This is a genomic window from Polaromonas sp. P1_A2, assembly GCF_056406895.1.
Genome location: NZ_JBFTZI010000001.1, coordinates 1058635 through 1115527, shown reverse-complemented (window position 1 = coordinate 1115527; position 56893 = coordinate 1058635). Strand labels below are relative to the sequence as shown.

The following is a 56893-nucleotide window of genomic DNA, read 5'->3' as shown; positions in this document are numbered from 1 at the left end:
CGAGCAGCACAAGGGCCGCATGGCCAGCGTCGCCTTCCACCAGTTCAACCAGTTCCAGGCCGAGGGCAAGGTCAAGCTCTTCGGCGAATACGGCGGCTACGGCGCCGGCGGCCAGATGCGCGACTTCATCTTCATCGACGACGTGGTGGCCGTGAACCTCTGGTTCTTCGACAACCCCGGCAAGTCCGGCATCTTCAACCTCGGCACCGGCCGGGCGCAGCCTTTCAATGACGTGGCCCTGGCCGTCGTCAACACCTTGCGCAAAGGCCAGAATGCCGCGGCCCTGAGCCTGGAAGAAGCCGTGCGCGGCGGCCTGATCGAATACATCGCCTTTCCGCCCGCGCTGGTCGGCAAATACCAGAGCTACACCCAGGCCGACCCGCGCGCGCTGCGCGCGGCCGGCTGCACCCATGCCTTCGCCGATGTGCAGACAGGTGTGGCCGCTTACATGCAGGCCTTGAGCGCCGCCGCGGGCTGAATCCGAGACGGCCTCTCACTAGGGTTTTCCTGGCCCCAAAGCCGGGGCCGGTAGTCAACGCGGCCCTGGGCGGGCCGTTATGAAGAAGACATCCTTCTTCACAAGGATGGATCACGTGCCTTCACTTCAATCCAATCTTTGAGGAGATTCCTTATGTTCAAAAAAATACTGGCCTTCGTCGCCGCCATGTACATGGCCGTTTCGTTCGCCGCCGTTGACGTCAACAAAGCCACCGCGGCTGAGCTCGACGGCATCAAGGGCATAGGCCCCGGCATCTCGGGCAAGATCATCGACGAGCGCAAGAAAGGCAGCTTCAAGGACTGGAACGACTTCATCGAACGCGTCAAAGGCGTGGGCGAAGGCAATGCCGCCAAGTTTTCCGCCGAAGGCCTGACGGTGGGCGGCACCAGCTTCAAGGGCGCGGCCCCTGCCGCCAAAAAGGACGAAAAACCCGCAGCTGCCGCGAAGAAGGATGACAAGCCTGCCGCCAAGGCCGAAGAGAAAAAGGCCGAAGCCAAGCCGGCCGCGCCGGTAGCCGCCGCACCGGCCCCCGCAGCCGCCGCGGAGAAGAAGGACCCCAAGGCCGAGGCCAAAGCCAAGGCTGACGAAGCCAAGGCCAAAAAAGAAGCCGACAAGAAGGCCAAGGCTGACGAGAAGAAAAAGAAGGCTGACGAAGCCAAAGCCAAGGCCGACGCAGAAAAAGCCGCCAAGGCCGATGCCAAGAAGGCCAAGGACGCCAAGCCTGCCGCCAAGGATGAAAAGAAAGACGCCAAGGCCGACACCGCCAAGCCAGCCGCCAGCGCTGCCAGCGCCGCCAAGAAATAAGGGCCAGCCTCTTCACCCGAAAAACCCGCCTATGGCGGTTTTTTTTTATGCCTACGGGGTCTTCACACCAACGCGATCAGGTCCGTCACACCGACCGTGCCGCCCGCCTGCGTGACCAGCGTGCTGGCCTGGCCCCGATGATGCGTCTGGTGGTTGAAAAAATGCGTGATCGCCATCCAGGCCGCATGTTCGCGCCGCACACCTTTTGAGTTGCCGTAGCGCATGGTGAGCTGCGGGTAGTTGTCCGGCATGTCGGCCACCCACTGCTCGATGGCCGCGTCCAGCTGTGCGCGTTTGGCCTTCAGTTCCGCCCAGCCTTCAAACAGCACCATGTCCAGGGTATAGGTCTCGGGCATGTCCAGCACATCCGGGCCCAGCGAGGCGAAGGCAATCCCGTTGTCCGCCCCACATTGCGCAAAGCGCCTGAGCCAGACCTGGTCGGCCAGCACCAGGTGGCCCAGCGTGCGGTGTATCGACCCGAAAAAAGCACTGCGCTCCTGCTTGCGCGCCTCGTCCGTCAAGGCCTCGCAGGCCGCGTAGAGCCGCTCGTTGATCCAGCGGTTGTAGCGGGCCAGAAAACGATAGTTGTCGCAGAACTCGCGGGTCATGGAAAACGCTCCAAAAAAGGGATTGCCGGTGCGTCGTCACCAGGCTCACCGTATTTTGCATCTGCCGCCCGCTCCGCCCTCTTGAGGGGGAACAGATTGCCCGCAGTGAGCCCCGGCGGGGATCGTTCACTTCACCAGCAGGGGCCGCGGAACCGGCTTTGCCGGGCCGCAGGCGCCGCCCCCTGCAAGGGGGGAACAGGCTACACGAAGTGAGCCTGGACGGGGGTGAGCCAATTCCACCCGGACGGGGGTGGTCTACAGCTTGCCGAATCCCCCGCCGCCCGGCGTATGGATTTCAAACACGTCACCCGGCTGCATGTCGGCCTGGCCGATATGGTCCAGCGCCTCGACCTGACCCTGGGCCCGCACCACGAGGTTGCGCCCGACCTGGCCAGGCTCGCCGCCGGCCATGCCAAAGGCACCGTGCTTGCGGCCGTTGGACAGAATGCTGGCCGTCATGGCCTCCAGAAAGCGCACGCGGCGCACACCCCCGTTGCCACCGCGCCAGCGGCCCGCGCCGCCGGAGTTTTCGCGGATTTCATAACTCTCCAGCCGCACCGGGAAGCGGAACTCCAGCACTTCGGGATCGGTCAGCCGCGAATTGGTCATGTGCGTCTGGACCACGCTGGTGCCGTCAAAGCCCGACACCAGCTTGCCCGCCTCGTCGAGCTTGCCGCCCGCGCCCGAGCCGCCCGAAATGGTTTCGTAATACTGGTGGCGCGCATTGCCGAAGGTGAAGTTGTTCATGGTGCACTGGCCGGCCGCCATCACGCCCAGCGCGCCGTACAGCGCATTGGTGATGCAGGTGGAGGTCTCCACATTGCCCGCCACCACCGAGGCCGGCGGATTCGGGTTGAGCATGGAGCCCGCCGGGATGATGACCTTGAGCGGCTTGAGGCAGCCCGCGTTCAGCGGGATGTCGTCGTCCACCAGCGTGCGGAACACATACAGTACCGCCGCCATGCACACCGCCGTCGGCGCGTTGAAGTTGTTGGTCTGCTGCGGCGAGGTACCGGTGAAGTCGATCTCGGCGCTACGGCCCTTGGCGTCGACGCGGATCGCCACCTTGATCTGCGCGCCGTTGTCCAGCGGCAGCGTGAACTCGCCGTCTTTGAGGCGCGTGATCACGCGGCGCACCGACTCCTCGGCGTTGTCCTGCACGTGGCGCATATAGGCCAGCACCACCTCCAGGCTGAAGCTGTCGACCATCTTGCGCAGTTCCTGCACGCCTTTTTCGTTGGCAGCGATCTGCGCCTTGAGGTCGGCCATGTTCTGCTGCGGGTTGCGGCTGGGGTATTTGCCGCTTTTGAGCAGCGCGATCATCTCTGCTTCGCGCAGCACGCCTCGCTCCACCAGCTTGACGTTGTTGATCTGCACGCCCTCCTCCTCGATCAGCGTCGAGAAAGGCGGCATGGAGCCTGGCGTCGTGCCGCCAATATCCGCATGGTGTCCGCGCGAGCCTACATAAAACGTCGGCTGCGCGGCGCTGCCCAGGTAGACCGGCGTGATCACCGTGATGTCGGGCAAATGCGTTCCGCCGTGGTAGGGGTCGTTCAGCACATAGACGTCGCCCGGCTGCATGCTGCCGGCGTTTTCGCGGATCACCGTCTTGATGCTTTCGCCCATGGAGCCCAGGTGCACCGGCATGTGCGGCGCGTTGGCGATCAGGTTGCCTTCGGTGTCGAACAGCGCGCAGCTGAAGTCCAGGCGCTCCTTGATGTTGACCGAGTAGGCGGTGTTCTGCAGCTGCAGGCCCATCTGCTCCGCGATGTTCATGAAGAGGTTGTTGAACACCTCCAGCAGCACCGGGTCCACCGTGGTGCCGGCCGCGAAGGTCACGGCGCGTTCGGCGCGGCGGTCCAGCACCAGGTGGTCCAGCGCCGTGAGCGCCGCTTCCCAGCCGGGTTCGACCACCGTGGTCGCGTTCTTCTCGGCAATGATGGCCGGGCCCGAGATGATGTCGCCCGGCCGCAAATCCTCGCGCACCACCAGGGCCGCATCATGCCACTGGCCGCCCGAATACATGCGCACGGTTTCACGGCGCGGCACTTCGCGCGGCTCGTGCGTGGCGTGGCGCGGCTCGGCCGGCGCGTCGCCGGCGACCACGGCTTCCACCGACACCGCCTCCACCACCAGGCCCTTGCCCTGCATCAAAAAGGCGAAGCGCTGGCGGTAGGCAGCCTCAAAACCGGCCTCGATCTGGTCCAGCGTGCCGAAAGGAACTATCAGCGCGGAATCGCTGCCCTCATAACGCACATGCACGCGCCTGTGCGTGCTGATGCCCCCCATGCTGACCTGCTGGCGCTGCAGCTCGGCCTCGGCATGGGCGGCGAGCTCCTCAAGCTTGCCGGAAATCTCGGGCAGCGCGGCCTCGGATAGCTTGAGCTCCACCGCCTGCTCGCGGATCACGTTCTGGTCGGCCAGGCCCATGCCGTAAGCGCTCAGCACGCCGGCCAGTGGATGCACAAACACCTTGGTCATGCCCAGCGCATCGGCCACCAGGCAGGCATGCTGGCCGCCCGCACCGCCAAAGCATTGCAGGGTGTAGCGCGTCACGTCGTAGCCGCGCGCCACCGAGATTTTCTTGATGGCATTGGCCATCTGCTGCACCGCGATGTTGATAAAACCTTCCGCCACCACCTCTGCGCTGCGGCCGGTCTGGCCGGCCAGCTCGTTGAACTGGGCCTCGACAGCCTCGTAACTCAGCGGCTCGTCGGCATTCGGGCCGAACACCTTGGGAAAGTAGCGCGGCTGGACCTTGCCGACCATCACATTGGCATCCGTCACCGCCAGGCGCCCGCCGCGCCGGTAGCTGGCCGGGCCGGGGTTGGCACCCGCGCTCTGCGGACCCACGCGAAAACGCTCGCCATCGAACTTGAGGATGGAGCCGCCGCCGGCCGCCACCGTGTGGATGCTCATCATCGGCGCGCGCATGCGCACGCCGGCCACCTGGGTCTCGAACTCGCGCTCGAACTCCCCGGCGTAATGCGAGACGTCGGTGGAGGTGCCGCCCATATCAAAACCTATGACCTTGGCATGGCCGGCAATCGCCGCCGTGCGGGCCATGCCCACAATACCGCCGGCCGGGCCGCTCAGGATGGCGTCCTTGCCCTGGAACACATGGGCATCGGTCAGGCCGCCCGAGGACTGCATGAAAAACAGCCGCACGCCCGGCATCTCGCTGGCGACCTGCTCCACATAGCGGCGCAATATGGGCGAGAGGTAGGCGTCGACCACGGTGGTGTCGCCGCGGCTCACGAACTTCATCATCGGGCTGGTTTCATGCGAGGTGCTGATCTGCGTGAAACCGATTTCGGCCGCGATGCGCTTGGCGGCTTTTTCATGCTCGGTAAAGCGGTAGCCGTGCATGAACACAATGGCCAGGCTGCGCAAGCCCTTCTGGTAGTGGGCCCGCAGTTCTTTTTTCAGCAGCGCCTCGTCCAGCGCCTGCAGCACCTCGCCCTGCGCGCCCACGCGCTCCTGGGCCTCGACCACGGCGCTGTACAGCAGCTCTGGCAGCACGATGTGGCGGTCGAACAGGCGCGGGCGGTTCTGGTAGGCGATGCGCAGCGCGTCGCGAAAACCGCGCGTGGTGACCAGCAGCGTGGGTTCGCCCTTGCGCTCCAGCAGCGCATTGGTGGCCACCGTCGTTCCCATCTTCACGCAGTCGACCACGTCGGCGCGAATCGGCTCGCCGGCCTTCAGGCCCAGCAGGTGGCGTATGCCGGCCACGGCCGCATCGCGGTACTGCTCGGGGTTTTCGGACAGCAGCTTGTGCGTCACCAGTGAACCGTCGGGCTTTTTTGCCACGATGTCGGTGAAAGTTCCGCCGCGGTCTATCCAGAATTGCCAACGGTCGCCGCCCGGTTTGGATGTGGTGTCTTGCATGATTTTTTGATTTCAGAGTTAACGTGTTTTTTGATGATCTTCAGGGTCTGTGTGTCGCCAGGCCAGGCCCGGCCTGGCACTGCGGGCTGGGGCCGCCCGGCCAAAACCAGCCATACGCTCCCTGCCAATGTACCCAAGTACCGGTGCCAGCAGCTGAATGTCCGGCGCACCTGGCAGGGCAACCGCCGCCGGGCACCAGGGATAGGGTAGGCCGGCCGCCCAATCCATGACCTTCTCCGCCTGCGAAGCCGGCAATGTCTGCATGGTCTCTATGGTGATCGAAAGGCTTTCCGCCAGGTATGAAGGCGGTGAAAAGCACCAATCGTAGCGGCCGCATCCGACACGCACGGCACGGCTGTCCTTTTCGGTCATGGCGACCAGCCAATCGCAGACAAACACCTCGGCATCGCCCTCAGGCGGCGAGGACAGGCAAAAAGTGTAGACATTCTCGTAAGACTGGCCGAACCGGCGCACCAGCACCTCGGCGATGGCATCTCGCCCCTGGCATACCGGCGGAAATGAAATCGCCGCGGTATGAACAACCATCTCCAGCAGGGCATCGTCCGTGAATGCCTGCGCCAGCAGATGGGGGCGGTTGCCGTCCTTGGCGTGAAGGTAGGCTGTGACGGCTGCGGAAGGTGTTTTCATACGATGTGGCGTCCTGTTTTCGCCCGCCTCATTGCGGCATGTAGTAAGGCACAAAAATGTCGTTCGCCTCATTGCCCACGGAGCGTATCCACTCGCGCGAGAACTTCTCGCCCATGCGCTTGATCTCCTGGTCCAGCTCGGGCGAAATCCGCTCTATCTTCACGCCGTTGGCGCGCAGCTCCTCGGTGGCGCTGGCGGCCAGTGCCTGGCTGGCCTGCCAGCCGCGCACTTCCGCCTCGGCGGCCACCTTGAGCACGGCGGCGCGCGCCTCGGGCTTGAGCGCCTCAAATGCCTTGTTGCTCACAAACACCGCATTTTTCGGGAACCAGGCGTTGATCTCGTAGTAGTACTTGATCGGCCCCCACACCTTGTTCTCCACGCCGGTCAGCGCCGACGTGATCATGTTGTCCATGCGGCCCTCGGCCAATGCCTTGCCCACGTCGACCATGGCCACATCCACCGGCTTGGCGCCCAGCATCTCGGCGATGCGCAGGGTAGTCTGGTTGTAGGTCCGCATCTGGGTGCCGCGAAAGTCCGACGGCCCGCGCACCGGCTTGTTCGAATGCAGGCCTTGCGGCGGCCAGGGCACGGCATAAAGAAGCTTCAGGCCGCGCTCGGAAAAATGCTTTTCAAGGCCTGGCCGTTGCAGCTTCCAGAGGCGTTGCGCGTCCTTGTACGAGGTGACGACAAAAGGAATGGAATCCGCGCCGGCCAGCGGCATCTCCTTGACCATGCTGGTCATGATGGTCTCGCCGGCCTCGGCCTTTCCTTGCTGCACGGCCGCGCTGATGTCGGCCAGCTTGGCCAGCGTGTTGTTGGGGTACACCTGTATCTGCAGCTCGCCGCGCGTGGCCGTTTCCACATCGCGGCCGAACTGCAGGATGTTTTGTGTGTGGAAGGACTCCACCCGGTAGCCGGTGGCCAGCTTCCAGCTTGTCTGGGCGTGCGCTGCCCCCGCCGCGACCAGCGCGGCTATCAGAATTGCTTTCATGAGGAACTCCTTGGGAGTAGAGGATCAGCCCGGCGCAGGGTGCATGGAACTCACCCTTTCAGGTCGGTCACAAACATCTTGCCCGGCGCATGGGTGATGCACATCGACAAACGGCTTTTCTGGGCTACCCATTGCGGCGTGACGCCGCAACCCCAGAACACCGGGACTTCATCGTCCTTGATGTCGACCGCATCGCCGTAGTCCGGGCGCGACAGGTCGGTAATGCCTATCGCCTCCGGATTGCCGATGTGAACGGGCGCACCGTGCGCCACGTCAAACCGGCCAGAAATCTCCACCACTTTCGCGACGTCCCGGCTCTTGATGGGCCGCATGGTGACCACCATTTCGCCGCTGAACACGCCGGCGGGCTGGCACTGGAGACTGGTACGGAACATCGAGACATTGCGGCCCTGCTCGACATGCCTGAGCGGAATGCCGGCCTGCGTGACCGCGGCCTCGAAGGAAAAACTGCAGCCGATCAGGAAGGCCACGTAGTCGTCCTTCCAGATCGAGCGGATCTCGCCGCGCTCCTCGACAAACTCACCGTCGCGGTAGACGCGGTAGCCCGGAATGTCGGTCGTGATGTCGGCCCCCGGCGCGCACAAAGGTTCGGTGGCGCCCGGCTGGAGCACCTCCACCAGCGGGCAGGGTTTGGGGTTGCGCTGGCAAAACAGCAGGAAATCAAAGGCCTGCGCCTGCGGCACGATCATGAGGTTGGCCTGGATGTGGCCGTTGGCGTGCCCAGCGGTGGGCAGGGAAAACTCGCCGCAGCGGCTGGCCATGCGAAGGTCGGCGGGGCGATCAAAAATCTTGTTCATGGTGTTGGAAAAACGGATGGGTAAAAAATGGTGCTGGGGACTTGCTCTCAAAGGCCCAGGTAGGCTTTTTTGATCCGGTCGTCATTGAGCAGCTCATGCCCCTTGCCCTGCATCACGATGCGGCCGGTCTGGATGACATAACCGTAGTGCGCGATGTTCAGGGCTTTTTGCAGGTTCTGCTCCACCAGCAAGATCGACACACCGGTGGCATTGACCTGCTGGATCACCTCCAGCACCTTGGTCACGAACTTGGGGGCGATACCCCAGGAGGGCTCGTCCAGCATCAGCAGCTTGGGCCGGGCCATCAGCCCGCGGGCAATGGCCAGCATCTGCTGCTCACCGCCGCTCATGGTGCCGGCCAGCTGCGTGGCGCGTTCCTTGAGGATGGGAAACAGCTGCAGCATCTCTTCAATGCCCCGGGCCACCTCGTGCCTGTCCATGCGCGTGAAGGCGCCCAGCTCCAGGTTGCGCAGCACCGTGAGCCGGGGAAACAGGCGCCGGCCTTCCGGCACCAGCGACAGGCCCAGCGGAACACGCTTGTGCGCCGGCATGCGGTGAACCGGCTCACCGTTGAAGCTGATGCTGCCGGCCGCGGCGGCATTGAGGCCCGCCACGGCACGCAAGGTGGTGGACTTGCCGTTGCCGTTGCCGCCCACCAGCGCCACGATCTTTCCGGGTTCGACCTGCAGGCTGACGTCGGAGACGGCCAGCACCTCGTCGTAGCAAACCTTGAGGTTCTTGATTTCGAGCATCTTCAGTCCCCCAGGTAGGCGGTGATCACGGCGGCGTCGTTGGACACCTGCTGCGGCGTGCCTTCGGCGATCTTCACGCCGCGGTCCAGCACGACGATCTTGTCGGCGATGGGCATGATGCCTTCGAGCACATGCTCGACGATCAGGCAGGCGATGCCTTTGTCCCGGATCTTCAGGACCACGTCGACCGCTTCGCGCACTTCCGACGGGTTGAGGCCCGCCATCACTTCGTCCATCAGCAGGATGCGCGGCTGCGTGGCCAGCGCACGCGCCACAGCCAGGCGCCGCTGCTCGCTGATGGTCATGCTGGCGGCGGGCCTGTCGGCAAAGCGTTCAAGCCCGGCAAACGCCAGCCAGTCCATGGCCGCCTTGCGCGCTTTCGCGACGTTGTGCTGCAGCAGCATGGCCGCCGTCATCACGTTCTCGCAGGCCGTCATGCTGGTGAAGGTGCGCGCGATCTGGAAGGTCCGCGCCACACCGGCGCGGGCGCAGGCCTCGGGCGGCAGGCCGGCGATGTCGCGGCCGCCCAGCAGGATGCTGCCCGAGGTGGGTGCGAAATAGCCCGCGACACAATTGAACATGGTGGTCTTGCCGGCGCCGTTGGGGCCTATCAGGCCCACCACCTGCCCGGTGTCCACACCGAAGGAAACATCCTGGTTGGCGACCAGCCCGCCGAAGCGTTTGCTGACCTGCTTGACTTCCAGCAACTTCATACGGCCTCCTTGCCGGCGTTCTGCACGGCGGCGGCGGGCAGCGCCATCTGCCGCGATGCGTGGCCGCGCGCCAGCCGGCGCTCCCGGAAGCTGCGCAGCCAGCCGAGCAGGCCCGTGGGGTAAAAGACCGCGATCACGATGATGAGGCTCGCATAAATGATGACGTCGGTGCCGCGGCCCGTGCCGCCGAAGGCGATGCGGGTGAGCTCCTCGATGCTGGTCAGCACCACGGCGCCTACGACAGGCCCGAACAGGGTACCCACGCCGCCGAGGATGGACACCAGCGCCATCTTGATGGAAAGCGCCGTCGACAGCACCGAGTTCGGGTCTATGTAAAGCTCTTTCTGCGCGTACAGGCTGCCGCCAACCGCGGTCAGGAAGGCGCTGACCGACAGCGCGACCTGCTTGTAGCGCGCGATGTTCACGCCTATGCTGCGGGCCGCATCGGGTTCGTCCTTGATGGCCCTGAAGTAGTAGCCCAGGTAGCTGCGCTCTATCCACCAGTTCACGCCCAGCGTGATGAGCAGCAGGCCCAGCGCCAGCCAGTAATAAGGCAGCTTGGTGGCGAAGTTCAGCCACAGCCAGCCCTGGCGGTCCATGGGCACATACAGGCCCACCGCCGCGCCGCCGTAGTCCCACTCGGTGAAGAAGATCTGCACCAGCTCGGCCACCGCGATGGTGGCCATCGCGAAGTAGTGGCCCTTGAGCCGGAAGCACGACCAGCCAAAGCCCAGGCTCAGCAAGGCCGCCAGCAGGCCGCCGGCCAGCACGCCTATCCAGGGATTGACGCCGAACTTGACCAGCAGCAGCGTCGAGGCATAAGCGCCCAGGCCGTAGAAGGCCGCGTGGCCCAAGGACACCTGGCCGGCATAACCGCCCACGATGTTCCAGGCCACGCCCACTTGGGCCGCCATGAGGATCAGGATGGCCATGTTCAGGTGCGAGGCATCCGTGAAGGCGGGGACGGCCAAGGCAAACACCAAGGCGGCGACAGCAAAAATAATCTGTTTCATGGTATGCATTCGAATACCTTCGTGCTCCGCACTGCGGTGCGAGCTTGCTTGGGGACGGCCCGGCGCGGCGCTCATGCCTTACCCATCAGGCCCTGGGGCCGGAACATCAATACGCCAAGGAACAGCACCAGCACGATGGCGGTCTTGTACTGCGGCCCGAGCAGCAGGCCGCCCATGACCTCGATCACCCCGACCAGGATGCCGGCCCAGAAGGCACCCGAGACGCTGCCGAAGCCGCCCAGGTTGACCACCACAAAGGCCAGCAGGATGAAGCTCGCGCCTACGTCCGGAAAGATCGGGAAAAAGGTCGACAGCAGCACCCCGGCCGCACCGGCGCAGGCCGCGCCTATGCCCCAGGCCAGCGAGAACATCTTGTGCGAATCAATGCCCATGAGGCGCGCGGCTTCCTTGTCGGAGGCGGTGGCTTCCAGCGCCGCGCCCAGCCGGGTCTTGTTCAGGAAGAAATAAATCAGGCCGGTCACCACGATGGCCCCCACGCCGGCCACCAGCTGCGGCTTGCCCAGCTGTATGCCCAGCAGCTTGACGGTGCCGCTGACCGCGGAGTTCTCGATGGAGCGGAAGTCCGGCTTCCAGAGGAACTGGGCCACGCCGCGCAGCAAGATCATGATGCCGAAGGTCGTGAAGATCTGCGACAGCATGGGTGCGTTGATGATGCGCACGATCACCAGCTTGTACAGCAGCACACCGAAGCCGAACAGCATGAGGACCGTCAGCGGCAGGGTGATCATGGGGTCCAGCGCATACAGGGCGAACAGCCAGAAAGCCGAGTACATGCCGAGCATGAGGAACTCCCCGTGCGCGAAATTCACGATGTCCATGACGCCGAAAATCATGGTCAGGCCGATAGCCACCAGCGCGTAAATCAGCCCGATCAGCACGCCGGAGGCCAGCGTCTGAAGCAATATTTCCGTGGTCATGGTTGTCTCTTAGGCAGGTGAGTCAAGGCCGGCGGCTTATTTGCGCTGGTCCCACTTGGGCATGGGCCAGGTCACTTCACGCGAGGCCATGTCGAAAGGCCAGACCGTGTTGTACTTGCCGCCCATGATCTGCACCAGGATGCCCTGGCCCAGGGTGTTCTGGCCGGTGGCGTCGAACTTCACGCCCTTCCACGGCATGATGAGTTTGCTACCGGGCATGTCGGTCGCGGCCAGCGCCTTGCGGATGGCCTCGGGCTCGGTCGAGCCCGCGCGGTTGATGGCGTCGGCCATCACCATCAGGCCGGTGAAGGTGCGCGAGGAGTTACCGGTGAAGTTGATCTTGTAGCGGCTGTTGAACAGGTCGTTGACCTGCTTGATCAGCGGGTTGCGGTTGGCCAGGTCCAGCGCCCAGACTTCACGCGTGATGATGTAGTCGGCGTCCTTGCCCAGGGTCTTGATGAAGTCCGTGTCGGTAAAGCCCGCGTTGTTCGCCAGGATCATGTCCGGCGAGAAACCCAGTTCCTTGTAAGTCTTGATCGACAGGATGGCATCGGCCGTATAGGACGACTGCAGCACCAGGTTGGGATTGGCCGCCTTGAGGGTCTGCACTTCGGAGGTCAGCTGCGTGGTCTTGGCCGGGTACATCACCTGCTTGGCCAGGTTCTGCTTGAACTCGGGCGCAAGCTTGCTTTGCAGCTTGGTGGTTTCCGTGCCCCACAGGCCGTTCTCGTTGAGGCTGGCCACCACGCCCGCCTTGATGCCTTTTTTGGCCTCGAGCTCCTTGAGGAAATCAAAGGCGTTGTGCACAAACAGGTCGTCGTGCGGCGTGGTGCGGAAGAACCACTTGAAATTGCGCTGCGTGAGCGAGGCCGAGGACGACTCCGGATTCAAAAAGGGGATGCCGGCACGCTCGGCGATCTGGCTGGCCGTGGCGGTGACGGCGCTGTTGTAGGCGCCAACCAGTGCCACCACTTTTTCCTGCGTGATCAGGCGTTCGGCTTCGGTCGCGCCGGTTTGCGGGTTGGCCTGGTGGTCGGCGAAGACCAGCTTGATCTTCGCGCCCTTGAGGTTGGGCAGGCCCTTGCCGGCGGACAGCGGCAGTTCGGACACGCCGGGTGCGCCGTTGTTGATGATGTCGGCGGCGAGCTCCAGCGCGCTGCGCAGTTCGGCGCCCACCGAGGCGGCGGGACCGGTCAGCGGATACAGCACGCCTATCCTGACCTCTTGCTGCGCATGCGCGCACAGGCTCAAACCAGCGCCGGCCAGTACCGCGGCCACTCGGGCCCACCATGACTTCTTCATTTCGCACTCCTCGTAAAAACATGACAGTTGGATGACATGGGGCGAAGTGTGCGATTAGCAAATGACGAAATCAAACAAGAAATATTTTGCTTTCGTCATCGATTTTTTCGATGACTAGGATTTACCCTGATGCACCTTTTTTGGCGGTTTTCAGCGTTTTGGCGGCCGGGTTGCGGGCCGTTTTGGTGCCGCCCCCGCCTTCCCCGGCGAACTCCACGGCCGACCGGACCACCGTTTCCACGATGGACGAGGTCGGGTCGGTGCGGTAGCTGGCATGGATGGGCAAAGCCTTGAGCTTCTTGTCGCAGGTCAGCAATTTGAGGCTGGCAAAGCCCGTCAGCCGCTGCACCGCCGCGCGCGGCAGCAAGGCCACGCCGAAGCCGCCCTGCACCAGCTGGACCATGGCCGAGATCGATGAAATCGCGTGCACCTTTTTGGGCTCCATCCGGTTCTGCTTGAAGAGGTCCAGCAGGGTGACATGCGGCTGCGAGCCTTTCTGGAAGGTCAGCAATTCCATTTCGGCCAGCTCATCGAGCCGGTAATTTCTTTTTTTATGCAGTGCCGGATTGCCCACAAACGCCATGTCCATGGGCGGCAAGGCCTGGTTGCGCAAGCCGTCGGCCGAGGCGGGCAGCGCCGCGAACACCAGGTCCAGCGTGCCGCGCTGCACCTGGTCCATCAGGATGGGGGTGGTTTCCACCGTGAGCTCCAGCTCCAGCCCCGGATGGTCCACCCGCAGTTTTTCGAGCCAGGGAATCAGCCAGGAATGCAGCACCGACTCGATCGCGCCTATGCGCATGGAAACCGCCATGGGCGCGCCCGATCCCATCTCCTGCTTGACCTCGCGCTGCAGCTCCAGCAGTTTTTGCGCGTAGACAAAAAAGCGCGCGCCGGCCACCGTGAGCTTGAACTGCTTGTCGCGCCGGTCCAGCAGCAGGATGCCGAGTTCTTCCTCCAACGTGGCGATGCGGCTGGACATGGCCGACTGCGTGAGGTAGAGCTTGTCGGCGGCGCGCGAGATGCTTTTGAGCGAGGCCACCCAATAAAAGGCTTCAACAAAACGCAGGTTCATGGCGGGGCCCCAGGGTCGCGTAAACAGGTGGGCGCAGTATTTCGGGGTATGCCCGATGAACTGGCGCGGGATTTGCGTCTATCCTATTACTACTTATCAATTCCTTGTCCTGGAGCCTCTCATGAATTTCAAGATCACCGTGGCGGCCGCCGCTCTCGCGTTGGGCGCCAACGCCTTTGCCCAGACCAAGTGGGACCTCCCCGCCGCCTACCCGGCCAGCAACTTCCACACGGAAAACCTGACGCAATTTGCGGCCGACGTCGACAAGGCCAGCGGCGGCAAGCTCAAGATCACGGTGCACGCCAATGCCTCGCTGTTCAAGGCCAACGAGATCAAGCGCGCGGTGCAGGGCGGCCAGGCCCAGATCGGCGAAGTACTGCTGGTCAACTTCGAAAACGAAAACCCGATTTACGGCGCCGATGGCATTCCCTTCCTGGCGACCTCTTACGCCGACTCCAAAAAACTCTACGAAGCGCAAAAGCCCGTGCTCGACAAGCTGCTGGGCACGCAGGGCATGAAACTGCTCTACACCGTGGCCTGGCCGCCGCAAGGCATTTACAGCAAGAAGGAACTGGCCTCGGTGGCCGACCTGCGCGGCATCAAATGGCGCGCCTACAGCCCCGCCACCGCCAAGATCGCCGAGCTGATTGGCGCGCAGCCCGTCACCATCCAGGCGGCCGAGCTCTCGCAGGCCCTGGCCACGGGCGTGGTGGAAAGTTATATGAGCTCGGGCTCGACCGGCTACGACTCCAAGACCTATGAAAGCCTCAAGTACTGGTACGACACCCAGGCCTGGCTGCCCAAGAACGCCATCATCGTGAACAAAAAGGCCTTTGACGCGCTGGACCCGGCCACGCAAGCCGCGCTGACCAAGGCCGCCGCCGACGCCGAGGCCCGCGGCTGGAAGCTCAGCGAGGAAAAGAACGAGTGGTACAAAAAAGCCCTGACCGAAAAAGGCATGAAGATCGTCACGCCGCCGGCCAAGCTGGTGTCCGACATGAAACAGGTCGGCACCATCATGCAGGCCGACTGGGTGAAAAAAGCCGGCCCTGACGGCGAAGCCATCATCGCCAACTTCAACAAGCTCAAGGCCGCGAAGAAGTAAGGCAGCCCGTGCGCAAATTCCTGGACAAACTCTACTTGGCGGGCGGCGCCCTCGGCGCCGTTTTTGTGGCCCTGATCGCGGTGCTCATGATCGGGCAAAGCATTCTGCGCGAGTTTCGCGTCAACACCGGTGCCGTCAACGACGTGGTGGCCTGGTTTTGCGCGGCCGCCGCCTTTTTTGCCATGGCCCATGCCTTCAAGCATGGCGACTTTGTGCGGGTGACGCTGCTGCTGGAAAAGGTCAATGCCAGAACCCGCCGCGTGCTGGAGCTGACGTCGCTGTTTATCGGCAGCGTGGCGGTGGCCTACCTGGCCTGGTCCGCCTGCCTGTTCACCTACGAAAGCTGGGAGTTCAACGACATCTCGCAAGGCCTGCTGCCCATGCCCATGTGGATTCCGCAGCTGAGCTTTGCGCTGGGCTCCATCCTGCTGCTGGTCGCCGTGGTCGATGAGTTCATCATCGTCATACGCGGCGGTGTTCCGACCTTTGTGCGCGAAGTCGAGGAGCGCCACGCGCGCGGCGATTTCTCGTCCGAAGTTTGACCTTCAGCCCGCGCGAATCACTCCCGTTTATTTTCCAGACTACAAAGACAACAACATGGATATCTTGATGGTGGGCGGCATTTTGCTGCTGCTCATGATGCTGCTGCTCTCGGGCGGCGTGTGGATTGCGATGACCCTGGCGATTTGCGGCTGGGTCGGGCAGGCCTTTTTTGCGACGACACAACCGGGCAAAAACCTCTTCAGCGCTTTCTGGGAAAGCAATGCGAGCTGGGAGCTCGCGGCCCTGCCCCTCTTTATCTGGATGGGCGAGATCCTGTTTCGCACCAAACTCAGCGAGGAAATGTTCGAGGGCCTGAGCCCCTGGCTGAACCGCATTCCGGGCCGGCTGATGCACACCACCATCCTCGGTTGCGGAATTTTCGGCTCGGTATCGGGTTCGTCCGCGGCGACCTGTGCCACCATCTCCCAGGTGGCCTTGCCCGAGCTGGTCAAACGCGGCTACAGTGAAAAAATCGCGCTGGGCTCTCTCGCCACCGCCGGCACGCTGGGCATCCTGATCCCGCCGTCCATCACCATGGTGGTCTACGCCGTCGCCGCCGACGCCTCCATCATCCGCATCTTCCTGGCCGGTTTTTTGCCCGGTTTCCTGCTGATGGCGCTTTTCTCGGGCTACATCATCTGGTGGGCCCTGCGCAACCCCAAGCTGCAGCCCGCGCCCGACCAGCCCACGACCTTCATGCAGAAGCTGCACAAGTCGCGCAACCTGATTCCCTGCGGTGTGCTGATCGTCTTCATCTGCTGGGTGCTGATCGCCGGTTATGCCACCGCGACGGAGTGCGCGGCCTACGGTGTGGCGGGTTCGCTGGGCCTGGCGGTGTGGAGCCGCTCGCTGACCTGGCAGAACTTCAAGGACGGGCTGATGGGCACGACGCGCACCAGCTGCATGATCATGTTCATCCTGGCCGGCGCATCCTTCCTGACCAAGACCATGGCCTTCACCGGCATCCCGCGCGAGCTGGCCGAGTGGGTGGACCACATGCACCTCTCGCCTTATGCGCTGATTTTTGTTCTGACCATCGTCTACCTGATCCTGGGCACGGCGCTGGACGGCATCTCCATGATCGTGCTGACCAGCGCCGTGGTGCTGCCCATGATCCAGAAGGCCGGCTTCGACCTGATCTGGTTCGGCATCTTCATCATCCTGCTGGTCGAGATCGCCGAGGTCACGCCGCCCGTGGGCTTTAACCTCTTTGTGCTGCAGAACATGACCGGCAAGGACAGCAACACGATTGCCCGCGCCGCGATTCCCTTCTTCGCCTGCCTGGTGGTGTGCATTGTGCTGATCACGGTGTTCCCGCAGATCGTGACCATATTGCCCGACCTCGTCATGGGCAAAGAGAAGTAAGCAGGGGCGGCCCCCTCAACGCCAAGGAGCCAGCAGCCTCTCATCATCGGTCAGCGCCCAGGTCTTCAGGCCTGTGGCCGCTTCGACAGCCTGCCGGTAGGGCGGCAAGTTGGTGCATTCCAGCACCACCGCTTGCAGCGAAGGTTCGCGCCGCTTGAGTGCCACCGCCGCATCCACCACCTCGCGGCGGGCTCTGTCCATGTCCAGGGTATCGCGGTTGCCCAATATGGCCGTTGCGAATTCCCCGGCCGGATCCACGCCCTGCACCACCACGTCGGCCAGCCGGCCAGCTGGCACGCCCGCCGCCAGCAAATGCTCGGGGCCCAGCGCGGCCGCGCTGATGGTCAGCACACCGACCCTCGCCTGGCGCGCCAGCAGCCCCGGCAATTGCAGCAGGCTGGAAGTGATCACAGGCACCCGCGCGGCGGCCTGCAGCTCGGCCTGCAGCAGCACCAGGAAGCCGCAGCTCGTGGTGACGGCGCGCGCGCCCTCGGCTTCCAGCGCCTGCACAGCCTCCACAAAGGCCGGTGCTACGCCCGCGGTGCGCAAGCCGGCCGCCGTCTGCACAATCTTGCCGGGCCAGGCGCCGCGCACCACATGCCGGCGCACCGGCACGCCAAACGCATCGGGATGGCCCACGTCGCCGGGTGGGCGCGGAAAGCGGGTGTCCAGCATCACCACGCCCAGGAAGCCGGGCGCTTCGCCGAAAGCGGGCGCAGCGGTTAAAGTCATGACTGCATTGTCCCGCCAAACCCAGCTCCTTTCCTCCCCACACACACACCATGCTGACCGTGCTTGCCATCTCCATCGGCGCCTCGCTGGGCGCGCTGGCCCGCTGGGGCCTGAGCCTGTGGCTCACGCCGGGCGGCATCATCCCCTGGGGAACGCTGGCGGCCAACCTGATAGGCGGCTACCTGATAGGCATCTGCATCGCGGTGTTCCAGGCCATGCCCCAGCTGGACCCGGTCTGGCGCCTGGCGCTGGTGACCGGCTTCCTGGGCGGGCTGACCACCTTTTCCTCGTTTTCAGCCGAGGTGGTGATCTTCCTGATGGACGCGCGCTACGGCCTGGCGGCGCTGACAGCCACGGTGCACGTGCTGGGTTCGCTGTTGATGACGGTGGCGGGGCTGAAGTCCGCCATGCTGCTGATCGCCACCCACGCGCGCTGATACCGTCCCGGGGCGCTTGCCGCAGCGGCGCACCCGGGCAAAAACCCCCTCTGCGCAAACCGGCGAAATTCGCCACAATGGGCCATGGCATCCATGACCCCCTTTCATCCCGCCCAGGCCGCGGGCGGCCAGGACAGGCTGGCGCGCATAGGGCGCGCGCGCCAGGCCGTCCTGTATGGCGAAGCCCGGCCCGCCGACGCGGCGCCGGCCCTGGAAGGCTGGATAGAGCGCTCCTGGCGGCGCTGCCTGGCCGGCGGGCAGCACCCTGAACAAGCCCCCTCCTTCGACACCGTGCCGGCCGCCGAGATGCGGCGCCACCAGGAAGCCAACCAGCACCTGGTACAGGCCGCCAAACCCACGCTTGAGCGGCTGGGCCGCGCGATTGCCGACACCCGCTACTTCGCCATCCTGACCAACCAGGCCGGCGTGGTGGTCGACGTCAACGGCCGCATAGACCGCAGCGACAGCCGCGCCGATGTGATCACGCGCATAGGCACCGACCTCTCGGAAGCCCGGGTAGGCACCACCGCCATAGGCGCGGCGCTGGGCGAGCTGCAGCCGGTCTGGCTGCACCGGGGCGAGCATTTTTTCGACGCGACCTCGGTCTACAGCTGCGCCGGCGCGCCGCTGTTCGGCCCCGACGGGCACTGCGCCGGCATGCTGGACCTGACGGGCATAGAAGCGGCCGAGCGGCCCGAACTCAAGCACCTGGTCACCCAGTGCGCGCGCAGCATTGAAAACGCACTCACGCTGGGTCGGCCCCATGCCCTCTTGGTCAGGCTCAACTGGCCGGGCCGGGTGCTGGGCGACGACAGTGACGGCCTGCTCTGCGTGGACGCCGACGGCTGCGTCACCGGCGCCAACCCGGCGGCCCGGCAAATGCTCTCGCGCCTGGACGCCGCGGCCGGCGGCATGCCGCACTGCAGCGAGCTGTTCGCCATGCCTTTTGAAATGCTGTTTGACGCGGCGCAGCGCCGCGGCAATGCGCAGGGCGGCGTGCTGGAGGCGCCGCTGTGGTCGGGCCTGCGCCTGCACGCGATGCCGCTGCCGGCCGGCCGCGATGCCGCGCCGGCCGCGCTGCAGCTGCCGCCTTCGGCCGACGCGGGCCGGCCGCTCAAGGAACTTGAAACCGCGCTGATCCGCAAGGCCGTCAGCGACGCGCGCGGCAATGTGCTGCAGGCCGCCAGGGCGCTGGGTGTGAGCCGCGCCACGGTGTACCGGCGGCTGGGCCCGGGCAAGCGCGGCTAGAGCCCGGCTACCCGCGGCTGGACCCTTAGTGCTTGTGCTCCGCCGCGGCGCCGGCCGCACCCGGCGCCGCCGTGGCCACCGGCAGTTTCAGCTCCAGCTTGCTTTCCACGCCCTTGGCGTCCTTGAACAGCAGGGTCAGGGGAATCGTGCTGTCCTTGGCCAGCGGCGCCTTGAGGTCCATCAGCATCACGTGGTAACCGCCGGGCTTGAACTCCACTTTTTTGCCGGCGGGCAACTCCAGCGAGGGCAGCGCGCGCATTTTCATGACGTCGCCTTCCATCTTCATTTCGTGCACTTCGGCCACGCCGGCCACCGGTGAGGACACGCCCACCAGCCGGGTCGCCTCACTGGCCGTGAGACTCATAAAAGCCCCCGAGCCCCTTTGCCCCTGCACGGTGGCGCGCGCCCAGGCGCCATCGACCTTGACGGCGGCGCCCTGCGCCAGGGCGGCCGTACCGCCCAGCGCGAGCAACAACAGCAGCGCGGCTTGTGAAAATTTGGAGAATGTCGGGAATTTTCCGGATGTCATGCAAATGCTCCTTGAAACAATGGGTGGACTTTAAAACGAGGCGCAGCCGGCGCCGTTCAGTGGTTGTGCTCGCCGCCGCCGCCCGCGGGCATCAGTTCCAGTGCGGCGGCGGGATTTTTCAGGTCGGAGAGTGACTGGCCCGGCTTGGGCACTTCGTTCCAATCCACCTTGCCTTCCTCGCACACCTGCATGACGGGCCAGTACAGCATGCCGGCCTTGGCCGGCAGCTTGGCCTGCAGCACGAACTCGTCATACCAGTCGTTCTGCAAATAATCGGCCGGGGTTTTGGCCGTCCAGCTGATGCGGGACACGTCTTCGGTGACGGCTTTTCCGTGGTCCTGCCGCGGCTGGGCCAGTTTCTCGCGCGTGACTTCCAGCGCCCAGCCGGCCTTGGGCATGGGTTTGGCGCCCTGCACGCCCGCGGGAATCGTGACCACGATCTGCTTGACGGGCGAGTTGCCGCAGCCATGGCCGACCTTGAAGCTCCCCTTGTAATAGCTGCCCGCATTGGCCACCTGGTATTCCAGGGTGACGTGGGCGGCGGCGGGCAGGGAGGCGGCCAAAAGCAGCATGCCGGCGGCAATGGTTTTAAGGGCGATAGGTTTCATGGTTCATCCTTGGTCTTGGTAATAGGGTGGCTTGGTAAAAAAGATAGCGCGGATCACAGGCTGAAGTTCAGTTCGGCCATGAAGGTGCGCTGCGGATAGGGGTGGAAATTCCAGTATTGGTAGTTGTTCAGGTTGTCGATGCCGACCGCCGCGCTCCATTGCTTGTTCACCTGGTAGCGCAGGCGCACGTCGGTGGTGAAGTACTTGCTGGTGCCCTGGTAGGCAAAGCCGTTCACATCGGCGTTGTCCAAACTCGAATACTGCCTGCCGCTGTAGCGTGCGGCAAAGCTGCCCGACAGCTGCGGCGTAAAGCGGTAGTTGGCCACGGCCGTGGCGCGCCACACCGGCACACGCGGCTGGTACTTGCCCAGCGTGTCGCCCGCCACCGCGACAAAACCGCCGTTCTCCTTGATGCGGGAATCAGCGTAGGTGATGCTGCCGCTCAGGTCCAGCCCTTTTTTGAGCACGTCGTTGCCGCTGAAGGCCAGCTCCACGCCCTGGGTCTTGATGCGCCCGACGTTCTGCACACGGCTGATGTTGGCATTGGCGGCGGGGTCGAAAGTGGTTTGCGAATACAGCGCGTCGCGGGTGTCCTCGGTAAAAAAGGTCAGGCGCAGCAAGGCATTGCCCAGGTCTTTTTCCGCCGTGAGCTCCGTGGTCCAGGATTTCTCGGGCTTGAGATGGGGGTCGTTGATGTACTGGGAATTGACCGTCGCCGTCGCGCCATACAGCTCCCCGACCGTCGGAAAGCGGACCGCGCGGCCCACCGAGGCCTTGAGCACCGTATCCGACGACCATTGGTAGGACAGCGCGCCCTTGGGCGATACCGCGTTGTCGCTGCGCGAGGCATAGCCCGTGTTGGCCGGGCTGCCGGCCCCGAAGCTGGTGAAACCGCCGGAGGCCGTCCAGTTTTCCAGGCGTGCGCCCAGCACGGTTTTCCACCTGGGCGCAAAGGCCCAGGCGTCTTGCGCATACAGGCTGCGCAAACGGGTCTTGCCGCCCACGTCGCTCACCACGGCGCCCGGCCCGCTGGTAAGCCAGTTGGCCGCCGCGGACTTGAGGATGCGCAGCTGGTAGCTGTCCTGCTGGAAGCCAAAATCCACGATGTGCGCGCCCTGGACGCCTTCGGGCCGCCAGATGCCCTTGAAGGCCAGCGTGTTCCAGCCGGTGCCGTCCTGGTCCTGCAACGTGCCGGCGCCGCCGTTCAGGGCGCCCGGCTGTGCGCTGGTGGCCGCGCGAACCTGGTCCTTCTGGTAGTCGTACAGGCTGGCCGCGACCTCCCAGTCCCAGGTGCCTTGCGTGTTCGACTTGACGGACAAGCCGTGCATCACATGCGTCAAGGCTTCGTTGCTCACGCCAAAATCGCTGGCCGCCAGCGTGTAGCCCCGGCCGTTGATGCTGACGTTGCCGCTGTAGACCGGCGTACCCGCCGCATCACGCAAATAGCTCTGCGAACGGTTCTCGGCTGTGTTCTTCCAGTAGCCCAGGGTGTAGCTGGCGCGCACCGTGGATGAAAAATCGTAGGCAAGCTTGAACTTGAGGTGGTCCTGCCGCGTCTCGTACTGCGTGGCGCCGCCCAGCAGCAGCCAGGGGACATTGCGTGTGTTCAGCCCGGGTACCGCGCCGCTCACCACGGTGGCGCCGGCCGCGGGGGCCGCAGTGCTCAGCGTGCGCGTGGCGAAGGTCAGGGGCTGGCCCGCGCTTTCGGTGCGGTTGGCATTGATGAACCAGGACCAGTCGCCGCTGCGGTTGCCCAGCGAGGCGCTGGCCTGGCTGCCGCTGAAGCGGCTGTCGCTGCCGTAGAGCTTGAAGTTTTGCGTGAAGCCGTTGAGCTTGGCATGCGCCTCGAACTGCGTGGGCATGCGCGTGATGTAGTCCACCACCGCGCCCACCGAGTTGCCCGGGTAAGCGGCGGAGAACGGGCCGTAGAGCACGTCGACCCGCTCGATTTCCTCCGGCGTCACCAGGCCCCAGCGCGGCGCGTAATTGGTGCCGTTGGCAATCCCGTTGCCCAGGTAGTTGGACAGCAAAATGCCGTCGGCATACACCGCCGAGCGCGCGCTGTTGCCCGTGCCCGAGGCACGGCTCGAGAGGATGGCGTGGTTGTAGTCGCCGATGTAGCGCTTGCGCACCAGCAGGCTGGGAAAGTACTTGAGCGCGTCTTCGCTGTCGGTGGCGTTGATGGTCTGCGCGATCTGCTCGCGCGTGATGCCTTCAATCGTGGTCGGAATCTGCGTGGGCAGGGAGGTCGGCTGGCCGCTGTTGACCGTGACCACGCCCAGAGATCTGGCCGGTGCCTCGGCAGGCTGGGCCTGCGCGAACGCCGCCAGGGGAATGGCTGCCAAGGGGAAAGCCAGCGCCGTGGCGCCGCGCCAGGCAAGCGCGCACGGTGTGCGGGAAAGGTTCATGAAAACTCACACTCTGAAATGAACGGACGCACAGGCCGCCAGGCCCGCGCGCGGGAATGCCTCAGGCGAGGCGGTTCACATCAAACGGAGGGAGGCCCGCGGCTGAAGGGCAGCCCGGGGACGGCGGCACCGGTGGCCGCAGAGAGGTCCGATGCGGCAACATCGGTGCCGGAAAAACAGGGGGTGGCTGGCAGCGGCAAGGGCGGCAGCACCAGGCCCGGCGAAGCGCACAAGTCGCAGCGCAGGCCCGTGGACCCCGCATCGCCGCCGGCGGCATCACCGCCGGCATTGGAAGAAACCGTGTTGACACTGCAAATACCGCCCAGCTTGCCGGTTTTGACATCCTGAGCCAGCATGGACACCGGCGCCCACAGCGCCGACAGCACGGCCAGGAAAGCCAGCCAGGCGGCAAGGCGTTCCCATACAGGGAGGGTCAGACGGTTGGCGGGATGGTGAGGCACAGGGCGATTATAAGTACACCCCCCAATCCACCCATCCCTCTTCAAGGCGCGCCGAAGCCGAAACGGCGGAACACCTCCTGCGCTTCGGGTGTCCGCAGGTAAGCGGCGAATTGCGCAGCGGCAGCATCGCCGCTTCGCGCGGTCAGCCCGTAGAAGGCGCTCACCTGCAATTCCAGCGGCATCTGCACCACATTCATGCGCGGCACTTCCTTGCGCACTGCCACCGCATTGGTGCAATAGGTCAGGAACAGGTCGGCGCGGCCTTCGGTGATCAGCCATTCGTAGGTGCTGCGGCCGGCCGGCGGCTGGGGTGCCTCGGGCGAACCGGTGAGCTTGAGCGCCTTGGCATCCAGTGCCGCATAGGCGCCGGGTTTCAGTGCCTCGGCTTTTCGGAATACCTCCCAGGCATAGTCGCCCGAGGGATCCGCTTTGGGCGTGGAAGTGCCCAGCTTGACGGCCGGGTCCAGCATCAGGTCCAGCAGCTTGCCGGACTCTGCATTGAGCTGCGGCACGGCCAGCGCGCACAGCTGGTTGCGCACAAACAGCGTGGGTGGCGCCCATGCGCCGCCCGCCATGGCATGCAGGCGCTGGGGATGTTGTGTGTCGGCCGATGCGAACACCTGCGCCGGCTCACCCTTTTCAATGCGCTCGCGCAGCAGGCCGGAGGCGCCAAAGGTCAGCTGGGTTTTAAGGCCTGTACGAGATTCATAAACCCGGGCAACTTCGGTGAGGGCTTCGCGCAGGCTGCCCGCGGCGTAAACGCGCAGCGGCTCGGCATTGCCGGGAGTGGCCGGGGACGGCTGGGCATGCGCCATGTTCAGGCCTCCTAAAAAAACAAGTGCCGCAGCAGCCCATACCAGCAGGCGCCGCGGAACCGGCTTTGCCGGGCCGCAGGCGCCGTCCCCTGGAGGGGAGAACAAGCTACACGCAGTGAGCTTGGACAGGGGGGAGCTCATTTTGCGTTGGGGAAAAACAGCTGCTCGCCACCTATCTTGTAGCTGGCAACCACCGCCTGGCCCGCGGGCGAGATCACCCAGTCGACAAACTTCTGCGCTTCGGCCGCCTTGACCTGCGGGTGTTTAACGGGGTTGACTACCATCACGCCGTACTGGTTGAACAGCCGCGTGTCACCTTCGACCAGCACGGCCAGGTCGCCGCGGTTCTTGAAGGACAGCCAGGTGCCGCGGTCGGCCAGCACATAACCGCCGCTGCTGGCCGCGATATTGAGCGCCGGACCCATGCCGCAGCCGCAGGCCTTGTAGTTGGCGAAGGCCGGCTTGTCGGCCGGCGTGTCGATGCCGGCGCTTTTCCAGTAGCGCAGTTCGGCGGCATGGGTGCCGCTCTTGTCGCCGCGCGAGACAAAGTTGGCGTTCGCGGCGCTGAGTTTTTTGAGCGCCTCGACGATGTCCTTGCCTTTGGCCTTGGCCGGGTCGGCCGCGGGGCCCACCAGCACGAAGTCGTTGTACATGACCGGGAAGCGTTTCACGGCAAAGCCTTCGGCGACGACCTTCTCTTCGGCGACCTGGTCGTGCACAAACAGCACGTCGGCGTCGCCGCGGCGGCCCATGTCTATGGCCTGGCCGGTGCCCACGGCCACCACCTTGACGTCTATGCCCGTGGCTTTCTTGAACTCGGGCAGCAAGTGCGAAAACAGGCCCGACTGCTCGGTCGAGGTGGTGGACGCCATCACGATGGTGCTGGTTTGCGCCATGGCCAGCGCGGCCGACAAGGCCAGCGGGGCGACCAGCAGCGCCCTGAGAGTTTTCAGGTGGATCATGCAAGTTCTCCTTTTAAAAATGCTTCCGCCGCGGCGGGAACCGGCCCGCCAAAAAATGCCGCCGTGGGCAGGTCGGCGACCAGCCGGCCCTGCTCCAGGTAAATCACGCGCTGCGCCAGGCGCTTGACCTGGCCCAGGTTGTGGCTGCTGAAGATCAATGTCATGCCGGCATCGGCGAACTCGGCCATCAGGCGCTCGACCTCGCGCTTGGCAGAGGGGTCCAGGCTGGCGGTGGGCTCGTCGAGCAGCAGCACCTGCGGCTTGAGCGCCCAGGCCCGCGCCAGCGCCACGCGCTGCTGCTGGCCGCCCGACAAGGCCTTGGCATTGCGCGTGGCCAGGTGCTCCAGGCCCACGCGTTCCAGCGCCACCAGCGCCTGCGCCTTGGCTTCGCGCCAGGGCACACCGGCCAGCCACAGGCCCAGCGCCACATTGCGCAGCACACTGGCGCGCAGCATGTAAGGCCGCTGGAATAGCATGGCCTGGCAGGCCCGCGTGTCATGCTGCAGGCTGCCGGCCGCGGGCTTGACGAGGCCGTTGAGGGTTCGCAGCAAAGTGCTTTTGCCGCTGCCGTTGGCGCCCACCAGCGCCAGCCTTTCGCCGGCCTGGATGCGCAGCGTGCAGCCGCTGAGCGCCTGGACACGGCCGTAGCGTACATCCACGGCCTGCAGCTGGAAGAGCTCGGTCATGGCGTCCCCCCATGCGCGGCCAGGCCGGCGGCCGGGTCGGGCAGGCGGTCGTCGAGCTGTTCGCGCCAGCGCCGCAGGCCCGCGATCAGGATGTTGAGCAGCAGCACCACACCCAGCAGCACCATGCCCAGGGCCAGAGCCAGCGGCAGATCACCCTTGCTGGTTTCCAGCGCGATCGCGGTGGTCATCACGCGCGTGAAGCCGTCGATGTTGCCGCCCACGACCATGACCGCACCGACTTCCGAGATGGCCCGCCCGAATGCGGCGATCAGCACCGTGAGCAGCGCATAACGTTCATCCCACAGCAGGATCAGGCCGCGCACAAAGCGGCCCGCGCCCAGCGACTGGAACTGCTCGCCGTGGCTGCGGTCGGCATCCTCTATCGCCTGGCGCACCAGTGCGGTGACCACGGGCAGCACCAGCACGGCCTGCGCCAGCACCATGGCCTTGAAGGAAAACAGCCAGCCCAGGAAACCCAGCGGCCCGCTGCGCGACAGCAGCAAATAGACCACCAGCCCGACCACCACCGAGGGCAGCGCCAGCGCGGTATTGAGCACGGCCAGCACCGCGCCACGGCCGCGAAAGCGCGACACGCCCAGCCAGGCGCCCAGCAGCAGGCCGCCGCTGCAGGCGATCACGCAGGCGGACGCGCTCACGGCCAGCGAGCGGGCAACGATGCCGGCCAGCACGGGATCAAGCGAGGTGATGAGGGAAAAGGCCGTGGCGGCGCTGTCGGAGAAGGTGTTCATTAAATAGGCTGGGGAGCACTCTAGCGTAGGGGCTAAGTCCTTGAATCACATCAGGAATCATCGCTATGAAGCCGTTTGCATAGGTTGAGGCGCCTGCCCGCCCTGCCCCGCCGGCGCATGCACTCATAATCGAAGCCACCCCGCCCGCCATGCACAAAGTCGAACTCTCCTACCTGCTCACGCCGCAGCGCGGCAAAAGCGCGCTGATACGCAACCCGCTGATGGACCTGCTGCATGCGGTGCGCGAGCAAGGCTCCATCTCCAAGGCGTCCAAGGCGCTGGACCTGTCCTACCGCCACGTGTGGGGCGCGCTCAAGGACTGGGAGCAGACGCTGGGGCGCGAGCTCATCGTCTGGGACAAGGGCCAGCGCGCGCGGCTTACCGAGTTCGGCGAAAAGCTGCTGTGGGCCGAGCGCCAGGCGCAGGCACGGCTGGCGCCGCAGATCGAAGCCCTGACCAGCGACATCGAGCGCGCGTTCTCCACCGCCTTCGATGACGAGGCCCATGTGCTCACGCTGTACGCCAGCCACGACGCGGCGCTGTCGGCGCTGCGCGAGCAGGCTGGCGCGCGCGGCCTGCACCTGGACATCCGCTTCATGGGCAGCGTGGACGCGATCGCGGCGCTGAACGCGGGGCGCTGCATGATGGCGGGTTTCCACACGCTGGAGCAGCCGGGCAGCCAGTCCCTCACCGCGCGCAGCTACCGCAACCTGCTCAAGCCCGGGCTTCACAAGCTGATCGGCTTCGCCCACCGCACGCAGGGCCTGATGGTGGCCAAAAACAACCCGCTGCGCATCACCGGCGCCGCCGACCTGGCACAGCCCGGCCTGCGCTATGTCAACCGCGCCGAGGGCACGGGCACGCGCGTGCTGCTCGATGAATTGCTGGCCAAGGCCGGCGTGGCCTCATCCGCAATCCAGGGCTACCAAAGCCAGGAGCCTTCGCACACGGCCGTGGCCCAGGCCATCGCCAGCGATGCGGCCGACGCGGGCCTGGGAATTGAAGCGGCGGCGCGCGAAAAAGGCCTGGGCTTCGTGCCGCTGGCGCAGGAGCGCTACCACCTGGTCTGCCTGAAGTCGGAGCTGCCCACGCCGCAGGTGCAGGCGCTGCTCAAGGAACTGCAAAGCCGCGACTGGCAAGCCACCCTGGAGCACCTGCCCGGCTACAGCGGCAAGCTGGCCCAGAGCGGCAAGGTGCTGTCGCTGCGCGCCACCCTGCCCTGGTGGACTTACCGCAAGGAAAAGCCCGGCAAGGCCAAGGCCTGACTCTTTTCAGAGAGCGCAGGAACGAAAGCCGCAGAACACGTCATCCCGGCCCGGCAGGGCAAAGCCGCGGTGCCTGGGGTTTTTCATGCGCGCACGCGTCGCGAAAGAGGCGCCGCGCAGCACCTTGTGCGTGCCGAATCGCGGCTGCGAATAAGCCTGCCAGGGGCCGGGCGCAAAACCCGGGTAGGGCCTGAAGCTGCTGCCCACCCACTCCCAGACATCACCCCATTTAAAACCGCGCCGCGCCGCCGTGTGCGCGGCCAGTTCCCACTCCACTTCGGCCGGCAGCCTGCGTCCGGCCCAGCGGCACCAGGCGTCGGCCTCCCACCAGCTCATGTGCATGGCCGGCTGGTTGCCTTGCATGCGGCGCGGCACGCCGAATCGGTTCTGTATCACCGCGCCGCTGGAGACGCCGATCTGGTCCACATAACGCGGGCCGCGCCGGCCTTCGCCCGCGGCCAGCCCCTGCAGCCAGCGCCAGCCGTCCGGTTGCCAGAGTTCCTCGCGGTCGTAGCCGCCGTCGCCGACGAATTCCACATACTGCGCCCAGCTCACGGGCTGGGCGTCGATCTCGAATTCGGGCACGCTGACCGCATGCGCCGCCAACTCATTGTCAAAGGCAAAACCCACGCCACCCGCGCCGCCATCGCTGCCCATCCGCCACACCGTGGCCGGAACCAGCAGGGGCTCGCGCAGCGCCATGGGCACCGGCGTGAAAGCGTCCGCCAGGGTTTTGTCCAGCGCCAGGCCCAGGGTTTGCGCGCTGCGCACCAGGGCCTCGCCGCGCATGTCTTCAAAGAACAGGCTGAGCCGGTAGAAGTACAGCGCGTCGTCGCTGCCCGCGGTACCTTGGCCGGCAGGCCCGGCTTTCTCCAGCAGGTCCAGCGTGCCTTCCAGCGTGTCCAGCAGATAGGCGCGGCAGTGCGCCATGCCCGGCAGGTCCAGCGTCCAGCGCGCGCTGTGCGGCACAAGCTGCGCATTCCACCAGCGGTCGGCATTCGGCTCTATGGAAGCGAGCCGGGTGCGCGCGGGCTCGCAGCGCGTGCCCAGGGCGCGCTGCGTGTTGCGGGCTATCCACCACTCCTGGAACCAGCCCACATGGCCGAGCTCCCACAGCGGCGGGTTGACGTTGGGCAGGCAAGGCACGGCGAAATTCCCGGCCTCCAGCGCCTGCTGGTATTGCGCGAACAAATGCAGGGTGTTGTTGCGCGCATCCATCAGTGCCAGCGACAGCGGGCCACGGCCCGCGCCGCGCATCGCGGGAGAGTCCACCAGGACGCCTGCCGCGGCAGGCGGTGAGGAGGGTAATGAATTAGGTGTAGCGTCTGAAGCCAAGGGAGTTGTCCTCGCAGGCCCGGCCGCGGTGGACGCCACCAAGGCGCCATCACAGCCGTGCACGCGTTAAGGCCAGAATAGCAGAGACAGGACCAGCCGGCGGGCTATAAGTCAATAGCGTGCATCAGGTGTTTTCCCTCGGCCGGCGGCTGTCCATCGCGCCTGCGCAACCGCCGGTCGGCCCGCGCGGCGCATGCGTATTTTCCACTTTTGATTCGGCAAAGACGCGGATAGACTGCGGCCAGTTCTCCTTCAATTGGGGGAGACACCCCGGGGCACAGCGTTTGCCTCCGGACTCACCGCGACCTCAAAAAATCGATTCTTACCGGCCCGACCCCACATGCAATTACATGACCTCAACTCACAGCCCGCCGAACTCGACCTGACCTTGCTGGATCTCGGGCCCCTGGCCTGGGTGCTGGAGGAATTGCGCAAATCGCTGGAGGGCTCAACCAAGGCGCTCAAACGCTTCATTCGCGAGACCGAGGCCGGGCGCAACTCCGAGATCGGCGCGCTGGACGCGGGCCAGCTGCGCATCGCGCGCCAGCAATTGCACCAGGCCGTGGGCGCGCTGGAGATGGTGGGCATGAGCGCCCCGGCGCTGGTGCTGCGGGCGATGGAAACCGCGGTGCAGAAATTCATACAGTCGCCGGTGCAGTGCAACCAGGATGCCATAGGCAAGATTGAACTGGCGGGCTTTTCCATCGTCCACTACCTCGAAGACGTGCTGGCGGGCAAGCCGGCTTCTGCGGTCTCGCTCTTCCCCCAGTACCGCGACATCCAGGGCCTGGTCGGCGCCGACCGCGTCCACCCCGCGGACCTCTGGGTCTTCGAGTGGCGCTGGATAGAGCCGGTGCTGGACATCACCGTCCCCGACTGCGAATACGGCGATGAAACCCGGCAACTGCTGGACCGGCTGATGCTGACCCTGATACGCACCGGCGACGCCGAGGCCGCGCGCAGCCTTCGCGACACCTGCCTGGGCTTTGCAAAAACGCAGACCGGCATTGAATCCCGAACCTTCTGGAAAATTGCCGCCGGTTTTTTCGAGGCGCTGGCACAGGGCCTGTTGAACGTCGACCTCTATGTGAAGCGGGCCACCCTGCGCGTGCTGCTGCAATACGTGTGGCTGGCCAAGGGCACGGAAGCCTCTGCCAGGCTCGCCGAAGACCTGCTCTTCCTGTGCTCCCAGGCGAAAGTCCAGCGCGCCAGCGATTCGCCGGTGCTGTCGGCGGTGCGCTCGGCCTATGGCCTCAAACGCTTCAAGCCGGTGGACTATGAGTCGGTCCAGTTCGGCCGCTTCGCGCCGGCCCTGATCGCCCAGGCCCGCAAGCGCATCGCCTCGGCCAAGGAAACCTGGTCGGCCGCGACCGCGGGCGACCTCGGCAAATTCAAGATGCTGACCGACCAGTTCAGCCTGGTGACGGATTCGCTGGTCAAGCTGCACCCGCCCAGCGAAGTGCTGGCGCGCGCCATGAGTCGCGTGATTGAAAGCACGGTCACATCCGGCCAGGCGCCCAGGCCCGAACTGGCACTGGAATTCGCCACCGCCGTGCTCTTTCTGGAGGCTGTGTTCGACGACTTCGATCCCAACGACCCCCAGTTGTGGGCGCGCACGGCGCGCCTGGCCGAGCGTCTGCAGAGCGCGCGCGATGGCGGCCCCGCGCAGCCCCTGGAGTCGTGGATGGAGCAGCTCTACCAGCGCGTCAACGACAAGCAGACCATGGGAAGCGTGGTCGGCGAGCTGCAAACCTCCCTGGCCGCGCTCGAAAAATCGCTGGACCTGTTTTTCCGCACGCCCGAAGACACCCAGCTGCTGGCCGTGGTGCCGGGGCAGCTGGCGCAGATGCAGGGCGTGCTGTCCGTGCTGGACCTGGACCAGGCCGCGCTCGCGGTGACGCACATGCGCGAACTGGTCGAGCGCATGCTCAAGCCCGGCGCCGACGAACAAAAAGCCCACGCGGACGGCATCTTCGACCGGCTGGGCAACAACCTGGGCGCGCTGAGCTTTCTGATCGACATGCTCAACTACCAGCCCGCGCTGGCCAAGCGGCTGTTTGTCTACGATGCCGCCAAAGGCGAACTCAAGGCCGACAAAGAGGCCTAAAACCTGCTTACGGCCTGAACGGCCTCTTACTCCCAGACCGTGTACGGCGGTGGATTGTTGTACTGCGTGCTGAACTCAAAGGCATTGCCCTCGAAGTCAAAGCCCGGCACATGGATGTTGCACCACAGCCCCCAGTTGTAGGGCGCGCCGACAGCCATGAGCTTCATATCGATGGTCTCCGCCGCGCTTTGCAGCGCCACCGGCGGGACATAGCCGTTGCCGCTGAACTGGCCTCCCTGGATGGTGATCTGCATCGTGGTGTACACGCCGCTGGTGTCGTAGTACAGCAGGAAGGTAAAGCAATAGTCTTCGCTGGCCTGCCAGACCAGCCGTACCGGCAACTTGTCGCCGCCCACGACGGCCGGCCTGTCGGCCCCGGGCGCCCAGGGGCCCAGCGTCACCAGCACGCTGGCCGGGCTGGTGACCGAGGTCGCGGCGTTCAGGTCAGAGCTGAAGCCACCCTGGTCGTCAAAGGGCAAGGCATAGGCGCGCCCGCCTATGGTGACGGCCGGGTTGTGCAGGAAATTGGCGAAAGCGCTCCAGGTGCCGCCCGCGGGATAAAACTGCGAAAAGGTCAGCAGGTCCGGCGTGGTGGGCAGTATGTCCAGCGGCGAGCTCACGCTGAAACGGCTCACCGGTGCGCCGGCCGGAAGGGACACCGTCATCGGGATATTGGCGATCTGGAAGGAGGCCATGTCCATCTGGTCCACCAGGCCCGCCGTGGTGGCGCCGCCGCCCAGGCTGACGGTCGCGGTGGTGGCCGGGTTGCCGGGGCTGATGCCGCCCCGCAGGAATTTCCAGGTGGTCGCGTAGCCGCGCCCCAGCGCGGTGACGATGACGTTCTCGATGGCGCCCAGCACCGCGCTGCTGTTGGGTGCGGTGAGCGGCTGCTGGGTGTTGTCGGCAAACACGCCGCTGGCCCCGAACACCATCATCGAAGGCGGCGCGTAATACATCAGGCCCTTGGTCGGCGTCCACCAGGCGGGCGGCGGCGGCACGGCCGCGCCGAAAGGCGTGGTCTTGCCGGCGGGGGAATTGGTGCTGAAGAAGGGGTAGTAGAGGTTGTAGGTCTCACTGTTGCCGCCGGTGAACTGCAGCACGGTATAGGTGTTGCTGTTGCCGTCGATGTCTATGATGCCGCCCACCTGCACCACGTTGCCGGTGTAGATGTGGTTGCCGTTGTTGTTCTGCTCGACCTGCAACAGGCCGGGGTTCTTTTTGTACCAGGCAAAAAAATTGTCGATGGCCGCGTCGAAGTAAGTTGCCAGCGCGGTGGCAGGCGGCGTGAGGAAGAACAGCTCCACCGGGCTGGTGCTGGCGGTGAAGGGGTTGCTGGCGGCGGTGCTCGCGCTGCTGATCACCACGGTGCTGCCCGAGGGCGCGCCGGGCAGGCTGCCCACGGTGGCGCCGGCCGGCATGAAGGGGCCGCTGACCGGCATGCCCACGCTCAGGCCGCCATTGGTGGGGGCCGGGCTGCCCGGGCCGGTGATGCTGAAGCTGGCCTGCCATGCGCCGGGAGTGCCCGAGACGGCCAGGGTTCCCTGCAAGCTGGCAGCCAGCAACTGGCCGTTGATCAGGTCGTTGGGATTGAGCAAGCGGTAAGGCGTGGCCGCGTCGCTGCCCTCGGGGTACACGCAGTCGGCGAAGGGCACGAGCGGGCCCACCGCCATGGCCTTGAAGTTGCTCACCAGGGTCTGCCGGTCCAGCGTGGGCACGATGCCCGAGCCGGCGCTGAAATTGGGGTCTTGGGGCGTGACCTGGACCGTGAACGGAATGCCCAGCTGGTCCACCTGGGTGATGTCCAGGTTAAGGGTGTCCGGGGGGGCATGCCTGGGCGCGTTGGCGGCGGTGCAGCTGAGCGTGACTTCCACGAAGTCATAGAAAAAATCCGCCGTGGCCGCGGTCGGGCCACTGATCTTGTTGTTCGGTGCGGTCACCGCGTCCGGCGAGTTGCTGAAGTAAAGCCGCGCCGAAGGAAACTGTTTGCCGGCATCCAACCGGATGGCGCCGCCGGCCTTCTTCAGGTCGGCCAGCGTGAACAGGGGCGCCAGCGTTCCCGGTTCGGCCACGGGCGTGGCGACGCCGGTGGCCGGGTCCATGCTCCAAGCCTGGTTCAGGGTTTCCTGCGTGAGGAACAGATAGATTGCCTCATCGGCCAGGCCCGAAGCCCCGCCGTGTTGCTGGCTGTTGTTGACGATGCTGAGGGTGACGTAATTTGTCATGGGAGTCCTTGGCCGAAAGGGGTTGGGGGTGTGGTCAGCGCTTGAAAGTCGGCCGGCTCGAACCAGTCCTGGTCCACGTCGCCGGCCACGCCGTCTATGCGCGTTCCGCCATTGACGGCGCCATCGCTGTATTGCCAGCAAGACCATGCCTGCCAGGGCGCGGGAATGGACGGATGCTCCGCATAGTCAGCCAGCCACAGCTTTCGTTTGCCCAGTGGCTCGCAACCCGGCAGGGGCGCGAGGTGTTTCCAGAAGCCGTTGCTGGTGTAAATCATGGTCTGCCGCCCGAACAAGGCATCGGCCGCGGCGGTGAAGTCCAGCACCCACTTCAGCACAGCAGGGGGCTTGCACCCGTCCAGGGTTTCGATATCCAGCACCGGCGGCAAATCATTGCGTCCCAGCGCGCCAACGGTTGCGAAAAATTTCTGGGCCTGGTCTTCGGCGAGGCTGACGGCGCGTCCGAAGTGGTAAGCCCCGCGCGTCAAACCGGCGGCCGCGCATCCCGCCCAGTTGTCCTTGAAAAAGGGATCCACGACGTAAGCCCCCTCGGTGGCTTTGACAAAAGAAAAAGCCACGCCATTGCGGGCCACCTGGGGCCACCGCACGGCACCCTGGTAGTGGCTGACGTCTATGCCGCGCACCCACATGCCCGGCCCCTCAGACGACGTTGTTGAGCATGTTGACCTGCGCCTGCAGCTGGCCGTCTATCCTGAGCACCGTCTCCAGCGGCAGGTCTTCATCCCACATCACGCCGCAGTTGTATTGCAGCGGCTCCGGGCTGGCCACGCTGCCGCTGACCTTTTGCCGGAAGGTGGTGGTCACGCCGTCCGTGGCCTGCACGCCAAGCCCCCAGTGGTCACAGCCGTACCAGCTGCCGGATTTCATGACCATGGTGTAAACGGCCGAGCCATCCGCTGCCGGCACCGTGTGGCCGTTGAGCTGGGCGGTGCCGGTCATCAGGGCCACGCGGCAGACATCCTGCTCGGCCTGGGGGTTGTCGGCCAGCACCTGGTGAAAGGGCACGGTCCGCGGAAAGATGATGTCGGTGGTGTTGAAGAAGTCGTCGTTCAGGCCGGTCGGCACGCGCCCGTTGTTGAACACAAAAGCGCCCCCGTCGGAGTTGTGGATGGTGGGCGCGGTGTAGGCGTTGTCGGCGCTTTCATATTCGCCGGTCAAGGCCCAGCCCCAGCAGGCGGTATAGATGAAGGGCGCCTGCTCCGAGGTCGGCACGGTTTCACCATCGCGCGGATGGTCTTCACCGGCGGGCGCCAGCAGGTTGCGTTGGGCATTGCTGAGACAAGGCATGGGCTTCTCCGTGCTACGAGGATCGCTGCGAATGGCAGTTGCCACCTCGCTGGATAAATTGTCGGCATGAATCCATGCGTTGGCGATTACACGGCATTACAGGCGATGGGCCTCGCGCACGGCGCGCGCTAACACTTTGAGATTCAAACAGGCTTGCGCATTTTTTTCGACGCAACGTTTTGACTTAAAGGCGCATACGCGCTGCCGCCGGCAACTGCCGGCAGGTGGCAATGCGCCAGCGATACAAGCGCAAGTCCCGATTGAACTGCGCCGGGATTTACGTCATGCTCTGCGTGAGTACAAGGCGCATGGCATGCGCCCGCCCCTGCAGGGATTGCGCACCCGGGCAAGGGAAAATTTCCGATGAATGCGCAAGCCTTGTGAGATTTAAATCAAGGCAATTAATGCCCAAACGGCGCGCTTGTGTAAATACGCGCCGCGGCGCTTGACGACGATCGAACGTCTCGCAGATACTGCGGCCGACCGATACGGTTTTTCAACACGGGCAGGATGCACAGCGCCACAGAGCGATGGCTCTTCCCATGAGGCTTGATGGCAAGGAGGGAGAAGGCAAGTGGCTATTTTGAGAAACCGCGTCACGCAGCGCAAGATTTACCTGCGCACGCACCATGTCTTCGGGCGGGGCCGTTCCGCCGACACCCTGCTTGAAAACCTGGATGCCTCGCAGCTGCACGCCTCGGTGCGCTGGACCGGCAAGGCCTGGGAACTGCGCGACCACAGCCGCAACGGCACCCTGCTTGACGGCACCCGGCTCTCCAGCACCAAAGGCCTGGAATTGTGCGTGGGCGCCACCATCAGCTTCGGGCACGAAGACGGAGCCGCGTGGCAGGTGGAAGACCTGTCGCCGCCGCGCAACCTGCTGTGGCCGCTGGGCCATGACGAGCCCTACATTCCCCTGGGCCGATCCAACCTGCTGCCGCAGGGGGTGGCCGCGGAGCTCTCCATCCATCACAGTGAAAAAGGCCAGTGGGTGTGCACCACCCCTGAAGGCAGCTGGGTCCTGGAAGACGGCGACGAGGTCCGCTTCGCCGGCAAGGTCTGGTGTTTTCTGCTGGCGGCCGAAGTGGTCTCCACCATGGACTGCATGGCCGGACACAAGGCGCAGATGAGGCGCTCGCAGCCGGCGCTTTTCTTCAAGGTGAGCCAGGACGAGGAACATGCATGGCTGGAGCTGCATGACGCCGGCCTTCACCTCAACCTCGGTGAACGCTCGCACCACTACGCGCTGCTGATCCTGGCGCGCCTGCGGCTGGCCGATGCGCAGCGCCAGCTCGCGCCCCACGCGCAGGGCTGGGTCGAGCTTGACCGCCTTGCCAAGATGCTGGGCCTGGACCCCGGTCACCTGAACATCCAGATCTTTCGCATGAGGAAGCAGCTTGCGCTCGCGCTGCCGCCCGGCGCGCATGTGCCCGAACTGATAGAGCGCCGCCGCGGCTCGCTGCGTTTCGGCAACCTGCGCTTTCGCATCACGCGCGGCGCGGCGCTGGAGGCCGACTTCGATCCGCTGGCCGGCGACCAGAGCTTCCCTGAAGAGTCGCTCGTGGCCTGATCTCTCTGCGCCATGACACGGGTGCCCTCACGCGGCTTCCCCGTGGGTGTGCCGGGGTACCAGTCGCTGGGTTTGCTGGGGCAAGGCGCGTCAGGCCAGGTGTTCAAGGCCAGGCAGCGCAGCACGGGGCAGTTCGTCGCCATCAAGATTCCCCATCCGGCTTCGGCGGACAATCCCGCGGCGAGGCGACGCGTGCAGCAGCGCCTGCACCAGGAGACCCGCGTGCTGGCCATGCTGCAGCATGCCCATGTGGTGCGGCTCATCGACAAGGGCCTGGCGGAGGGCGGGCTGATCTTCGCGGTGCTTGAGTTCATCCCGGGAGAAACGCTAAGGGACTTTTTGCAGCGAAACGGCGGCCTTCCCCTGCCGGACACCATGGCCTTGATGGCGCAGCTGCTGGACGCCCTGACCTTTTTGCACCAGCACCAGGTGGTGCACCGCGACCTCAAGCCCGAAAACCTCATGGTCGTCTCCACCGGGACGGCCCTGCACCTCAAGCTGCTGGACTTCGGGCTGGCCAGCCACCGGGGTGAGCCGCGCTTCGTGACGGGCGCCGAGGGCACGCCCGCCTACTGCGCGCCGGAGCAGCTGCGGGGAGAGCCTTGCACGCCCGCGACGGACCTCTACGCATGGGCCCTGATCTTCCTCGAGTGCCTGAGCGCCAGGCCCTGCGTGCAGGGCGCGGACATGGGCGAGGTGCTGCAGCGCCAGCTCGGCGCGGAACCCGTGGCCCTGCCCGAGGAACTGGCCGACCACCCGGTGGCGCCGCTGCTGCGGCAGGCGCTGCACAAAGACCTGCGGCAGCGCGCGTCCGATGCGGCCGGCCTCTACCTTGACCTCGTGCAATGCCTGGCGCAGCTGCGCGGTGCGCGCCAGGCCTGGCCGGCGCCAGGCGCCCCCGCGGACGGCGGCGCCCGGCAGCTGACGCTGGACAGCATGGACATTCCCGCGGCCGAGCCCGCCGACGCGGAGCATGCGCTGGGCATACTCTGCGTGGGCCTGCGCCTGTACCCGGCCCGCAATTCCTCGCTGGCCCTGCCCTACCTGCAGGAGATGCGCGAGCAGCAAATGCGCTGGTGCGCCAATGCCGTGCAAGGCGGCCAGGGCCAGAGCGCCGGGGTGCTGGGCGACTGCATGCTGTTCCATTTTGAACAGGGCGCGAGCAGCGCGCAGAACCTGCAGCAGGCGGCCGTCGCCGCCATGGACCTGTGCACCCGCGTGCAGCGCAGAAGCCGCCTGCTGGAAGTCCAGCACGGCGTGCGCCTGGAAATATCGGGCGGCATCCACAGCGTGCGGCCGGCCTCGCGCCACGACGCCTCCAGCCGCAACCACGGCGCCAACGTCGCGCTGCACCTGAACAGCGTGGCCGAGCCGGGCGCCATTGTGGCCAGCCAGCATGCCCGCCGCGAACTGGCGGCCAATATGCAGTTTGAGGAATACCTGGGCACGGCGGCCGCGCGGCATGCGGGGGAAGAAAGGGTGTTCCGGCTGATGGCCGACCTTCAGGGATAGGAGCCGTCTGGCCGCCCGGCCGCGCGGCCTCAGAGCATCAGCCGCTCCACCTGCTCGACCGGGTAGCCGCGCCAGCGCCGGTTCAGGGTCTCCTTGGGGCTGGTGTTGCGGGCGTGCACGCGGGCCACATAGAGGTGCTGCTCGGGATTGACCGCGATGCGCTTGTGCCGCGGGGCCCAGACGAAGGCGTTGTCTTCGCCCACATTGATGTCTGCGAAGGGCGCATCGCGCCAGAACTCCCGGCGGTAGCACAGGGTCCCGCCGTAGACCCAGGGCGAGCGCCCGTCGTAGACATACTGCCAGGCGCGCCTGCCCTCGGGCGCATAAAAGAACACCCTGTCCAGGCCGCAGATGTCCGCCCCCTGCTCCAGCAAGGCCTTGACCTGCGAGCTGAGCCAGCCCGGCGCCATCCAGTCGTCGTCGTCCCAGTGCGCGATCAGCTCGCCGCGGGCCATCTCGCAGGCGACGTTGCGTTTGGCGCCCAGGCTCAGCTTGCGCTCCAGCCGCATGTAGTGGATGGATTCGTGCGAGGGGATCAGGTCGGCCACGCTGTCGCGGCCGTCGTCCAGCACGATGAGCTCGCGCGGGCCGTAGTCCTGCGCCAGGAAGTTGCGGATGGCCTGCGGCACGAAGTCGCGCCGGTCGGCGGTGGGCATGATGCAGGACACCAGCGGCCATGCGGCCGCCGCGGGTGCCGGCGCGGCGGCGGCCGGTGGAAAATAAAAATCGCGGTCGCGCTCCAGGCAGGGCGGCTGCGGCACACGCGCCCAGGCGTTTTGCTGCAGGTAATGGCCTTCCTTGAATTTCCAGGTGTTGTTGTCGTGGCGCACATAGATGTGCAGCTCGCGCCCGGGCACACGGCACAGGCGCGCACCGCCGGCCAGGACCTTGAGCAGGAAGTCGGCATCCTCGCGCAGCGAGGTGGCGGGATAGCGGCCGTGGATTTCCCACAGGCTGCGCCGGAACAGCAGGGAGCCGCCGCTGACGTTTTCCACGAACATGCGGCGAAACAGCGCACGGCTGGGCGCCCAGAACTCGGCCTGCGCCCGCGCCATGAACAGCATGTCGTTCAGCCCCGTGATGTCGGCGATGTTGTGCAGGATGGGCGCGGCCTGGCGGCTCAGGCGCTGCTCGCCGTACCAGTCATCGTCGTCCCAGTGCGCGACCAGCTCGCCCCGGGCCAGGCGCACCGCCTCGTTGCGTTTGGCGCCTATGCTGGCCCCGGGGGCCATGCGCACGCAGCGTATGCGCGCGTCGCTGATGCCGGCGGGCAGGTCGCTGCCCTCCTCGTAAACGATGATGAGCTCCAGCGCCGGGTAATCCTGGCGCTGGAAATAGCGTATCGATTGTTCGACGAAGGCGGGCCGGGCGCGTGTAGGCATGATGCAGCTGAGCAGCGGCGCCTCGGCAAGCGGCTCCGGCACCTGTTGCGGCGGGGCCAGGGCCGCGGCCGGCGGCACAAAGATGCGCATGCGCTCGGGCATGGCGAAGTAGCGGCACTGCTCGCCGGCGCAATGCGCATGGTAAGGCGCGGGCGGGTGTTGGGCCTCGCCGCGCCAGGCGCAAAAGCGGTCCTGGTACAGCCGCTTGCTGGTGTCCAGCAGGCTGTCCTCCAGCCGGGATCGCCGCGGGCAAGGCGGCGCCCTGTGCACAAAAGCGCCCTGGGCCCAGACCCCGCGAAAGCCGGACCGCGCGGCGCGTATGTTGTAGTCCATCTCCCAGCACGGGCCCTGGGCATAGGCCGTGTCGGCCGCGCCTATGGCGGCCACCACCTCGTTCCTCACCACATAACAAAAGTCGGACAGGCTGTGCAGCGGCTCCAGCGTGACGCAGGCATGGCCGAACCTGGCCGCCAGCGCATCGGCCTGGTTCCACAGGGCGTCCTGCGCCTCGCCGCAAGCCGGCGCCACGGCCTGCTCGTTCCAGCAGCGGTTGGTCGAGGGGCCGGCCAGGCCGTGGCTGGGATCCGCGTCCAGCGCGGCCAGCAGCAGTTCCAGCCATCCCGGCGTGACCCGCGCGCCGTTTTCCAGGAAGACATAGATGTCGGCCGGCACGCCCACCAGCCGGTTAAAGCATTCGGCCGCGCCTTCATGCACGGGCCCGCGCAGCTGCTCCAGGCCCGGCAGGGCCTCAAAGCGCGCCTGCAGCGCGACGGCCTCGGCCTCGTCGGCCGGGTCCGGCAGCAGCCGCAGGCCGAAAGGCATGGGTGTGTTTTCGAACAGGCTGGCCAGCGTGGCCGCCAGCGCATCGGCATGCGCGGCCACATACACGCCGATCAGGATCTGGCGCTCTGGCGCGGCCGGCATCTACCACTCCTCGCGGCTTGCCAGCAGGCCCGCGCCCAGCAGCGCCTCCAGCGTGCGCCAGGGGCTGCCCGGCGTTTCGTCGCCCCAGTCGCAGACCGCGTCCAGCAATTGCTCCAGCGCCACGGCCTGGGCATTCACCGAGCGGTAAAAGCGCGGATAGCACAGCAGCAACTCCTCCGCGCAGGCGCGGATCAGCGCCTCGCGGCGCGCCGGTTCGGGGGCGTGAAAAGAAACATACAGCGTGGGCAGGCCCAGCTGCGGCAGGCGCCGCCACAGGCCGGGGATCAGCGTGTATTCGCCGCCCTCGATGTCCATTTTGATGAAGTTGCAGTCGTCTATGCCATTGAGCGCCAGGAAGCTCTCCAGGTCCAGGCCATGGACTTCGCGGCAGGGCTGGCCGACGGCACCCGGCGCGGCCAGCATGCCCGACATGCTGTCGCCGAAGCGGCTTTGTTCGCCGAAATAAAGCCCTCCCGCGTAAAGCCGCAGCGGCCCGCTTTCGGGGCTGATACCGTAGGGGTAGAGCCTGATTTTGGGCCGCAGCGCGGGATTCGCCTCGACATTGGCCGCCAGTTCGGCAAAAGCCACCGGGTCCGGCTCCAGGGCATGGGCGCGGCGCGAAAACATGGCGCCGTAAAGCACCGTGGGCCCTATCCAGGCGCCCATGTCGATGTAGGACTTGTCGGGCCGCAGGAAACGCCGGAACACCTCGAAGGTCTGGGGCTCCCACCAGCCCTCGCCCACGCGGCGCCAGAAGTCCCCGCGCGCAGCACTGGCACGGACCCGGAAAGCGTGGTGATGGACGAATACGCTGAGTTCCCGCGGCGCGTCGTCCGCGGGCGGGCCGGCTTGCAGGAGCTTGGCTTGTTGCATGGGCGGTCTCCCTTGCCGCTTACCAGACCGTCATGGGGGCCGGACCCGAGATGTTGGCGCTGAACTCGAAGGCATTGCCCTCGAAGACAAAGCCCGGCACGTTGATCTTGCACCAGACGGCGCCGGCATAGGGGCTGCTGCCGGCGGCCAGGCGCATCTGGATGCTCACGCCCTGCTTGAGCGAATCCTGCGTCTGCAGCGACAGCGGCAAATAGTAGTTGTTGCCGTAGAAGTTGGTTTTCTTGCTGCGCGGCTCGCAAACCATGGTCACATAGTTGCCGGTATCGTCATAGACCAGCAGGAAGACGAACTGGTAGTCGGCGCTGGCCTGCCAGAACAGCCGCACGGTTTTTCCCGGAACGGTCTGCTGCGCCGGCACGGCGCGCACCGGGTAGAAGTTCAGCACGCCGGGACCGTGGGGATAGAGGTCGCTGACGTCCACCGTGGTCCCGTTGTTCAGCGGAATCTCGGTATCGGGGACCGGCGTGCTGGACGACATCGGCACATCCGTCAGCGGCGGCACCTGCTCGGCCAGCGTGGAATGGCGCGCGGCGCCGAAGCCGTCGCAGTTGAACACATAACCGCCGAACTGCGTGACCACGCTGGGGACCTGCACGCCCATGCCGCAGGAAGGCACGAGCTGCAACTGGATCAGGTTTTCGCCCGGCAGCTGCGGCGACTTCTGCAGGCGGCGCACGGTATCACGATGGTCCAGGCAGACCTCCAGCCCCCAGGTGATGCCGGCCAGCGAGAACACGCCCGCGCCGTCGTAGTTGAGCACCTGCTGCTCGCGTCCCGGGCCGCCCGTGGTCGAGGGCGCCAGGTGGTCGACCTCACCGAGCAGCAGGCTGTTGGGGCCGGCCGCGGTGGCGAGGAAGTCCACGCCCGACATGAGTTCCTTCATCACCACGACCGCGCCCGCGTCGCCCTGCGCCGCCACGCCGCCCAGTTGCACCAGCGCGAAGTTGTAGACCTCCTTGTTGGCCAGCGGGTCGATGTCGTAGGGCGGCGTCTTGAGCGTGGGCGAGGACACGCCCAGGATGGTGCCGAAAGCGAACATCCAGTCGGCCCAGTCCGCGAGGGCGGCGTAGCCCTGCAGCCTGGTGATGATCTGCTGCACGTCCTCCATCCCGTAGGCGCCGTTCGGGCCCCGGAAAAAGAACTCGGGCGCCATGAAGACATTGAGGGTGTCGCTGGGCACGGGCGGCGACGAGGGCGGCGACGCGGACTGCTGCAGCACGTCGTACGCGGTGTCCATGGCGCGGAACATCAGCGAGCAGCGCGCCTCGAGGTCAAGCTCCGGATTGTCCAGCCCGAGGTAGCTGTTCGAGCCATCGGGATTCAAGCCGGGCGCCGTGTCGAGCACGTAGCCTATGAATCGGACATTGTTGTAAGCCATGCTGTTTCTCCTGTTAAAAATGCTCGGGGGTCATCGGATGAGCGGCGCCAGACCGTAGGTGAACTTGATGATGTGGTTGACGTACACGTTGATCGGGCGCGTTTCGTACAGGCTCACCTGCACCGCGGCCTGGCCCTGCTCGGTCACCGGCCCGGTGGTCGGCGTGGAGGTGCTGCTGGACGCGCCGGCCGCCGTGCCGCTGGACGAGGAAGTGGCCGGCGCGGGCGCGCTGTTGTAGTCATGCGCATGGGTTTGCAGCGCGAAGGACTGGGTCGATCCCACGCCGCTGCTTTGCCCCTGGCCGCCGGGCGGCACCTGGCGCGTGCCGATATCGGGATCGTTCTGGGTGCCCGTGCCGACACCGCGCAGGAAATACCCGCGGTAGTCGGGAATCAGGAACTGGTTGCCGCTGCCGCCGTAGACATAACCCAGCACCGCGAACAGCTCGGGATAGTCATAGGTGGGCAAGGAGCGGCCGTCGCAGAACATCCAGCCCCAGGCTTCCAGCGGGTCGGTGACGTAGTCCTGCGCTGCCACGGGACTGGCCGTATCGGCGCTGTCGGGCACGCCCAGGGAACCGGCGAAGGCCGTGACGGAGCCGACCGGCAGCTCGCCGAAGCCCGGGCGCACAAAAAAGGGAAGGCTCATGCCGGGCGCCATCATGGGCCAGCACTCCCCGGACTCTCCGACCTGCCCAAACTCGCCATGGCCGCACCGGGTACCAGGCCGGCACAGGTCTCGTCCAGCACCTGCATGGCCGTGGGCACCAGCACTTCCCAGCACGGGCCTATGGGCCGCACCGGATGGCGCGCCGGCCCGGGCTGCTTGAGGTCGTTGACCAGCGGGACATCGACCGGGTTGGCCGGCGCCAGCCGGTCAGCCGAGGCCCACAACATGCCGGACGAATAGAAATACAAAAACGCCATCACATGCGCGGGCTGCACCGGCAGCAGCACACGCGCCTGGTCGGCCTGTACAAAGCTCGCGAACAGCGCGTCATCGTCGGCGGCCAGGCTGCCCAGTTCCACGCCACCACCGGAGCCGCCGGCTGGGCCGGGGCTGGCATAAAAGCTGTAGACCATTTCATTCCACTCCAGCACCTCGTCGAAGAACTGCAGGTAGCGCGGCTCGTAGACCGCGAACTCCGAGGGCGGCGACTGCCCGAAACCCCGCTCGTTCATGCCGGTCAGCGTGAGCATGCGTTCGAGCAGCAGGCGCAGGCAGGCATTCCTCAGTTCGCGCTGCTCGATCTGCCGGTTCGCCAGCGGCGAGCGCGTGGCCGCGCGGCCTTGCGGGCCGCCCTCGACGCGGACCTGGTAGGCGGCCAGCCGCTCCTGGTAGGCGCGCATGACAGCGGCGTAAACACGGATGCGCCACTCGTCCATGCAGCGCTCCGAGGGCGCGCACTGGATCTCGACGTTGACCTGCACCTGCGCGTCGCTGGGCGGGGAAATGCCGGGCGGGTAATCGAGCACCGACACCGGCACGCTGTCGTCCTCGCCGGACAGCGCCGTTCCGTCCGGGGGGCCGGGCGGAGTGATGGCCTGCCGCCCCACCAGCACCACGGGCGCCGGCAGGCCGGTGGGCGCGCTGAGGTAAGCGACAAAGGCCCTGGTGGCGCAGTAGCCGGCGGGAACCGCGATCTGCTTTTCCTCGCCGTCGCGCAGGGTGGCCGAGGCAAAACGCTGCGCCTGCGGCGGCGGCGCCAGGTCCAGCACGCCGTAGTAAGCGCCCAGGCCGGCGTAGTTGCCCGGCTGGATGTCCTTGAAGGTGGCGATGCGCAGCCGCAGCGGCGGCAAGGGCTTGACGAAGTCCTGCCCGGCCAGGGCCTGCTCGCCCGCGATGAAAGCGGCGGCGGGCTTGCACACCATGAACTCCATCATGAGGCGCTGGCCGTAGTTGACGACGCAGGCCTCGTACACCTTGTTGAGCCAGCGGTAGACGCCGCGCAGGCTGTGCGTGCCGGCCGTGTTGTCGACCAGGCTGACCACCGAGTCCTCGGTCTGGCTCATGGTGCTGCTGGCGCGCGTCAGGCTCACGCTGCGGCTGATGCGGTTGACGGTCTTGTTGAGGATGTCGCGCGCAAAACGTGTGGTGTCGTCCAGCCCCGGCGTGGCGCCCGGCTGCACCGTCTTGCTCCACGACCCGTCCAGCGTGGCCTGCGTGGGCGGGCCGTAGCTGCTGGTGAAATTGTTGTACTGATTGGTTTCCACCACCCCGGCCACGGTTTTGCGCGCCTCTTCCTGCAGGTTGCTGCGTTCGTCCGCGGCGTCGTTTTGCAGCAGTTGCTTTTCGCCGCTGCTCTGGCGCAGCTCGTCGAGCTGGCGATGCGTCCGCTTGTTGGTGACCTCGCGGCGCTCGCCGCGCATCACGTTTTCGATGCGCGCGATCTCGCCGCATTGGTAGCGCAGCAGGCGCTGGCGCACCATCTGCAACTCGCCTATGGCATAGGGCTCTATCCAGCCCGGCAGCCCCGGCGGCGGCGAGGCCGTGGCGGCGCCCTGCGCCGCGGGCAGCGGAAACACCTGCTCGCTCAGCACCGGCGTGGCATGCAGCAGCGCATGGATCTGCGTCGTGGCCAGAAAAGGCGGGTCCGCGGCCATGGGCGCTGCCGCGGGACTGCCCTCAGCTGGGGCGGCCGCAGCCCCGGCGGCAGCGCCGGCCTGGGTCAGGCTTTCGAAGGGCTGCAGCGCCACCTCGATCAGGTGGGCCATCAGCAGCGCGCGGGTGAACTCGTCCAGCAGCGCGGTGTCGTAGCCCAGGGTGATCACCAGGGCAAAGTAGCTCTGCCAGACGCCGTCCAGCGTTCTGGCATAGGCGGCGGAATCAAAATAAGCCCAGTCCAGCGCATAGCGCGAGAGCAGCCGCGTGACCTGCTCGCAGGCCCCGGCCAGCCAGAGCGCCGGTGCGCCCTCCAGTGGGGGCAGGCGCCTAAAAAGTTCGGGGAAGCGGCTGACGGGCCCCGCAAGGCTGTCCATGTCGCGGATGAAGTCGCCCGGGTAGGCACTGCCGTCGATGAAATCCACGGCAAGCTTCTGCGCGGCCTCGCGCGCGTCCTGGGGCTGGTTGCGCGCGCTGACCAGGTCGCCGAAAAAACCGCACCACGGCGGGCTGGCGCTGGCATAGCGGACGAAACCGTAGAGCAGGTCGTCGGCGCTGAGCTTGGGCCAGCGCCGCACATAAACATAAGGGAACAGCTCGTCGGGATGGGTGGTGACGATGGGCAGGGGCTCCACCGGGTCTATGGGGGGATCCGGCACTATGGGCGGAGCCGGCGGCCAAGGCGGGCCCGGAGGCCAGGGCGGTCCCGGTGGCGGCAGCGGCCCGCGTGCGGGACAGGCCACCATGATGCCCTCGAAATGATGGTCGTCGTTTTGCCCCCTCATGCCGTAGTGGATGTCGGCAAAGATGGCGGTGTTGGTCACACCGTCGATGTGCACCGGCGTTCTCTGCTGCAGGTAACCCGTGACGTAGCAGCCGGACCGGAACTTGAATTCAAAAGGCCTGGCCGGCCACTGCCGCGTGATGGTGACCAGCTGGCTGTCGGCCGGGCCGGACTTGCAGGACACATTGGCAAGGGACGGGATATCGTCGCCGGGTTCACGGTTGATGGTGAAATCGAAAACCAGGCAGCCGTCCATGGCCGACCAGCTTCTTTTGACCATTTCGTTCACTCGGGCGCTCCTGGGGGATGGGCATGCGGCCCGCAACGCCGGCGCGCGGCGCTGGGGCCGGGCGCCGGCGAGGCGGGTTTAGCACATCACGATGTTTTCGAGGTTGAAGGCGAAAGGCGTCGAACTGGCGCCCGGGCCGCCACCGGTCATGACGATGTCGGCGCTGGCGATGCCCAGCAGGGACAGCTCGGTGTTGATGTTGGAGATGATCGCCGAGTCCATGACCTGGCCTTGAACGATTTGCGAGGCCACGCCGATCCAGATGGTGGGCTTGAACTCGAACACCGCTTTTTGCTGCGGCGCGATCGAGGTCTTGATCGCCAGCAGCTTGCCGGCCTTGTAGATGCTGGCATTGATGGCGCCCATGGGCAGGCTGTTGAGCACCTGCACTTCCTTGGAGCTGGTGCCGCTGCCCGCGGGCACCAGGCGGTCGCCCGAGGTCGTCAGCGCCATCTGGAACAGCTGGCCGTTCTGCGCATCGAGCTGCGGCGTGTAGTTGCCGTAGCTGTCGCTGGCGCCGACCTGCATGGTCATGGGGAAGGTGAAGGGATGGTTGTCACCCTGGCCGCAGTAGCGGATGACCTGCCAGGCCACCGCGAGCTCGTCGAAGTTGGTCGCGACGTTCTTCTGGAAAATCACGATCTCCGAGTTGTTCGCGTCATTCGAGTTGTTGATGAAATTCAGCGCAATATCCATGGTTTACTCCTGTTGATTAAAAAGATGGCAGCGCACCCTGCGTTGCCCGTTTGCCATCGTTGCCCTGCTGCCCCGGCGGCGAACCCAGCGTGTCCAGTCCCGGCTTTTTCCCTCAGGCCTGAACGATGTTTTCGAGATTGAATTCGTAGGCTGTCGCGCCCTCGCCCGGACCGCCGCCCGTCATCACGATGTCGGCGCTGGCGATGCCGATCAGCGAAAGCTCGGTGTTGATGTCCGACATCACGGCGGAGTTGATGGGCTGGCCCTGGATGACCTCGGAGGTCACGCCTATCCACAGCGCCGGCTGGTACTGGAAAACCGCCTTCTGTCCGGGAGAGACCGAGGTCTTCACGCCCATCAGGCGGCCGTCCTTGAAGATGCAGACATCGACCGCGCCCTGGCTCATGTCGTTGAGCACGTCCAGCTCGGTCGACGCGCCGGCCGGCCCGGTGTACAACAAGCGCCGGTTGCCGGCGGGGGTCTGGACCAGGCTCAGCATCTGGCCGTTTTTGGCTTTCAGGCGCGGCGTGAAGTTGGCGTTCTCGTCGGTGATCGATACCTCGTAGCCGTCGGGGTAGATGAAAGGGTGGGTGCAGTCGCGCCCGCAATATCGGATCACCTTCCAGGCCACGGACAGCGAGGCCATGGTGCTCAGCACGTTCTTCTGGTAGATCACCACCTCGGACTTGTTGCCGTCGTTGGACTTGTTGACGAATCGCAGTTTGATATCCATGGCGCTTCCCTTGGTGGCTTGTCTGCTCGGGGCCCGCGGGCCTTTGCGTTTCAGTGCTGCTACTCTAGGGAAGGCCCATGGCCAAAGCGATTACAGGCAATTACAAAAGCGCGTGTGAAAATTTCCCTTGCGCGCAGGCCCGTGATGGGCCGTGGATGAAACGACGGCGCCGGGGGCTTGCCATAAACTTGATGCACTGGCGCCGTGCATGCGCACGCGATGCACGCGCCACGCTACCCTCGATTTGAAAGCCGCACCATGACCCAGCCCGACACGCCCAAGCCCTCCGCCGCACCCCGGCTCACCAGCCTCTCGCACGGCGGCGGCTGCGGCTGCAAGATCGCGCCCGGCGTGCTCAGCGAGATCCTGAAAAATTCGGGCAACCTGCCGGGCCTGAACATTCCGCCGCAACTGCTGGTGGGCATAGAGACCGCCGACGACGCGGCCGTGTACCAGCTCAACGACGAGCAGGCGCTGATCGCCACCACCGACTTCTTCATGCCCATCGTGGACGACCCCTACGACTTCGGGCGCATCGCCGCGACCAATGCGATCAGCGACGTCTACGCCATGGGCGGAACGCCCATCATGGCGCTGGGGCTGGTGGGCATGCCCGTCAACGTGCTGCCGCTGGAAACCATAGGCGCCATCCTGCGCGGCGGCCAGGACGCCTGCCGCGATGCGGGCATCCCGATCGCGGGCGGCCACACCATCGATTCGGTGGAGCCTATCTACGGCCTGGTGGTGATGGGCCTGGTGCATCCCTCGCGCGTCAAGAAAAATTCCGGCGCGCGCGCCGGCGACGTGCTGGTGCTGGGCAAGCCGCTGGGCGTGGGCATACTCTCGGCGGCGCTGAAAAAAGAAAAACTCGATGCCCAGGGTTATGCCCGCATGGTGGCGCTCACCACACAGCTCAACAAACCCGGCATCGCCCTGGCGCGCATGGAAGGCGTGCACGCGCTGACCGACATCACCGGCTTCGGCCTGGCCGGCCACGGCCTGGAACTGGCGCGCGGCGCCGGCTTGCAGCTTCGCATCGACTGGCAGCGCGTGCCCCTGATCCCCGGGGCACGAGAACTCGCGGCACAAGGCTGCGTGACGGGCGCCTCAGGCCGCAACTGGGCCAGCTATGGGACCGAAGTGAGTTTGCCGGCCGGCTTCACCGAAGTCGACAAGGCCTTGCTGAGCGACCCGCAGACCTCGGGCGGGCTGCTGGTGTCCTGCAGCGCGGACAGCGCGGACGAGGTGCTGGGGATTTTCCGGGAGCAGGGGTTTGGGGATGCGGCGGTGATTGGGGAAGTCGCCGCAGGTAAAGGAATGACCGTTCGCTGAAAAAAGAGGCAGGGGGCCTGCCACAGGCGCAATACCCCTAGGGTAAACCCGGAAATTTTTTGTCAGTCTTTATTCAGTGCGGCGGCGGGCATCCGTCGTACCATTCATGCCTCGGCGTACCCGGTGGGTACTTTCTCATTCAAAAAAACTGATCGGAGACATCCCCCGTGTCCGCACTCCTCAAACTCGCACTGGCCTATGACTGGCTGACCACGCGGCTGGGCAAGATCGCCGCCTGGACGGTGCTGCTGGCCGCCCTGATCTCGGCCGGCAATGCCTTTGTACGCTACGGCCTGGACATCAGCTCCAACGGCTGGCTGGAAATCCAGTGGTATCTGTTCGCCGGCACCGTGATGCTGGGCGCGCCCGTGGTGCTCAAGCTCAACGAGCATGTGCGGGTCGACATCATCTACGGCAAGCTCAAGGGCAACGGGCCGGTCTATGTGGACATCTTCGGCCTGGTCTTCTTCCTGCTGCCGGTGATGGGCCTGATGGCCTACCTGAGCTGGCCTCTGTTCATGAGCATGTACCGCTCCGGGGAAGTCTCGGGCAACGCGGGCGGCCTGATCCGCTGGCCCGCGATGCTGCTGCTGCCGCTGGGCTTTGGCCTGATGTTCGTGCAGGGCCTGTCGGAAATCATCAAGCGCATCTGCTACCTCCAGGGCAAGTTCGAGATGGACACGCACTACGAGAAGCCGGTCCAGTGATCCGTTTGCATCACCCGCTCCCATAAAAATACTTTCAGGACTACGCCATGCAAATGGAAAACTTCGCCCCGATCATGTTCGCGGGCCTCGTGCTGATCATGCTGATCGGCTTCCCCGTCGCCTTCTCGCTGGCCGCCCTCGGGCTCGGTTCGGGCTTTCTGGCCATCGAGATGGGCTGGTTCCCGGCCAGCTTCATGTCCAACCTGCCGCTCAATATGTTCGGCATCCTGTCGAACGAGCTGCTGCTGGCGATTCCCTTCTTCACCTTCATGGGCGCCATCCTTGAGAAATGCGGCCTGGCCGAGGACATGCTGGACTCCATGGGCCAGCTGTTCGGCCCCGCCAAGGGCGGCCTGGGCTACTCGGTCATCATCGTCGGCTTCATCCTGGGCGCCATCACCGGCACGGTGGCCGGCCAGGTGATCGCCATGGCGCTGATCTCGCTGCCCGTGATGATCCGCTACGGCTACAACATGCGCTACGCCACCGGCGTGCTGGCGGCCTCGGGCACCATCACGCAGCTGGTGCCGCCTTCGCTGGTGCTGATCGTCATGGCCGACCAGCTGGGCCGCTCGGTGGGCGACATGTACAAGGGCGCCTGGGGCCCCTCCATCCTGCAGGTGCTGATCTTCGCGGGCTACACCTTCGCGCTCGGCGTGTTCAAGCCCGACCATGTGCCCGGCGTTCCCAAAACCGCGCGCACGCTCAACGGCTGGGCGCTGTGGGCCAAATGCCTGCGCGGCATCATCCCCTCGGCCATCCTGATCTTCGCGGTGCTGGGCTCCATGGGCGGCCTGCCCGGTATCGACAAGGCCATCGCCACGCCGACCGAAGCCGGCGCCATGGGTGTGGTGGGCGCGCTGGTGCTGGCCGCCATGCACAAACGCCTGACCCCGGCGCTGATCTGGGAAGCCATGATAGGCACCATGCGCCTGACGGCCATGGTGGTGTTCATCCTGATAGGCGCGCGCGTCTTCTCGATGGTGTTCCAGGGCGTGGACGGCGCCAAGTGGGTCGAGCACATGCTCAGCGGCCTGCCCGGCGGCCAGATCGGCTTCCTGATCGCCGTCAACCTGTTCATCTTCTTCCTGGCCTTCTTCCTCGACTTCTTCGAGATCGCCTTCATCATCCTGCCCATGCTGGGCCCGGTCGCCGACAAGCTGGGCATTGACCTGATCTGGTTCGGTGTGCTGCTGTGCGTGAACATGCAGACCAGCTTCATGCACCCGCCTTTCGGCTTCGCGCTGTTCTACCTGCGCGGCATCGCCGACACGCTGTTCAAGGAAGGGCGCATCCCCAAACCCATCAAGTCCAACGACATCTACCTGGGCGCGATTCCCTGGGTGGCGATGCAGCTGCTGCTGGTGGCGATCGTGATCTTCGTGCCGCAGACGGTGACTGTCTTCCTCGACAAGCCCGAGGTGATAGACCTGGACAAGGTCAAGATCGAAGTGCCGGTCGACGACAGCGCCACCCCGCCCGCGGGCGCGGCCAGCGGCGCGGCAGGCAGCGATCCGCTGGCGCCGCCGGCCGAGCCCAGCTCCGAAGACGAACAGAAAAAGGTCGACGAGCTGTTCAAGACCAAGTAAACGCCCGCCGTCTTCCAGGCCTGTGCAACGCCCCTTTCGTGAGGGGCGTTTTTATTGCGCCTTCGCCATGACGGCCCTATCCTTCGCATCACCCCACGAGCCCGCCATGGACCCCACGCCCGCATCCAATACCTACTTCGGCCCACCGCCCTTCAAGTTCACGCCTACAGGCGGAAGCATCTCCGGGAAGGCGTTTTCCGTGACCTTCAAGATCCTGGCGACCGTTATCGTGCTGGCCCTGGCCGCGGCCTTTGCGCAGGCCTGGCTGGCCGGCAGGGCCTCGGGCGCATCGGCTGCCGGCGGCTGGTTTATCGCGGGCCTGCTGCTGGTGGGCTACACCTGGTGGCACATCCTGCGCAGCGTGACGCGCCTTGATGAGCAGGGCCTGCACCAGAGCTGGGTCTGGGACAAGCACATGGAGCTGCGCGAGCTGGCCTACGGCAAGCTGATCCGCGTGCGCGGGCTCGAATGGCTGATCGCGCCGCGCCTCTATGTGCGCACGCTGATGGGCAAGTTCGCGGTGTTTTATGCAGCCTCGCCTGAGATGGTGGCCGAGTTTGAGCGCCTTGTCAGCGAACTGAAGACCTTTCGCAGCCAAAGGTAGCTGGCCCCCTGCCTGGAAGAAGGCAGGCGAAAAAAAACCGCGACATGTCGCGGTTTTTTTATGCATGGGCAGCGCTTACAGGGTCACGCCTTGCATGTACGTGTCAAAGCGCGACTCGGCAAAACGGAACCAGAGGATCTGGTCCTTCTGGAAAGCGCGGTAGTCGCTGTAGATCTTCTTCCAGTCGGGGTTCTTCTCGGCCAGTTCGCCGTAGAGGTCCATCGCGGCCTTGAAGGAAGCGTCGAGCACGGGCTTGGGGAAGGGCAGGATCTTGGTCTTGGCGCCCACCAGCTGCTTGAGCGCGGTCGGGTTGCGGGCGTCGTACTTGGCCTGCATGTCGATGTGCGCGTGCGAGGCGGCGCTTTCGACAATTGCCTTGTACTCCGCGGGCAGGGCTTCGAGGGCCTTGTTGTTGATGAAGAAGTCCACCTCAGGACCGCCTTCCCACCAGCCGGGGTAGTAATAAAACGGCGCGACCTTGTTGAAGCCCAGCTTCTGGTCGTCGTAAGGGCCCACCCACTCGGCGGCGTCCAGCGTGCCCTTTTCGAGCGCCTGGTAGATTTCGCCGCCGGGCAGGTTTTGCGGCACCACGCCGAGGCGCTCCACCACCTTGCCGGCAAAGCCGCCGATGCGGAACTTCAGGCCCTTCAGGTCGGCCACGGTCTTGATTTCCTTGCGGAACCAGCCGCCCATCTGGGTGCCGGTGTTGCCGCCGGGGAAGCTTACGAGGTTGTACTTGGCGTAGAACTCGTTCATGAGCTTGCGGCCGTTGCCCTCGTACATCCAGGCCGACATCTGGCGCGAGTTCATGCCGAAGGGAATGGCCGCGCCAATGGCGAAGGCCTCGTTCTTGCCGAAGTAGTAGTAAGGCACGGTGTGGCACATTTCCACGGAACCCTGGCCCACGCCGTCGACCACGCCGAAAGCGGGCATCAGTTCACCGGCCGCGTGCACGCTGATCTGGAACTTGCCGCCGGTCATCTCGCCGACCTTCTTGGCGAACACTTCGGCGGCGCCGTAAATCGTGTCCAGCGGCTTGGGGAAGCTGGAAGCCAGGCGCCAGCGTATGGTGGCCTGCGCGTGAACCGCGGGGGCGATGCCGGCAGCGAGAACGCCGGCAATGCCGGCGTTTTTGATAAGGGAGCGACGATCCAAAATACTATCTCCTGAAAGTTTGTCAAACGTGCGGGGCCTGAATGGCGCCCGCCGGACCTCTCGAGCCGGTACGGCCGGTAAAGGCAGCGTCCCCAAGCGAAGGCCAGCTGGGATTTTGTCAGCTTTTACTTCGAGAACACACCGTTCTTACCCACCTGTTTCAAGAATAAAAAAGCCGCCTCTGGGAGGCGGCTTGCAAATTCCTGACGGGGCGCGTAGGCCCCGCGGGAATCAGAGCTTCTGGGCTTGCATGAAGCGGTCGAAGGTGGCCTCGGTGAAGCGGAACCACAGGTTCTGCTCGGCGCGGAACTTGGAATAGTCGGCGTAGATTTTTTTCCAGCTCTCGTTCTTGGCGCTGAGCTCCTCATACAGGGCCATGGCTTCCTTGAAGGCGGCGTTCATCACGTCGGTGGGGAAAGGCCGCAATTTGGTGCCCGCGCCCACCAGCTGCTTGAGGGCCGCCGGGTTCTTGGCATCGTACTTGGCCTGCATCTCGCCGTGGGCCTGGGCCGCGGCGGCCTCCACGATGGCCTTGTACTCGGGCGTGAGCGCCTCGAAGGCCTTGTTGTTGATGAAGAAGTCCAGCTCGGGGCCGCCCTCCCACCAGCCGGGGTAGTAATAAAAGGGCGCGACCTTGTTGAAGCCCAGCTTCTGGTCGTCATACGGGCCCACCCATTCGGCGGCATCGATGGTGCCTTTTTCCAGCGCCTGGTAGATTTCGCCACCGGGGATGTTCTGCGGCACGCCGCCTATGCGCTCGAGCACCTTGCCGGCAAAGCCGCCTATGCGCATCTTCAGGCCCTTGATGTCCTTGACGGACTTGATTTCCTTGCGGTACCAGCCGCCCATCTGGGCGCCGGTGTTGCCGCCGGGGAAGTTGACGATGTTGTACTTGGCATAGAACTCGCGCATCAGCTTCAGGCCGTTGCCTTCGTACATCCAGGCGCTCATCTGCCGGCTGTTCAGGCCGAAGGGGATGGCGCAGCCCAGCGCGAAGCATTCGTCCTTGCCGAAGAAATAATACGGCGCGGTGTGGGCCGCCTCGATGGAGCCCTGCTGCACGCCGTCGACCACGCCGAAGGCGGGCATCAGCTCGCCGGCCGCATGGACCGAGATTTCGAACTTGCCGCCGGACATGTTCTTGACGGCCTTGGCGAACACCTCGGCCGCGCCGAAGATGGTGTCCAGCGATTTCGGGAAGCTCGATGCCAGCCGCCATCGCACGGCGGCCTGGGCATGAACCACTGGTGCCACGCCGGCAGCCAGCACACCGGCGATGCCGGCATTTTTGATGAGTGAGCGACGATCCATAAAACTCTCTCCTGAAGTTATTGAAGTTGTCCGTAGGGGGTCCGTAGCACGGTCGGGTACTGCAATAGTTGCAGCGTCCCGGACGCGCCGGCGGAGCATGGACACTTTGTCACTCTTTTTCAGAAAGTTACCCCGTTCTTACCCGTAGATCGCCACAGATTTCCACAAAAAAAAGCCGCCCCATGGGCGGCTTTTTCCGGCACGGGCCTGCGCGGCAGGCGTGCTCAAGGTTCAGACCCGGGCAAACAGCCCGGCCAGGCCTGCTTACAGTTTCTGGCTTTGCATGAAGCGGTCGAAAGTGGCTTCGGTGAAACGGAACCACAGGTTCTGGTCGCCGCGGAATTTCGAATAATCGGCGTAGACCTTGCGCCAGCTTTCGTTCCTGGCCGACAGCTCTTCGTAGAGCTTCATGGACTCTTTGAAAGCCGCGCCCATGACGTCCGCGGGGAAGGGACGCAGCTTGGCGCCGGCACCCACCAGCTGTTTGAGGGCCGTGGGGTTCTTGGCGTCGTATTTGGCCTGCATGTCGACGTGGGCCGCCGCGCTGGCGACTTCGACGATGGCCTTGTACTCGGGCGTGAGCGCGTCGTAGGCCTTCTGGTTGATGTAGAGGTCCAGCTGCAGGCCGCCCTCCCACCAGCCGGGGTAGTAATAGTTGGGCGCCACCTTGTTGAAGCCCAGTTTCTGGTCGTCATAGGGGCCTATCCATTCGGCCGCGTCTATGGTGCCTTTTTCCAGGGCCTGGTAGATCTCGCCGCCGGGAATGTTTTGCGGCACGCCGCCCAGGCGCTCTATGACCTTGCCGGCAAAACCGCCGACGCGGAATTTGAGGCCTTTCATGTCGGCCAGCGACTTGATTTCCTTGCGGAACCAGCCGCCCATCTGCGCGCCGGTGTTGCCGCAGGGGAAGCTGATGATGTTGTACTTGGCGTAGAACTCGCGCATCAGCTTCAGGCCGTTGCCCTCGAAGGTCCAGGCGCTCATCTGGCGGCTGTTCAGGCCAAAGGGAATCGCCCCGCCTATGGCGAAGGTCTCATCCTTGCCGAAGAAGTAGTAGGGTGCCGTGTGGGCCGCTTCGATGGAGCCCTGCTGCACGCCGTCGACCACGCCGAAGGCGGGCATCAGCTCGCCGGCCGCATGGACCGAGATTTCGAACTTGCCGCCCGAGATCGCCTTGACGTGTTTGGCGAAGGTTTCCGCGCCGCCGTAAATCGTGTCCAGCGACTTGGGGAAGCTGGAAGCCAGGCGCCAGCGAACGGCGGCCTGCGCATGAACGGCGGGCGCGACGCCCGCGGCCAGCACGCCGGCAACGCCCGCGTGCTTGATGAGTGAACGACGATCCATCAACTTGACTCCGAAGTGTGAAAAATAGAATTCCCTGGGGCCCGCGCATGCGCCGGCCAGACTGCCTGCGCAGGTCCTGGGGAATTCTAAAAATCAGGGGGGTGTCACCCGGGCGGGTTTACCCTTGAAGAGCTGACAGCAAGCTGAAGGTGTGCCCCCACGCTCCCCCACTTCGTGTGGGTCGCTGCCCCCCGAGGGGGCCGCCCGCCTGTGGCCCGGCAAAGCCGGTTCCACGGCTCATGCTGGGTTGAACAGCCTTCAGGCCGTGGCGAACTCAGTCGCTCAAGCGACGGACTTGAGCGCCGGCTTGGCGGGCTTGTTGGTCACCAAGGTGCTGAAACGTGCGGTGACGGACGCTTCGATGCCTGCGGCATCGAGGCCTTGCATGGCCAGCAGTTTGGCGTGGTCGCCGTGTTCGATGAATTCGTCCTTGAGGCCCAGGTGCAGCACGGGCTTGTTGATGCCTGCGGCTTGCAGGGCTTCGCTGACGGCGCTGCCGGCGCCGCCCATGATGGCGCCCTCTTCCACCGTGACCAGGGCTTCATGGCCGGCCGCAACCTTGAGCAGCAACTCGGTGTCCAGCGGCTTGGCCCAGCGCATGTTGACGACGGTGGCGCCCAGCTTTTCGGCGGCCTGCAAGGCCGGGTACAGCAAGGTACCGAAAGCCAGGATGGCGATGCCCGCGCCTTCGCGGCGGATTTCGCCCTTGCCGAAGGGCAGCGACTCCAGCCCCGTTTCCGGCTCCACACCGGCGCCGGCGCCGCGCGGGTAGCGCACGGCCACCGGGTGGTTTTGCTCGAAGGCGGAGGACAGCAGCTTGCGGCATTCGCGCTCGTCGGCCGGGCAGGCCACGCTCATGTTGGGGATGCAGCGCAGGTAGGGGATGTCGTAGGCGCCCGCATGCGTGGCGCCGTCGGCGCCGACCAGGCCGGCGCGGTCCAGCGCGAACACCACGGGCAGGTTCTGCAGGGCCACGTCGTGGATCAGCTGGTCGTAGCCGCGCTGCAGGAAGGTCGAATAGATCGCGACCACAGGCTTGAGCCCTTCGCAGGCCATGCCGGCGGCAAAGGTCACCGCATGCTGCTCGGCGATGCCGACGTCGTGGTAGCGGGCCGGAAAGCGTTTGTGGAACTCGACCATGCCGGAGCCTTCGCGCATGG

50 protein-coding genes (2 of these 50 running past the window's edge) are annotated in these 56893 nt (G+C 65.4%); 15 read left to right on the top strand and 35 right to left on the bottom strand.

Annotated features, from left to right (window positions below; all coding sequences use genetic code 11):
* Both rfaD and AC1D09_RS05320 read left to right on the top strand, forming a co-directional pair.
* A protein-coding gene (rfaD, locus tag AC1D09_RS05325) for an ADP-glyceromanno-heptose 6-epimerase (RefSeq protein WP_477660754.1) crosses the window boundary here: on the top strand, nt 1-478 show its end. The gene continues 530 nt to the left of window position 1, outside the view; 478 of the gene's 1008 nt are visible here — the last part of the coding sequence; the start codon falls outside the window, past its left edge; its stop codon occupies nt 476-478.
* Between the two features lie 153 nt (nt 479-631).
* Nucleotides 632-1303: a ComEA family DNA-binding protein gene (locus AC1D09_RS05320; protein ID WP_477660753.1), complete on the top strand. Its 672-nt coding sequence runs from the start codon at nt 632-634 to the stop codon at nt 1301-1303.
* Nucleotides 1304-1365: 62 nt separating this feature from the next.
* On the opposite strand, the gene AC1D09_RS05315 is transcribed toward AC1D09_RS05320, so the two are convergent.
* The 11 genes from AC1D09_RS05315 to AC1D09_RS05265 all read right to left on the bottom strand — a co-directional run bounded on the left by AC1D09_RS05315 (nt 1366) and on the right by AC1D09_RS05265 (nt 14046).
* Nucleotides 1366-1911, bottom strand: a complete 546-nt coding sequence (locus tag AC1D09_RS05315; RefSeq protein ID WP_477660752.1) for a DinB family protein — start codon at nt 1909-1911, stop codon at nt 1366-1368.
* 255 nt (nt 1912-2166) lie between these two features.
* Nucleotides 2167-5799, bottom strand: coding sequence for a hydantoinase B/oxoprolinase family protein (locus AC1D09_RS05310; protein WP_477660751.1), 3633 nt, complete (start codon nt 5797-5799; stop codon nt 2167-2169).
* An 18-nt stretch (nt 5800-5817) separates the two neighbouring features.
* Nucleotides 5818-6447, bottom strand: a complete 630-nt coding sequence (locus AC1D09_RS05305) for a nuclear transport factor 2 family protein (protein ID WP_477660750.1) — start codon at nt 6445-6447, stop codon at nt 5818-5820.
* Nucleotides 6448-6475: 28 nt separating this feature from the next.
* Complete coding sequence (locus AC1D09_RS05300; RefSeq protein WP_477660749.1) at nt 6476-7438, bottom strand: TRAP transporter substrate-binding protein; 963 nt, start codon at nt 7436-7438, stop codon at nt 6476-6478.
* Nucleotides 7439-7488: 50 nt separating this feature from the next.
* Nucleotides 7489-8256 (bottom strand): putative hydro-lyase, encoded by a 768-nt coding sequence (locus tag AC1D09_RS05295; RefSeq protein WP_074575575.1) that lies wholly within the window; start codon nt 8254-8256, stop codon nt 7489-7491.
* A 47-nt stretch (nt 8257-8303) separates the two neighbouring features.
* Complete coding sequence (locus AC1D09_RS05290; RefSeq protein WP_007869522.1) at nt 8304-9008, bottom strand: ABC transporter ATP-binding protein; 705 nt, start codon at nt 9006-9008, stop codon at nt 8304-8306.
* A 2-nt stretch (nt 9009-9010) separates the two neighbouring features.
* A complete protein-coding gene (locus AC1D09_RS05285) occupies nt 9011-9721 on the bottom strand; it encodes an ABC transporter ATP-binding protein (RefSeq protein WP_477660748.1) in 711 nt (236 codons plus the stop codon).
* Nucleotides 9718-10734: a branched-chain amino acid ABC transporter permease gene (locus AC1D09_RS05280; RefSeq protein ID WP_477660747.1), complete on the bottom strand. Its 1017-nt coding sequence runs from the start codon at nt 10732-10734 to the stop codon at nt 9718-9720. The genes AC1D09_RS05285 and AC1D09_RS05280 overlap by 4 nt, the downstream gene beginning before the upstream one ends.
* A 71-nt stretch (nt 10735-10805) precedes the next feature.
* Nucleotides 10806-11672: a branched-chain amino acid ABC transporter permease gene (locus AC1D09_RS05275; protein WP_074575578.1), complete on the bottom strand. Its 867-nt coding sequence runs from the start codon at nt 11670-11672 to the stop codon at nt 10806-10808.
* Between the two features lie 36 nt (nt 11673-11708).
* On the bottom strand, nt 11709-12974 hold the full coding sequence (locus tag AC1D09_RS05270; protein ID WP_477660746.1) for an ABC transporter substrate-binding protein: 1266 nt from the start codon (nt 12972-12974) through the stop codon (nt 11709-11711).
* A gap of 121 nt (nt 12975-13095) precedes the next feature.
* Nucleotides 13096-14046 carry a LysR family transcriptional regulator gene (locus tag AC1D09_RS05265; protein WP_477660745.1) on the bottom strand — a complete coding sequence of 317 codons (951 nt, stop codon included), beginning with the start codon at nt 14044-14046 and terminating at the stop codon, nt 13096-13098.
* A 121-nt stretch (nt 14047-14167) separates the two neighbouring features.
* On the opposite strand from AC1D09_RS05265, the gene AC1D09_RS05260 reads away from it, so the two are divergent.
* The 3 genes from AC1D09_RS05260 to AC1D09_RS05250 are packed head-to-tail and all read left to right on the top strand — an operon-like array spanning nt 14168 to nt 17059.
* Nucleotides 14168-15151, top strand: coding sequence for a TRAP transporter substrate-binding protein (locus AC1D09_RS05260; RefSeq protein ID WP_477660744.1), 984 nt, complete (start codon nt 14168-14170; stop codon nt 15149-15151).
* 8 nt (nt 15152-15159) lie between these two features.
* On the top strand, nt 15160-15693 hold the full coding sequence (locus tag AC1D09_RS05255; RefSeq protein ID WP_477660743.1) for a TRAP transporter small permease: 534 nt from the start codon (nt 15160-15162) through the stop codon (nt 15691-15693).
* A gap of 55 nt (nt 15694-15748) precedes the next feature.
* Nucleotides 15749-17059 (top strand): TRAP transporter large permease, encoded by a 1311-nt coding sequence (locus AC1D09_RS05250; RefSeq protein ID WP_477660742.1) that lies wholly within the window; start codon nt 15749-15751, stop codon nt 17057-17059.
* A gap of 15 nt (nt 17060-17074) precedes the next feature.
* Here AC1D09_RS05250 and AC1D09_RS05245 read toward each other — a convergent pair whose 3' ends face one another.
* Entirely contained in the window at nt 17075-17791 is a 717-nt protein-coding gene (locus tag AC1D09_RS05245) for an aspartate/glutamate racemase family protein (protein ID WP_477660741.1), read from the bottom strand.
* A gap of 50 nt (nt 17792-17841) precedes the next feature.
* Between AC1D09_RS05245 and crcB the strand changes: the two genes are divergently transcribed.
* Both crcB and AC1D09_RS05235 read left to right on the top strand, forming a co-directional pair.
* Nucleotides 17842-18228, top strand: coding sequence for a fluoride efflux transporter CrcB (crcB, locus tag AC1D09_RS05240; RefSeq protein WP_477660740.1), 387 nt, complete (start codon nt 17842-17844; stop codon nt 18226-18228).
* Nucleotides 18229-18312: 84 nt separating this feature from the next.
* Nucleotides 18313-19476, top strand: a complete 1164-nt coding sequence (locus tag AC1D09_RS05235; RefSeq protein WP_477660739.1) for a helix-turn-helix domain-containing protein — start codon at nt 18313-18315, stop codon at nt 19474-19476.
* 25 nt (nt 19477-19501) lie between these two features.
* On the opposite strand, the gene AC1D09_RS05230 is transcribed toward AC1D09_RS05235, so the two are convergent.
* The 8 genes from AC1D09_RS05230 to AC1D09_RS05195 form a co-directional block, all read right to left on the bottom strand.
* Nucleotides 19502-20005, bottom strand: a complete 504-nt coding sequence (locus AC1D09_RS05230; RefSeq protein WP_477660738.1) for a copper chaperone PCu(A)C — start codon at nt 20003-20005, stop codon at nt 19502-19504.
* A gap of 56 nt (nt 20006-20061) precedes the next feature.
* Nucleotides 20062-20613, bottom strand: coding sequence for a YcnI family copper-binding membrane protein (locus AC1D09_RS05225; protein ID WP_477660737.1), 552 nt, complete (start codon nt 20611-20613; stop codon nt 20062-20064).
* A gap of 53 nt (nt 20614-20666) precedes the next feature.
* Entirely contained in the window at nt 20667-23021 is a 2355-nt protein-coding gene (locus AC1D09_RS05220; protein WP_477660736.1) for a TonB-dependent receptor, read from the bottom strand.
* An 80-nt stretch (nt 23022-23101) separates the two neighbouring features.
* Nucleotides 23102-23482, bottom strand: a complete 381-nt coding sequence (locus AC1D09_RS05215) for a DUF2946 family protein (protein ID WP_477660735.1) — start codon at nt 23480-23482, stop codon at nt 23102-23104.
* 41 nt (nt 23483-23523) lie between these two features.
* A complete protein-coding gene (locus AC1D09_RS05210) occupies nt 23524-24297 on the bottom strand; it encodes a molybdate ABC transporter substrate-binding protein (RefSeq protein ID WP_477660734.1) in 774 nt (257 codons plus the stop codon).
* 137 nt (nt 24298-24434) lie between these two features.
* Nucleotides 24435-25259 carry an ABC transporter substrate-binding protein gene (locus tag AC1D09_RS05205; RefSeq protein WP_477660733.1) on the bottom strand — a complete coding sequence of 275 codons (825 nt, stop codon included), beginning with the start codon at nt 25257-25259 and terminating at the stop codon, nt 24435-24437.
* Nucleotides 25256-25945, bottom strand: coding sequence for an ABC transporter ATP-binding protein (locus AC1D09_RS05200; RefSeq protein ID WP_477660732.1), 690 nt, complete (start codon nt 25943-25945; stop codon nt 25256-25258). The genes AC1D09_RS05205 and AC1D09_RS05200 overlap by 4 nt, the downstream gene beginning before the upstream one ends.
* On the bottom strand, nt 25942-26694 hold the full coding sequence (locus AC1D09_RS05195) for an ABC transporter permease (protein ID WP_477660731.1): 753 nt from the start codon (nt 26692-26694) through the stop codon (nt 25942-25944). The genes AC1D09_RS05200 and AC1D09_RS05195 overlap by 4 nt, the downstream gene beginning before the upstream one ends.
* 149 nt (nt 26695-26843) lie before the next feature.
* Between AC1D09_RS05195 and AC1D09_RS05190 the strand changes: the two genes are divergently transcribed.
* Complete coding sequence (locus AC1D09_RS05190) at nt 26844-27959, top strand: substrate-binding domain-containing protein (protein WP_477660730.1); 1116 nt, start codon at nt 26844-26846, stop codon at nt 27957-27959.
* 6 nt (nt 27960-27965) lie between these two features.
* Here the strand turns inward: AC1D09_RS05190 and senA are convergent, their stop codons facing one another.
* Nucleotides 27966-29216, bottom strand: coding sequence for a selenoneine synthase SenA (gene senA, locus AC1D09_RS05185; RefSeq protein WP_477660907.1), 1251 nt, complete (start codon nt 29214-29216; stop codon nt 27966-27968).
* Nucleotides 29217-29634: 418 nt separating this feature from the next.
* Here senA and AC1D09_RS05180 point away from each other — a divergent pair, with 418 nt between their 5' ends.
* Complete coding sequence (locus tag AC1D09_RS05180; RefSeq protein ID WP_477700964.1) at nt 29635-31401, top strand: FimL-related protein; 1767 nt, start codon at nt 29635-29637, stop codon at nt 31399-31401.
* A gap of 26 nt (nt 31402-31427) precedes the next feature.
* On the opposite strand, the gene AC1D09_RS05175 is transcribed toward AC1D09_RS05180, so the two are convergent.
* The 3 genes from AC1D09_RS05175 to AC1D09_RS05165 are packed head-to-tail and all read right to left on the bottom strand — an operon-like array spanning nt 31428 to nt 34928.
* Nucleotides 31428-33623, bottom strand: coding sequence for a glycoside hydrolase 64/thaumatin family protein (locus AC1D09_RS05175; protein WP_477660728.1), 2196 nt, complete (start codon nt 33621-33623; stop codon nt 31428-31430).
* A complete protein-coding gene (locus AC1D09_RS05170) occupies nt 33620-34270 on the bottom strand; it encodes a glycoside hydrolase family 25 protein (RefSeq protein ID WP_477660727.1) in 651 nt (216 codons plus the stop codon). The genes AC1D09_RS05175 and AC1D09_RS05170 overlap by 4 nt, the downstream gene beginning before the upstream one ends.
* A gap of 10 nt (nt 34271-34280) precedes the next feature.
* Entirely contained in the window at nt 34281-34928 is a 648-nt protein-coding gene (locus tag AC1D09_RS05165) for a hypothetical protein (RefSeq protein WP_477660726.1), read from the bottom strand.
* 574 nt (nt 34929-35502) lie between these two features.
* Between AC1D09_RS05165 and AC1D09_RS05160 the strand changes: the two genes are divergently transcribed.
* Both AC1D09_RS05160 and AC1D09_RS05155 read left to right on the top strand, forming a co-directional pair.
* Nucleotides 35503-36498: an FHA domain-containing protein gene (locus tag AC1D09_RS05160; RefSeq protein ID WP_477660725.1), complete on the top strand. Its 996-nt coding sequence runs from the start codon at nt 35503-35505 to the stop codon at nt 36496-36498.
* Between the two features lie 12 nt (nt 36499-36510).
* Nucleotides 36511-38010, top strand: a complete 1500-nt coding sequence (locus AC1D09_RS05155; RefSeq protein WP_477660724.1) for a protein kinase domain-containing protein — start codon at nt 36511-36513, stop codon at nt 38008-38010.
* Nucleotides 38011-38039: 29 nt separating this feature from the next.
* Here the strand turns inward: AC1D09_RS05155 and AC1D09_RS05150 are convergent, their stop codons facing one another.
* The 7 genes from AC1D09_RS05150 to AC1D09_RS05120 form a co-directional block, all read right to left on the bottom strand.
* Entirely contained in the window at nt 38040-40316 is a 2277-nt protein-coding gene (locus tag AC1D09_RS05150) for a glycosyltransferase (RefSeq protein WP_477700963.1), read from the bottom strand.
* Nucleotides 40317-41189 (bottom strand): FkbM family methyltransferase, encoded by an 873-nt coding sequence (locus AC1D09_RS05145; RefSeq protein ID WP_477660722.1) that lies wholly within the window; start codon nt 41187-41189, stop codon nt 40317-40319.
* 19 nt (nt 41190-41208) lie between these two features.
* Nucleotides 41209-42588 carry a hypothetical protein gene (locus tag AC1D09_RS05140; protein ID WP_477660721.1) on the bottom strand — a complete coding sequence of 460 codons (1380 nt, stop codon included), beginning with the start codon at nt 42586-42588 and terminating at the stop codon, nt 41209-41211.
* A 30-nt stretch (nt 42589-42618) separates the two neighbouring features.
* Nucleotides 42619-43236, bottom strand: coding sequence for a tail fiber protein (locus AC1D09_RS05135; protein WP_477660720.1), 618 nt, complete (start codon nt 43234-43236; stop codon nt 42619-42621).
* Between the two features lie 11 nt (nt 43237-43247).
* Nucleotides 43248-46253 carry a hypothetical protein gene (locus AC1D09_RS05130; RefSeq protein WP_477660906.1) on the bottom strand — a complete coding sequence of 1002 codons (3006 nt, stop codon included), beginning with the start codon at nt 46251-46253 and terminating at the stop codon, nt 43248-43250.
* 87 nt (nt 46254-46340) lie between these two features.
* Nucleotides 46341-46958 carry a hypothetical protein gene (locus AC1D09_RS05125; RefSeq protein WP_477660719.1) on the bottom strand — a complete coding sequence of 206 codons (618 nt, stop codon included), beginning with the start codon at nt 46956-46958 and terminating at the stop codon, nt 46341-46343.
* 112 nt (nt 46959-47070) lie between these two features.
* Nucleotides 47071-47691 carry a hypothetical protein gene (locus tag AC1D09_RS05120; RefSeq protein ID WP_477660718.1) on the bottom strand — a complete coding sequence of 207 codons (621 nt, stop codon included), beginning with the start codon at nt 47689-47691 and terminating at the stop codon, nt 47071-47073.
* A 258-nt stretch (nt 47692-47949) separates the two neighbouring features.
* On the opposite strand from AC1D09_RS05120, the gene selD reads away from it, so the two are divergent.
* From selD to AC1D09_RS05100, 4 genes are all read left to right on the top strand, one after another.
* Nucleotides 47950-49023, top strand: a complete 1074-nt coding sequence (selD, locus tag AC1D09_RS05115; RefSeq protein WP_477660717.1) for a selenide, water dikinase SelD — start codon at nt 47950-47952, stop codon at nt 49021-49023.
* A 167-nt stretch (nt 49024-49190) separates the two neighbouring features.
* Nucleotides 49191-49730: a TRAP transporter small permease subunit gene (locus tag AC1D09_RS05110; protein ID WP_477660716.1), complete on the top strand. Its 540-nt coding sequence runs from the start codon at nt 49191-49193 to the stop codon at nt 49728-49730.
* 47 nt (nt 49731-49777) lie between these two features.
* A complete protein-coding gene (locus AC1D09_RS05105) occupies nt 49778-51319 on the top strand; it encodes a TRAP transporter large permease (RefSeq protein ID WP_477660715.1) in 1542 nt (513 codons plus the stop codon).
* Nucleotides 51320-51425: 106 nt separating this feature from the next.
* Nucleotides 51426-51923 (top strand): hypothetical protein, encoded by a 498-nt coding sequence (locus tag AC1D09_RS05100; protein ID WP_477660714.1) that lies wholly within the window; start codon nt 51426-51428, stop codon nt 51921-51923.
* A gap of 75 nt (nt 51924-51998) precedes the next feature.
* Here AC1D09_RS05100 and AC1D09_RS05095 read toward each other — a convergent pair whose 3' ends face one another.
* The 4 genes from AC1D09_RS05095 to dxs form a co-directional block, all read right to left on the bottom strand.
* Nucleotides 51999-53078 (bottom strand): TRAP transporter substrate-binding protein, encoded by a 1080-nt coding sequence (locus tag AC1D09_RS05095; protein ID WP_477700962.1) that lies wholly within the window; start codon nt 53076-53078, stop codon nt 51999-52001.
* A gap of 231 nt (nt 53079-53309) precedes the next feature.
* Nucleotides 53310-54389, bottom strand: a complete 1080-nt coding sequence (locus AC1D09_RS05090) for a TRAP transporter substrate-binding protein (protein ID WP_477660712.1) — start codon at nt 54387-54389, stop codon at nt 53310-53312.
* Nucleotides 54390-54653: 264 nt separating this feature from the next.
* Nucleotides 54654-55733 (bottom strand): TRAP transporter substrate-binding protein, encoded by a 1080-nt coding sequence (locus AC1D09_RS05085; RefSeq protein WP_477660711.1) that lies wholly within the window; start codon nt 55731-55733, stop codon nt 54654-54656.
* A 282-nt stretch (nt 55734-56015) separates the two neighbouring features.
* Nucleotides 56016-56893 carry the final stretch of a 1-deoxy-D-xylulose-5-phosphate synthase gene (gene dxs, locus AC1D09_RS05080; RefSeq protein ID WP_477700961.1) on the bottom strand. Its footprint extends 1030 nt past the window's final position, so the window shows 878 of its 1908 coding nt (coding positions 1031-1908); its start codon lies beyond the right edge, outside the window — the gene reads right to left on this strand; it ends in the stop codon at nt 56016-56018.

Excerpts from the sequence above, each read along its gene's own strand:
- AC1D09_RS05200 (WP_477660732.1), bottom strand. The coding sequence starts at position 25,945 with ATGACCGAGCTCTTCCAGCTGCAGGCCGTGGATGTACGCTACGGCCGT.
- AC1D09_RS05320 (WP_477660753.1), top strand. The coding sequence starts at position 632 with ATGTTCAAAAAAATACTGGCCTTCGTCGCCGCCATGTACATGGCCGTT.
- AC1D09_RS05280 (WP_477660747.1), bottom strand. The coding sequence starts at position 10,734 with ATGAAACAGATTATTTTTGCTGTCGCCGCCTTGGTGTTTGCCTTGGCC.
- senA (WP_477660907.1), bottom strand. The coding sequence starts at position 29,216 with ATGCGCGGCGCGGGCCGTGGCCCGCTGTCGCTGGCACTGATGGATGCG.
- selD (WP_477660717.1), top strand. The coding sequence starts at position 47,950 with ATGACCCAGCCCGACACGCCCAAGCCCTCCGCCGCACCCCGGCTCACC.
- AC1D09_RS05305 (WP_477660750.1), bottom strand. The coding sequence starts at position 6,447 with ATGAAAACACCTTCCGCAGCCGTCACAGCCTACCTTCACGCCAAGGAC.
- AC1D09_RS05140 (WP_477660721.1), bottom strand. The coding sequence starts at position 42,588 with ATGGCTTACAACAATGTCCGATTCATAGGCTACGTGCTCGACACGGCG.
- AC1D09_RS05100 (WP_477660714.1), top strand. The coding sequence starts at position 51,426 with ATGGACCCCACGCCCGCATCCAATACCTACTTCGGCCCACCGCCCTTC.
- AC1D09_RS05265 (WP_477660745.1), bottom strand. The coding sequence starts at position 14,046 with ATGAACCTGCGTTTTGTTGAAGCCTTTTATTGGGTGGCCTCGCTCAAA.
- AC1D09_RS05190 (WP_477660730.1), top strand. The coding sequence starts at position 26,844 with ATGCACAAAGTCGAACTCTCCTACCTGCTCACGCCGCAGCGCGGCAAA.
- AC1D09_RS05235 (WP_477660739.1), top strand. The coding sequence starts at position 18,313 with ATGGCATCCATGACCCCCTTTCATCCCGCCCAGGCCGCGGGCGGCCAG.
- AC1D09_RS05245 (WP_477660741.1), bottom strand. The coding sequence starts at position 17,791 with ATGACTTTAACCGCTGCGCCCGCTTTCGGCGAAGCGCCCGGCTTCCTG.
- AC1D09_RS05270 (WP_477660746.1), bottom strand. The coding sequence starts at position 12,974 with ATGAAGAAGTCATGGTGGGCCCGAGTGGCCGCGGTACTGGCCGGCGCT.
- AC1D09_RS05155 (WP_477660724.1), top strand. The coding sequence starts at position 36,511 with ATGACACGGGTGCCCTCACGCGGCTTCCCCGTGGGTGTGCCGGGGTAC.
- AC1D09_RS05225 (WP_477660737.1), bottom strand. The coding sequence starts at position 20,613 with ATGAAACCTATCGCCCTTAAAACCATTGCCGCCGGCATGCTGCTTTTG.
- AC1D09_RS05085 (WP_477660711.1), bottom strand. The coding sequence starts at position 55,733 with ATGGATCGTCGTTCACTCATCAAGCACGCGGGCGTTGCCGGCGTGCTG.
- AC1D09_RS05230 (WP_477660738.1), bottom strand. The coding sequence starts at position 20,005 with ATGACATCCGGAAAATTCCCGACATTCTCCAAATTTTCACAAGCCGCG.
- AC1D09_RS05090 (WP_477660712.1), bottom strand. The coding sequence starts at position 54,389 with ATGGATCGTCGCTCACTCATCAAAAATGCCGGCATCGCCGGTGTGCTG.
- AC1D09_RS05105 (WP_477660715.1), top strand. The coding sequence starts at position 49,778 with ATGCAAATGGAAAACTTCGCCCCGATCATGTTCGCGGGCCTCGTGCTG.
- AC1D09_RS05315 (WP_477660752.1), bottom strand. The coding sequence starts at position 1,911 with ATGACCCGCGAGTTCTGCGACAACTATCGTTTTCTGGCCCGCTACAAC.
- AC1D09_RS05205 (WP_477660733.1), bottom strand. The coding sequence starts at position 25,259 with ATGATCCACCTGAAAACTCTCAGGGCGCTGCTGGTCGCCCCGCTGGCC.
- AC1D09_RS05295 (WP_074575575.1), bottom strand. The coding sequence starts at position 8,256 with ATGAACAAGATTTTTGATCGCCCCGCCGACCTTCGCATGGCCAGCCGC.
- AC1D09_RS05125 (WP_477660719.1), bottom strand. The coding sequence starts at position 46,958 with ATGGATATTGCGCTGAATTTCATCAACAACTCGAATGACGCGAACAAC.
- crcB (WP_477660740.1), top strand. The coding sequence starts at position 17,842 with ATGCTGACCGTGCTTGCCATCTCCATCGGCGCCTCGCTGGGCGCGCTG.
- AC1D09_RS05135 (WP_477660720.1), bottom strand. The coding sequence starts at position 43,236 with ATGAGCCTTCCCTTTTTTGTGCGCCCGGGCTTCGGCGAGCTGCCGGTC.
- AC1D09_RS05290 (WP_007869522.1), bottom strand. The coding sequence starts at position 9,008 with ATGCTCGAAATCAAGAACCTCAAGGTTTGCTACGACGAGGTGCTGGCC.
- AC1D09_RS05285 (WP_477660748.1), bottom strand. The coding sequence starts at position 9,721 with ATGAAGTTGCTGGAAGTCAAGCAGGTCAGCAAACGCTTCGGCGGGCTG.
- AC1D09_RS05260 (WP_477660744.1), top strand. The coding sequence starts at position 14,168 with ATGAATTTCAAGATCACCGTGGCGGCCGCCGCTCTCGCGTTGGGCGCC.
- AC1D09_RS05275 (WP_074575578.1), bottom strand. The coding sequence starts at position 11,672 with ATGACCACGGAAATATTGCTTCAGACGCTGGCCTCCGGCGTGCTGATC.
- AC1D09_RS05310 (WP_477660751.1), bottom strand. The coding sequence starts at position 5,799 with ATGCAAGACACCACATCCAAACCGGGCGGCGACCGTTGGCAATTCTGG.
- AC1D09_RS05130 (WP_477660906.1), bottom strand. The coding sequence starts at position 46,253 with ATGGTCAAAAGAAGCTGGTCGGCCATGGACGGCTGCCTGGTTTTCGAT.
- AC1D09_RS05150 (WP_477700963.1), bottom strand. The coding sequence starts at position 40,316 with ATGCCGGCCGCGCCAGAGCGCCAGATCCTGATCGGCGTGTATGTGGCC.
- AC1D09_RS05170 (WP_477660727.1), bottom strand. The coding sequence starts at position 34,270 with ATGTGGGTGCGCGGCATAGACGTCAGCCACTACCAGGGTGCCGTGCGG.
- AC1D09_RS05180 (WP_477700964.1), top strand. The coding sequence starts at position 29,635 with ATGCAATTACATGACCTCAACTCACAGCCCGCCGAACTCGACCTGACC.
- AC1D09_RS05195 (WP_477660731.1), bottom strand. The coding sequence starts at position 26,694 with ATGAACACCTTCTCCGACAGCGCCGCCACGGCCTTTTCCCTCATCACC.
- AC1D09_RS05300 (WP_477660749.1), bottom strand. The coding sequence starts at position 7,438 with ATGAAAGCAATTCTGATAGCCGCGCTGGTCGCGGCGGGGGCAGCGCAC.
- AC1D09_RS05145 (WP_477660722.1), bottom strand. The coding sequence starts at position 41,189 with ATGCAACAAGCCAAGCTCCTGCAAGCCGGCCCGCCCGCGGACGACGCG.
- AC1D09_RS05220 (WP_477660736.1), bottom strand. The coding sequence starts at position 23,021 with ATGAACCTTTCCCGCACACCGTGCGCGCTTGCCTGGCGCGGCGCCACG.
- AC1D09_RS05210 (WP_477660734.1), bottom strand. The coding sequence starts at position 24,297 with ATGGCGCATGCCCAGCCGTCCCCGGCCACTCCCGGCAATGCCGAGCCG.
- AC1D09_RS05250 (WP_477660742.1), top strand. The coding sequence starts at position 15,749 with ATGGATATCTTGATGGTGGGCGGCATTTTGCTGCTGCTCATGATGCTG.
- AC1D09_RS05120 (WP_477660718.1), bottom strand. The coding sequence starts at position 47,691 with ATGGATATCAAACTGCGATTCGTCAACAAGTCCAACGACGGCAACAAG.
- AC1D09_RS05175 (WP_477660728.1), bottom strand. The coding sequence starts at position 33,623 with ATGACAAATTACGTCACCCTCAGCATCGTCAACAACAGCCAGCAACAC.
- AC1D09_RS05165 (WP_477660726.1), bottom strand. The coding sequence starts at position 34,928 with ATGCCTTGTCTCAGCAATGCCCAACGCAACCTGCTGGCGCCCGCCGGT.